This is a genomic window from Streptomyces sp. NPDC052114 (assembly GCF_040680155.1).
In the GTDB taxonomy this organism is placed as follows: Bacteria; Actinomycetota; Actinomycetes; order Streptomycetales; family Streptomycetaceae; genus Streptomyces.
Genome location: NZ_JBFAWC010000008.1, coordinates 56777 through 114447, shown reverse-complemented (window position 1 = coordinate 114447; position 57671 = coordinate 56777). Strand labels below are relative to the sequence as shown.

General features: G+C 72.9%; 45 protein-coding genes and 1 pseudogene (2 of these 46 running past the window's edge). 23 read left to right on the top strand and 23 right to left on the bottom strand.

From position 1 onward, the window contains the following. Positions 1-612, top strand: partial view of an extracellular solute-binding protein gene (locus AB0L89_RS19120; protein WP_365142214.1) — the 3' portion only. 675 nt of this gene lie to the left of the window's left edge; only the last 612 of its 1287 coding nucleotides appear in the window; the start codon falls outside the window, past its left edge; the stop codon is at positions 610-612. Between the two features lie 21 nt (positions 613-633). Here AB0L89_RS19120 and AB0L89_RS19115 read toward each other — a convergent pair whose 3' ends face one another. Both AB0L89_RS19115 and AB0L89_RS19110 read right to left on the bottom strand, forming a co-directional pair. Further along, complete coding sequence (locus AB0L89_RS19115) at positions 634-2514, bottom strand: glycosyltransferase family 87 protein (RefSeq protein WP_365142212.1); 1881 nt, start codon at positions 2512-2514, stop codon at positions 634-636. Positions 2515-2715: 201 nt separating this feature from the next. After that, positions 2716-5337: a D-alanyl-D-alanine carboxypeptidase gene (locus AB0L89_RS19110; RefSeq protein ID WP_365142210.1), complete on the bottom strand. Its 2622-nt coding sequence runs from the start codon at positions 5335-5337 to the stop codon at positions 2716-2718. 337 nt (positions 5338-5674) lie between these two features. On the opposite strand from AB0L89_RS19110, the gene AB0L89_RS19105 reads away from it, so the two are divergent. From AB0L89_RS19105 to AB0L89_RS19095, 3 genes are all read left to right on the top strand, one after another. Beyond that, positions 5675-6436 carry a GPP34 family phosphoprotein gene (locus AB0L89_RS19105; protein ID WP_365142208.1) on the top strand — a complete coding sequence of 254 codons (762 nt, stop codon included), beginning with the start codon at positions 5675-5677 and terminating at the stop codon, positions 6434-6436. Positions 6437-6841: 405 nt separating this feature from the next. Then, positions 6842-7699, top strand: a complete 858-nt coding sequence (locus AB0L89_RS19100) for a helix-turn-helix transcriptional regulator (RefSeq protein ID WP_365142206.1) — start codon at positions 6842-6844, stop codon at positions 7697-7699. Positions 7700-7944: 245 nt separating this feature from the next. Beyond that, on the top strand, positions 7945-8154 hold the full coding sequence (locus tag AB0L89_RS19095; RefSeq protein ID WP_365142204.1) for a DUF397 domain-containing protein: 210 nt from the start codon (positions 7945-7947) through the stop codon (positions 8152-8154). Positions 8155-8336: 182 nt separating this feature from the next. On the opposite strand, the gene AB0L89_RS19090 is transcribed toward AB0L89_RS19095, so the two are convergent. Beyond that, the gene (locus tag AB0L89_RS19090) at positions 8337-9176 is read right to left on the bottom strand and encodes a hypothetical protein (RefSeq protein ID WP_365142202.1); all 840 of its coding nucleotides are present in this window, start codon (positions 9174-9176) and stop codon (positions 8337-8339) included. A gap of 80 nt (positions 9177-9256) precedes the next feature. Here AB0L89_RS19090 and AB0L89_RS19085 point away from each other — a divergent pair, with 80 nt between their 5' ends. Continuing rightward, entirely contained in the window at positions 9257-10048 is a 792-nt protein-coding gene (locus AB0L89_RS19085; RefSeq protein ID WP_365142200.1) for an SDR family oxidoreductase, read from the top strand. A 275-nt stretch (positions 10049-10323) separates the two neighbouring features. Continuing rightward, positions 10324-11898, top strand: a complete 1575-nt coding sequence (locus AB0L89_RS19080) for a sodium:solute symporter family protein (protein WP_365142198.1) — start codon at positions 10324-10326, stop codon at positions 11896-11898. A gap of 60 nt (positions 11899-11958) precedes the next feature. Here the strand turns inward: AB0L89_RS19080 and AB0L89_RS19075 are convergent, their stop codons facing one another. After that, entirely contained in the window at positions 11959-13077 is a 1119-nt protein-coding gene (locus tag AB0L89_RS19075) for an ADP-ribosylglycohydrolase family protein (protein WP_365142197.1), read from the bottom strand. A gap of 257 nt (positions 13078-13334) precedes the next feature. Between AB0L89_RS19075 and AB0L89_RS19070 the strand changes: the two genes are divergently transcribed. Continuing rightward, positions 13335-14804, top strand: coding sequence for a serine/threonine-protein kinase (locus AB0L89_RS19070; protein WP_365142195.1), 1470 nt, complete (start codon positions 13335-13337; stop codon positions 14802-14804). Here AB0L89_RS19070 and AB0L89_RS19065 read toward each other — a convergent pair. Further along, a complete protein-coding gene (locus AB0L89_RS19065) occupies positions 14791-17175 on the bottom strand; it encodes a tetratricopeptide repeat protein (protein WP_365142193.1) in 2385 nt (794 codons plus the stop codon). The genes AB0L89_RS19070 and AB0L89_RS19065 overlap by 14 nt on opposite strands. A gap of 180 nt (positions 17176-17355) precedes the next feature. Between AB0L89_RS19065 and AB0L89_RS19060 the strand changes: the two genes are divergently transcribed. Further along, positions 17356-18777: an FG-GAP-like repeat-containing protein gene (locus tag AB0L89_RS19060; protein ID WP_365142191.1), complete on the top strand. Its 1422-nt coding sequence runs from the start codon at positions 17356-17358 to the stop codon at positions 18775-18777. A gap of 57 nt (positions 18778-18834) precedes the next feature. Here AB0L89_RS19060 and AB0L89_RS19055 read toward each other — a convergent pair whose 3' ends face one another. Continuing rightward, positions 18835-21447, bottom strand: a complete 2613-nt coding sequence (locus tag AB0L89_RS19055) for a bifunctional FO biosynthesis protein CofGH (RefSeq protein ID WP_365142189.1) — start codon at positions 21445-21447, stop codon at positions 18835-18837. A 142-nt stretch (positions 21448-21589) separates the two neighbouring features. Continuing rightward, complete coding sequence (locus AB0L89_RS19050) at positions 21590-22459, bottom strand: TIGR03619 family F420-dependent LLM class oxidoreductase (RefSeq protein ID WP_365142187.1); 870 nt, start codon at positions 22457-22459, stop codon at positions 21590-21592. 127 nt (positions 22460-22586) lie between these two features. On the opposite strand from AB0L89_RS19050, the gene AB0L89_RS19045 reads away from it, so the two are divergent. Further along, positions 22587-23012, top strand: coding sequence for an ankyrin repeat domain-containing protein (locus AB0L89_RS19045; RefSeq protein ID WP_365142185.1), 426 nt, complete (start codon positions 22587-22589; stop codon positions 23010-23012). 70 nt (positions 23013-23082) lie between these two features. Here the strand turns inward: AB0L89_RS19045 and AB0L89_RS19040 are convergent, their stop codons facing one another. Then, entirely contained in the window at positions 23083-23808 is a 726-nt protein-coding gene (locus AB0L89_RS19040) for a hypothetical protein (protein ID WP_365142183.1), read from the bottom strand. A 284-nt stretch (positions 23809-24092) separates the two neighbouring features. Here AB0L89_RS19040 and AB0L89_RS19035 point away from each other — a divergent pair, with 284 nt between their 5' ends. Beyond that, positions 24093-24443 carry a hypothetical protein gene (locus tag AB0L89_RS19035; RefSeq protein WP_365142181.1) on the top strand — a complete coding sequence of 117 codons (351 nt, stop codon included), beginning with the start codon at positions 24093-24095 and terminating at the stop codon, positions 24441-24443. Between the two features lie 144 nt (positions 24444-24587). Continuing rightward, positions 24588-26126, top strand: coding sequence for a CehA/McbA family metallohydrolase (locus tag AB0L89_RS19030; protein WP_365142179.1), 1539 nt, complete (start codon positions 24588-24590; stop codon positions 26124-26126). Between the two features lie 68 nt (positions 26127-26194). Here AB0L89_RS19030 and AB0L89_RS19025 read toward each other — a convergent pair whose 3' ends face one another. From AB0L89_RS19025 to AB0L89_RS19000, 6 genes are all read right to left on the bottom strand, one after another. After that, positions 26195-27679: an aldehyde dehydrogenase family protein gene (locus tag AB0L89_RS19025; RefSeq protein WP_365142177.1), complete on the bottom strand. Its 1485-nt coding sequence runs from the start codon at positions 27677-27679 to the stop codon at positions 26195-26197. After that, complete coding sequence (locus tag AB0L89_RS19020; RefSeq protein ID WP_365142175.1) at positions 27676-29415, bottom strand: D-aminoacylase; 1740 nt, start codon at positions 29413-29415, stop codon at positions 27676-27678. The genes AB0L89_RS19025 and AB0L89_RS19020 overlap by 4 nt, the downstream gene beginning before the upstream one ends. A gap of 287 nt (positions 29416-29702) precedes the next feature. Beyond that, entirely contained in the window at positions 29703-30830 is a 1128-nt protein-coding gene (locus AB0L89_RS19015; protein ID WP_365142173.1) for an LLM class flavin-dependent oxidoreductase, read from the bottom strand. Between the two features lie 145 nt (positions 30831-30975). After that, positions 30976-31761: a glucose 1-dehydrogenase gene (locus tag AB0L89_RS19010; protein ID WP_365142171.1), complete on the bottom strand. Its 786-nt coding sequence runs from the start codon at positions 31759-31761 to the stop codon at positions 30976-30978. A 16-nt stretch (positions 31762-31777) separates the two neighbouring features. Continuing rightward, a complete protein-coding gene (locus AB0L89_RS19005) occupies positions 31778-32686 on the bottom strand; it encodes a TIGR03619 family F420-dependent LLM class oxidoreductase (RefSeq protein ID WP_365142169.1) in 909 nt (302 codons plus the stop codon). 959 nt (positions 32687-33645) lie between these two features. Then, entirely contained in the window at positions 33646-34884 is a 1239-nt protein-coding gene (locus AB0L89_RS19000; RefSeq protein WP_365142167.1) for an amidohydrolase family protein, read from the bottom strand. A gap of 336 nt (positions 34885-35220) precedes the next feature. Here AB0L89_RS19000 and AB0L89_RS18995 point away from each other — a divergent pair, with 336 nt between their 5' ends. The 3 genes from AB0L89_RS18995 (at position 35221) to AB0L89_RS18985 (ending at position 38966) form a co-directional block, all read left to right on the top strand. Further along, a complete protein-coding gene (locus AB0L89_RS18995; protein ID WP_365142165.1) occupies positions 35221-38193 on the top strand; it encodes a BTAD domain-containing putative transcriptional regulator in 2973 nt (990 codons plus the stop codon). A gap of 196 nt (positions 38194-38389) precedes the next feature. After that, entirely contained in the window at positions 38390-38569 is a 180-nt protein-coding gene (locus tag AB0L89_RS18990) for a sigma-like protein (RefSeq protein ID WP_365142163.1), read from the top strand. Between the two features lie 190 nt (positions 38570-38759). Further along, positions 38760-38966, top strand: coding sequence for a hypothetical protein (locus tag AB0L89_RS18985; RefSeq protein WP_365142161.1), 207 nt, complete (start codon positions 38760-38762; stop codon positions 38964-38966). Positions 38967-39045: 79 nt separating this feature from the next. On the opposite strand, the gene AB0L89_RS18980 is transcribed toward AB0L89_RS18985, so the two are convergent. Beyond that, complete coding sequence (locus AB0L89_RS18980) at positions 39046-39939, bottom strand: hypothetical protein (RefSeq protein ID WP_365142159.1); 894 nt, start codon at positions 39937-39939, stop codon at positions 39046-39048. Positions 39940-39995: 56 nt separating this feature from the next. On the opposite strand from AB0L89_RS18980, the gene AB0L89_RS18975 reads away from it, so the two are divergent. After that, on the top strand, positions 39996-40631 hold the full coding sequence (locus AB0L89_RS18975) for a hypothetical protein (protein WP_365142157.1): 636 nt from the start codon (positions 39996-39998) through the stop codon (positions 40629-40631). A gap of 157 nt (positions 40632-40788) precedes the next feature. Continuing rightward, positions 40789-41163, top strand: a pseudogene (locus tag AB0L89_RS18970) (VOC family protein); the annotation flags it as partial. Positions 41164-41238: 75 nt separating this feature from the next. On the opposite strand, the gene AB0L89_RS18965 reads toward AB0L89_RS18970, so the two are convergent. After that, on the bottom strand, positions 41239-42843 hold the full coding sequence (locus tag AB0L89_RS18965; protein ID WP_365142682.1) for a FadD3 family acyl-CoA ligase: 1605 nt from the start codon (positions 42841-42843) through the stop codon (positions 41239-41241). 157 nt (positions 42844-43000) lie between these two features. Here AB0L89_RS18965 and AB0L89_RS18960 point away from each other — a divergent pair, with 157 nt between their 5' ends. From AB0L89_RS18960 to AB0L89_RS18945, 4 genes are all read left to right on the top strand, one after another. After that, complete coding sequence (locus tag AB0L89_RS18960; RefSeq protein WP_365142155.1) at positions 43001-44149, top strand: lipid-transfer protein; 1149 nt, start codon at positions 43001-43003, stop codon at positions 44147-44149. A gap of 87 nt (positions 44150-44236) precedes the next feature. Beyond that, positions 44237-44692 (top strand): OB-fold domain-containing protein, encoded by a 456-nt coding sequence (locus AB0L89_RS18955; RefSeq protein ID WP_365142153.1) that lies wholly within the window; start codon positions 44237-44239, stop codon positions 44690-44692. Beyond that, positions 44689-45486, top strand: a complete 798-nt coding sequence (locus AB0L89_RS18950) for an enoyl-CoA hydratase/isomerase family protein (RefSeq protein WP_365142151.1) — start codon at positions 44689-44691, stop codon at positions 45484-45486. The genes AB0L89_RS18955 and AB0L89_RS18950 overlap by 4 nt, the downstream gene beginning before the upstream one ends. Before the next feature lie 147 nt (positions 45487-45633). Next, on the top strand, positions 45634-46290 hold the full coding sequence (locus AB0L89_RS18945; protein ID WP_365142149.1) for a hypothetical protein: 657 nt from the start codon (positions 45634-45636) through the stop codon (positions 46288-46290). 629 nt (positions 46291-46919) lie between these two features. Here AB0L89_RS18945 and AB0L89_RS18940 read toward each other — a convergent pair. Together AB0L89_RS18940 and AB0L89_RS18935 are read right to left on the bottom strand one after the other, a co-directional pair. Further along, on the bottom strand, positions 46920-49310 hold the full coding sequence (locus AB0L89_RS18940; RefSeq protein ID WP_365142147.1) for a serine/threonine-protein kinase: 2391 nt from the start codon (positions 49308-49310) through the stop codon (positions 46920-46922). Positions 49311-49523: 213 nt separating this feature from the next. Next, positions 49524-50321 carry a VOC family protein gene (locus AB0L89_RS18935; RefSeq protein WP_365142145.1) on the bottom strand — a complete coding sequence of 266 codons (798 nt, stop codon included), beginning with the start codon at positions 50319-50321 and terminating at the stop codon, positions 49524-49526. Between the two features lie 158 nt (positions 50322-50479). Between AB0L89_RS18935 and AB0L89_RS18930 the strand changes: the two genes are divergently transcribed. Beyond that, a complete protein-coding gene (locus tag AB0L89_RS18930; protein WP_365142143.1) occupies positions 50480-51127 on the top strand; it encodes a TetR family transcriptional regulator in 648 nt (215 codons plus the stop codon). A gap of 143 nt (positions 51128-51270) precedes the next feature. Here AB0L89_RS18930 and AB0L89_RS18925 read toward each other — a convergent pair whose 3' ends face one another. Further along, entirely contained in the window at positions 51271-51744 is a 474-nt protein-coding gene (locus AB0L89_RS18925; RefSeq protein ID WP_365142141.1) for a nitroreductase family deazaflavin-dependent oxidoreductase, read from the bottom strand. Further along, positions 51744-53039, bottom strand: a complete 1296-nt coding sequence (locus AB0L89_RS18920) for an acyl-CoA dehydrogenase family protein (protein ID WP_365142139.1) — start codon at positions 53037-53039, stop codon at positions 51744-51746. The genes AB0L89_RS18925 and AB0L89_RS18920 overlap by 1 nt, the downstream gene beginning before the upstream one ends. A 155-nt stretch (positions 53040-53194) precedes the next feature. Here AB0L89_RS18920 and AB0L89_RS18915 point away from each other — a divergent pair, with 155 nt between their 5' ends. Both AB0L89_RS18915 and AB0L89_RS18910 read left to right on the top strand, forming a co-directional pair. After that, positions 53195-54379 carry an acetyl-CoA acetyltransferase gene (locus AB0L89_RS18915; protein WP_365142137.1) on the top strand — a complete coding sequence of 395 codons (1185 nt, stop codon included), beginning with the start codon at positions 53195-53197 and terminating at the stop codon, positions 54377-54379. A gap of 137 nt (positions 54380-54516) precedes the next feature. Continuing rightward, complete coding sequence (locus tag AB0L89_RS18910) at positions 54517-55188, top strand: pyridoxal 5'-phosphate synthase (protein WP_365142135.1); 672 nt, start codon at positions 54517-54519, stop codon at positions 55186-55188. Here AB0L89_RS18910 and AB0L89_RS18905 read toward each other — a convergent pair. The 3 genes from AB0L89_RS18905 to AB0L89_RS18895 form a co-directional block, all read right to left on the bottom strand. After that, positions 55166-56503: an MFS transporter gene (locus AB0L89_RS18905; protein ID WP_365142133.1), complete on the bottom strand. Its 1338-nt coding sequence runs from the start codon at positions 56501-56503 to the stop codon at positions 55166-55168. The genes AB0L89_RS18910 and AB0L89_RS18905 overlap by 23 nt on opposite strands. Before the next feature lie 98 nt (positions 56504-56601). Continuing rightward, positions 56602-57474 (bottom strand): GNAT family N-acetyltransferase, encoded by an 873-nt coding sequence (locus AB0L89_RS18900; protein WP_365142131.1) that lies wholly within the window; start codon positions 57472-57474, stop codon positions 56602-56604. A gap of 54 nt (positions 57475-57528) precedes the next feature. Then, positions 57529-57671, bottom strand: the 3' portion of a protein-coding gene (locus AB0L89_RS18895; protein ID WP_365142129.1) for a Zn-ribbon domain-containing OB-fold protein. It continues 397 nt past the right edge of the window; 143 of the gene's 540 nt are visible here — the last part of the coding sequence; the start codon falls outside the window, past its right edge; it ends in the stop codon at positions 57529-57531.

The following is a 57671-nucleotide window of genomic DNA, read 5'->3' as shown; positions in this document are numbered from 1 at the left end:
GACTCCGTCGACCGGTCCCTGACCACCGGCTACCTCGGCACCCCGCACGGCGCCGAACGCGGGCTCCTGCGCTCCCTGAAGGGCTGCACGCACGAGCACCAGAGCGCCTTCATCCGCTACGTGTACGCCGACGCCCGGGTCCGCGTCGATCCGTCGGCGGGCTTCCTCGGCGGCCGGGCCGCCTACGACGACGCCTACGAGGTGTCGGGCGACATGGCCGCCGTGTTCAGCGACGACCCGGCGGCCCGCACCCTCGTGCGCCGGCTGTCGGGCACCAGGGCCCGCGAGCTGTGGCGGGACGAGGCCGAGCCCGCGCTGCGGCCGTTCTTCCCCGACGCGGCCGACCCCCAGCCGCGGGACCCGACGGGCCGGCGCATCGCGCGGATCCTCACCGAGCAGGCCCGCACGCTCTGCTTCGACGCCTCGGACGTGATGCCGCCGGTCCTGCGCGACGCGTTCCACCGCGCCGTCCTGGAGTACTTCAGGAACCCGACGGACGACCGGCTCGACACGCTCCTGGCGCAGCTGGACACCGTGCGCCTCCAGGCCGCGAAGGACGCGGGCCCCGGCCGGCCGCCGCGCTCGGGGGTCTGCGCGCCGCCCGGCGGCTGAGCCGCCGGGCCCGGCGGTGCGTCAGCGGGCCAGCTCCTCCGGGCAGGCCGTGCCGCGCGGCAGCTGGTAGGGCGCGCCGAGGCGGTAGGTGCCGGCCTTCGGGGCGAGCAGCTCGGTCCACTTGTCGCCGGCCCGGTCCTCCCTGGCCTCCATCAGACAGCCGTGGACGTTCGCGAACTTCTTGGGCCGCTTCTCGTTCAGCTCCCGCTGCCGCTTGGACGCGTCGGTCTCCTTGGGCTGCTCGACGCCCTTGCCGTCGGCGTCCACGATGCTCAGCCACGGCGAGTACGGGATGCGGATGGTGACGCGTCCCGGCTTCGTCACGCGGATCGTCATCTCGCCCTGCTCGGCGCGCTCCACCACCGCGTTCGGCTCGGCGAGCGGCTTCGGGTCGGTGACCTCGTACAGCTGCCAGTTGGAGTCGACCCACACCTGCCGCAGATACGGCAGGCCGTCCTCGACGAGCTGCGCCTCGCGCTTGCCGCCGTCGCCGTCGGGCTCGCCCTTGGGCAGCACGACGTAGTGCACGGACCAGCGCTGGAGCCACTCGTGGTAGTTCGCGGAGTTCAGGGTGTCGTCGTAGAAGAGGGGGTTGCGCTCCATGTCGGCCTGGCGGTTCCAGCCGCGGGCCAGCTGCACGTACGGGGCGAGCGCGGACGCCTCGCGGTGGCTGCGGGCGGGCACGACCTCGACGCGGCCCTTCTCGGCGCCGACCTCCTGCAGTTCGTTGACCAGCGGCGCCAGCTCGCGCGTCCAGGAGGCCTGCGGCGTGGTGTGGATTATGTCGTCGACGGCCTTGAAGCCGACCCAGCCGGTGAAGCCGACGAACGCCACGACGATCACGTACCACTTGCGGGACTTCGGCACGGTGTACGGCAGCGCGGCGAGCAGCGCGACGCCCGCGAAGCACATGCCGAGGCGGCTGATGTTGGAGCCGATCTGCGAGCTGATCAGCCAGACGCCCAGCACGAACGCCGCGTACACGGCGGAGGTGATCCGCACGGTCTTCCACTGCTCGGGCACCACGAAGTACACGATCACCGCGAAGACCAGCGGCAGCGACGCCGAGCCGAACGACATCGGCTGGGTGCCGGAGAAGGGGAAGAGCCACGCCGACAGGCCCACGACGATCGAGGGCGCGACGCCGAGCGCGTACGCGCCCGGGTAGCGCTTGCTGAGGAACAGCGCCACGGCGACCATGCCGACGAAGAGGCCCGCCACCGGGCTGCCCATCGTCGCGAGCGCCGCGAACGGCGCGGCGACCAGGGCCTTCGCCCACCGCTTGTAGCGCCAGCGGTGCGGCCAGCAGAAGACCGCGGCGACCGCCATCAGCGCGAACATCTGGCCGAGGCCGTAGGTCACACGGCCCGAGATCGCGTTGCACAGGAGCGCGAAGACGCCCGCGGCGACGGGCGGCCACAGCTGCTTCACCGCGCGGCTGCGCAGGAGGATCAGCGTGAGCAGCGCCGCCGAGACGGTCCCCGCGATCATCATCGTCGTCCGCACGCCGAGCACGGACATGAGATACGGCGAGACGACGCTGTACGACACCGGGTGCATGCCGCCGTACCAGGCGAGGTTGTACGCCGAGTCGGGGTGGCGCCCGACGAACTCGGCCCAGGCGTCCTGCGCCGCGAGGTCGCCGCCACTGTTGGCGAACGTGAAGAACCAGATGACGTGCAGCACCCCGGCGACCACGGCCGTGATCGTCACCGGGTGGCGCAGGAAGCGCCTGTGCCACGGCTCGGCGGGCTCCGCCCCGGTGGTGCTCCGCTGGGCGGGCAGCTTTATTCGCGCACCGGTGGGACCGCCGTCGTCCGCGCCCGTGCCGGGCCGGGCGTCGTCCGTGCCCGTGTCGGGCTGGGCGTCGTCGTCGGCGCGCGTCGGCTCCGCTGTGGCCACTGAAGGCTCTCCCCGTGTCGTCCTGTCCCCCGGGGTCGCGCCGACGAGGGTTCGTCCCGGAACACCCCGTCCTCGGCCCCGGCATACTGCCCCCGAGCCTGTGACGCTAGCACGCAGCAGCGAGGGGAGGCCCGGTGCGGGGCCTCCCCTCGCGGGCGTGCGGCATATTCCTGCCGCCGTCGCGCGGCGGCCTTCGCGCGCCTAGCCGACGCGCTTGAGCTTGGCGCCGAGGCCCGGCTCGGACAGGTCGCTCTGCAGCGCGACGGGCACCTCGACGGCGCCGCCCTTGCCGTCGCCGACGCTCAGCACGCCGACCTCGGTCCCGGCCTTCGCCGAGTGCGGCAGCGACTTGCCCTTCTGCGCGTCCAGCTCCAGCTTCACGGTCAGACCGGACCAGCCGACGGCGGAGACGTCCTTGGTGGCCACGACCGGCGTCGAACCGCCCAGACCGTCCTCGACCCGGCCGACCACGTCGCCCTTCTTCACGATCTTCTTGGACTTGAGCGCGCCCTTGCCGGCCTCGATGAGCTCCTTGGTGACCCGGGTGACCTCGTCGATGTTGGCCACGCCGTTGTCGCCGTACTGGCCGAGGGTCGCGCCGATGATCGTCTGCGGCTTGCCGTCGACCAGCTGCTCCGCCGCGAAGAGGATGTTGCCGCCCGCCGCGGTGGTGGTGCCGGTCTTGATGCCGATCGCGACGGTCGGGACGAGACCGAAGAAGTTCTTCTGCTTGTCGCCGTTGAGGTCCACGTAGCTGGGCTGGCGGGAGATCTCGTTGAAGACGGGGTTCTCCATGGCCGCCCGGCCGAGCTTCACGAGGTCCTCGGCGGTCGAGACGGTCGTCTTGTCCAGGCCGCTGGGGTCCGTGTAGTGGGTGTTCTTCATCCCCAGCTCCTTGGCCGTCTTGTTCATCTTCGCGACGAACTCGTCCTCGGAGCTGCTCTTGGTGTCCCAGCGCGCCAGGAGCTTGGCGACGTTGTTCGCGGACGGGAGCATGACGGCCTGGAGGGCCTCGTACTGGGAGATCTTCTGGCCCTCGGTGACCTTGACGACCGACTCGTTGGCCGGCTTGCCCGTCTCGTAGTGCTTCTGCGCGGCGGCGTCGACGGGGATCTTCGGGCCGTCCTTGCCCTTCTCCAGCGGGTGGTCACGGAGGATGAGGTACACCGTCATGACCTTCGCGATGCTCGCGATCGGCACGGGCTTCTGGTCGCCCGACGTGCCGAAGCTGCCGATGCCGTTGACGTCCATCGCGGCCTGGCCCTCGCCCGGCCACGGAATGGTCGGCTTGCCGCCCTCGAAGGAGACGGACTCCTGCGCGGTGAGCTTCAGGGTGGGCGTCGGCAGCGGGCGCACGGCCTGTACGACCGCAAAGACGACGATCAGGAGCAGCACCAGCGGCGTCCAGATCTTGACCCGGCGCACGGCGGTGCGGGCCGGGGTCTCCGCGGGCGGCGGGGTGTTGGTCAGCTCGGCCAGCAGGTCCAGCGGCGGCTTCGGCGGCAGGGGCTGCTGGGTGGTCCGCTCCACGGGGGCGGGCGGGGGCACGTCGGCGGCGGGCTTGGCGGAGGCACCGGGCTTGGCCGCGGGGGCGGCGGCACCGGCCGCCGCCGCCGCGCCACCCGTCGCGGGCTTGGCCGACGGCTTCGCGGACGGCTCGTCCAGCGGCTTCAGCGCGACGAACTTGCTGGTCCGCTCGGCGTCGGCCTCGGGCTTGGCGGCGGGCGCCTTGGAGTCGGTGTCCGGGCCCGTCTTCGCGTCCGGCTCGGCGTCCGGCTTCGCGTCGGTGCTCTTGCCGGCGCCGGGCTTGCCGCCGCCGGGCTTGTGGTCGCCCAGCTTCAGCATGGTGGTGGGCTGGTCGACGCCCTTGGCGCCGCCCGCCTTCGGGGAGAGCGCCTTGAAGACGGCGGTGGCCTGGTCGACGCCGGTGGACTTGGGGGCGTCCGTGGACTTGGGCGAGTCCGTGGACTTGGGCGAGTCCGTGGACTTGGGCGAGTCCGTCGACTTGGGCTTGTCGGCGGGCTTCGAATCGTCGGTGGACTCGGTGTCCTTCGCGGCGGGGACGTCCTTGGCCGGAGCGTCCTGCCCGGCCCCGTCCTCGGCGCTCCTGGAGCCGGTCCCGTCCTCGGCGGAGGCGTCGGCCTTCGGCTCGGCCGCCGTCGCGTCGGCCGCCTTCGGCGTCACCGTCGTGAAGACGGCGGTGGCCTGGTCGACGGCGGTGGGCTTGGAATCATCGGTGGACTTGACGTCGTCCGCCGCCGGGGTCTCCTCGGCCGTGGCGTCATCCTTGGCCCCGGACGTGCCCTCGGCCTCGTCCGACGCGCCTGCTGCCCCCTGTGCAGGAGCGTCACTGCTGGCCGGGCTCACGTCCTTGCCCGCGTCCGACGCGCCGTCGGCCGCCGAGGGCTCCTCAGCGGATTCCTCGGACGTCTCGCCCGCCTCGGACTTCTCGTCGTCCGACGTCGCGACCCACGCCGCGACCGCGGCCCGCAGCCGCGCGTCGCCGTTCGGCTCGCCGCCGGCCGCGCCGCCGGAGGCCGCGTCGCCCGCCGGGGTGTCGGCGGCGTCGGCGGAGTCCGCGGCACCCGAACCATCCGAGGTGTCCGCGGCGCCGGAGGCTCCGGACGCTTCCGAGGACTCCTCCGGAGTTCGCTTCGAGGCGTCCTCCGAGGCACCCTTCGCAGCCTCCTCCGCGGTCTCCTCCGAGGCCGACCCCGAGGTCTCCCCCGCCGTCGCGCCGTTCCCGGCCGCGCCGTTGACGGCCTTCGTGCCGAAGACCGCCGTGGCGTGGTCCTCACGCGCCTGCGGCGTCTCGCGGGTCATCGCGAGACGCGGGTCCCGTTCCTCCGGCGCCGGCGCAGACGACTCCGCCGCAGTCGGGTTCCCCGACGACTTCCGCTGCTTCGACCTGTCGGGGGTCTCGCCCGCCACCGATGCCTCCTCGTACGCCATGCCGTATGCCGATGCTGATGCTTGCCGTGCGCCAAATCCGGCCGGACTCCACTGTCCGAACCGTGTACCAGTGTCCTGTGTGAGGGCTTAACCCTCGTGGTAGACGAGAACGACATACCTACTGGTTCCCGTACATCCCGCCCACGCACTCTCGACAGACCAATGTGAGAGGGGTCACCCTGTCATTCATCCACGCGGGGAGGCATGGATGGGCAGGAGCCGCAGAACAATTCCGGAGGAGCTTCTGCTGCTCGCTTTGGACCCGGCCACGGGTACCACAGCGCAGCCGCAGTCGCTCGACCTCGGTCTGGCCGGAGCACAGCTAGTGGAGCTGGCGCTGGCCGGACGGATAGCCCCAGACGGGGATCGTATCGCCGTGGTGATGCCACGGCCGACCGGAGATCCGACACTGGACTCCGCACTGGAACTGCTGCGCAGGCGCGGCAGCCCGGTTCGGGCCGTCCACTGGATCGGCGGGCCCAGGCTTGGGCTCCGCCAGACGTATCTCTCGCATTTGGAGCGGTGCGGCATGGTGCATGCCGTGGCGGGCCAGATGTGCGGGGTACTGCCGACGACTCGCTATCAGGCGACGGACACGGCCATCAGCCGGGAAATCAGGTCCCGGCTCGATTCGGCGATCCGTACCGGCGTACCGCCGGACCCACGGACCGCCGCGCTCGCCGCACTGGCCCACGCGGTCGGACTCGGCAAGCATCTGTACCCCGGGAACGAAGGGCGTTCATCGCGCTCGCGCCTCCGGGATCTCATCAGGCACGACCCCATGGGCGGCCTCGTGGCACACGCCGTGATGGACGTTCAGAACGGCGTGGCGGCTCAGCCGCGCCGCAGCGCCGCACCAACCGGTCCAGCGGGACCGGGCGGACGGCAGCCGGCCCGGTCGGCGGCGGACCCCGGAGGGGTTCCACTGCAGCCGCGCCGCGGTTCCATGGCACGCGCCGTGGCCCACTGAGCACGGCCCAGCACCACCATCACGTCCAGGCACCACGCCACGTGACACCTCAGGCAGGCACGACCGTCACGTGACGCGCTCAGGTATCGCACGATTCAGGTATCGCACCACCAGCACACACCGCTCAGCACCACCGCACCAGCGCCGCGCCGCAGTCCCCCAGACCCGGTTCGGGAGCCGCTGGGCCGCGCGGGGCGGGGCACCGGACCGTCCGGACGACGACACCCCGGTGTCACCGTCCCGCGTGGCCGCACACTCATCGGCGCCGCAGGGAGAACGCACCTCTGTCGCTCGACCTCACGTCCGCACATCCGCTGTTTCCCAGCGGTGCCGCACTCGTTGGTGGCACTCTGCTGAGCAGTAGATACGCAAAGTAGAGGCATGCAAGCCGGAGGTGCACGTCCCGTGGCGTCCAATGTGAATCCCACCGTCAGGCGACGCCGGTTGGGCCAGGAGCTCCGTCGGCTCCGCGAGCTCAAGGGCATGACGGCCGAGGAGGTCGCCGAGCGCCTGCTCGTCTCGCAGTCCAAGATCAGCCGCCTCGAGAACGGCCGCCGCTCGATCAGCCAGCGCGACGTCCGTGACCTGTGCGGCGTCTATGAGGTCGAGGACCACCGCATCGTCGATTCGCTGATGCAGATGGCCAAGGACTCCCGCCAGCAGGGCTGGTGGCACTCCTTCGGCGACATCCCTTACAGCGTGTACATCGGTCTGGAGACGGACGCGGCGTCCCTGCGCGTGTACGACCCGCAGGTCGTCCCCGGCCTGCTGCAGACCCGCGCCTACGCCGAGGCCCTGATCACCGGCGCCCTGCCGGAGACCACGCCCACCGACATCGAGAAGCGCGTCCAGGTGCGCATGCGCCGCCAGGACCGCATCGCGGCGCCGGACAATCCGCTGCGCCTGTGGACCGTGCTCGACGAGTCGGCGCTGCGCCGCGTCGTGGGGTCCCGGCACCTGATGCGCGACCAGCTGGAGCATCTCGTCGAGCAGTCCCAACTGCCGCACGTGACCGTCCAGGTCATCCCCTTCGAGATGGGCGCGCATCCCGGGCTCAACGGCCAGTACGCGATCCTGGAGTTCCCCGACGCCGCCGATTCCAGCGTGGTCTACATCGAGGGCGTCACCAGCGACCTGTATCTGGAGAAGGCCAACGACGTCCAGCAATACAGCGTGATGTACGAGCACTTGCGGGCCCAGGCGCTGAATGTCGAGCAGTCGCGCCAGCTCGTCGCGGACATCGCGAAGGAGTACGCGCGCTGAGCGAAGGGGTACGCGCGTCGAGCGAAGAGGTGTGCCGAGCGGCCCCGTACGGGAAAGTGCCGCACGGTACACCCTTGCGTCGGCGAGGCGGAAGGCCACCCTGGAATATGCCATCCGGTTGAGTGAACGATCCCTTCACACAGCGATGTTGGCGAGTAGCGTCATTCACGCCATCGGGCAGAACGTTGGCGCATACCGCCTCGCGCGGTGACAGCAACTCAACAACTGGGCAAAACGGAGCAGACATGGCAATTCAGCAGGGCGCTTCGCCTTCGTGGGTCAAGTCCTCGTATTCCACCGGCAACGGCGCGTGTGTCGAGGTCAAGTCACCCGCCACCACCGGCATTTCCGTGCGTGACTCGAAGGTCGTCGAGGGCCCGGTCCTCGCCTTCCCGGCCGCCTCGTGGAACGCGTTCGTCACCGAGGTGAGCCGGGGGGCTTCCGACCTCGCGTGAGACTGCAGCGCACCACGACGGAATTACCCGCAGAACAACCGCATAAGCACCACCGAATGAGCCCTCTCGACTGGCCCGCCGTCCCGGCCGAGGGGGCTCGGCCTTGCGCCGGCGCGGGGCGGGGCGCACGTCGCCGCGCACGCCTCGGCGCGCGGTGCCCCTCCCCGGCGCAGGAAGCCCCCTCAGCGCAGGGCGTCGACGTACGCGTCCGTCCCCGGCACCGTCGGGATGAACGGCGCCACCAGTTCCACGCGCCCGAGCCCCGACTCCGCCACGACCTCCTCACGCCCCGCGAAGTGCGCCTCCCAGCAGTTCCGCGGGTCCTCCTGGAGGAACCACAGCAGCGTCAGCCGGGTGCCCACGCCCTCGACCTGCTTCACGTACGTCATCCGGTCCCCGGGCAGCGGCGTGGGCCGGAAGAGCGTCACCATCGCGGCCGGCGAGCCCGCGAGCGCGCGCGGCAGGTGCCGGGAGCGCAGCCACTCCAGCAACTCCGCCCGCTGCTCGGGGCCTTCGGCGTCGACGACCTCCAGGACGAGGCCCTTGTAGGGGTGGTCGAGGGCGTGGAAGTCGCGCGGGCCCGCCGCGCCGTCCCGGTAGACGGTCGCCTCGTGGTCCTGGAAGGAGGTGAAGACGTGCGTGCGGTCCTGGTAGACGCGGCCGTCGCGGTTGAGCCGCTTGTTGATGCCCACGGTCCACTTCATGTGGTCGTCGTAGCGGCCGTCGGTCACCCAGTACGTGGAGAGGTAGCAGCCCGCGGTGACCGGCTCGGCGATCGCGGACTTGTCGGGGTAGCGCAGCAGCTGGAGCTCGCGCGTGGCCACCCAGCGGCGCCCCGCGTACATCCAGGGCATGGCCATCGCGCCCGCGTAGTAGTGGTCGTCCTCGTACCAGCGGTTGTACGCGTACTCGTGCCCGGGGTGCGGCTCGACCATGGTGATGAGGGCGTGGCCCGGGTGGACGCCGTAGGGACCGACGGCGGCCAGTTCGGCGTACGTCTCACTGCGCGTCTCCTCGCTCATGCCTCTCCCCTTCCTTCCTCCGGTGGACGCCCATACTCTGACGCCCCGTCAGCAAAACTGCCAGAGCCGGGAGGCGCTCCATGCCGTCGCTCCTCGAATCGAAGACCGTCGTCGTCTCGGGCGTCGGCGCCGGGCTCGGCCATCAGGTCGCGGCCGCCGTCGTGCGCGACGGCGGGCGTGCCGTGCTCGGGGCGCGCACGGAGGCCCATCTCGCCAAGTCGGCCGCCGAGATCGACCCGGAGGGCACCCGCACCGCGTACCTCCCCACCGACATCACCGACGAGCGGCAGTGCGCGGCGCTCGCCGAGCTGGCGCGCGAGCGGTTCGGCGGGATCGACGCGGTCGTCCATGTCGCCGCCTGGGACAGCTACTTCGGCGGCCTGGAGGACGCGGACTTCGACACCTGGCGCGGCGTCCTGGACGTCAATCTGCTCGGCACCCTGCGCATGACGCGCGCGTGCCTGCCCGCGCTCAGGGCGCGCGGCGGCGGCTCGGTGGTGCTCATCGGCACGCAGTCGGCCGTCGCGGCTCCCTCGGAGGTGCGGCAGGCCGCTTACGCGGCGTCCAAGGGCGCGCTGACGTCGGCGATGTACTCGCTGGCGCGGGAGCTGGGCCCGGACCGCATCCGGGTCAACACCGTGCTGCCGGGCTGGATGTGGGGGCCGCCGGTCGAGGCCTTCGTCCAGTTCACCGCGCACACCGAGGGCGTGCCGGAGGCGGAGGTGCGCGCACGCCTCGCCTCCCGGATGGCGCTGCCCGACCTGGCGACGGACGGGGACGTGGCGGACGCGGTCGCCTTCCTCGCGTCCGACCGGGCGCGGTCCATCACGGGACAGTCCCTGCTGGTGAACGCGGGTGAGTTGATGCGGTAGTCCACCCGCCCCGCGCCCCTTCGGGGGCGCTTTTTCATGCCCGTACGCACGTCCGCGCTCCACCCTTGCCCGCGCCCCGCTGGTCACGTACATGAACACAGATCAGCAAACCGAACGATTTTACTCGCTCTTGACCCTGCGGGCGGTTGTCCGGGGTGTGCGGCCGAACCCACGATGAGCGGGCACTTCCGGGCCGCCCCCGTCCCCCTTGGCCCGCTCTGGCGAAGTGCCAGCCAGCTATGCGCAGTTCACCAGGCGGACCCCTGGAGGGCCATATGAACAGTCTCGACTGGGCCGTGCTCATCGGCTACTTCGGCGTGATGGTCGCGATCGGCGTGTGGTCCCACAAGCGGGTCGACAACGTCAGCGACTTCTTCACGGCCGGCGGCAGGATGCCGTGGTGGCTGTCGGGCATCTCGCACCACATGTCCGGCTACAGCGCGGTGATGTTCACCGGCTACGCGGGCATCGCCTACACCTACGGCGTGACGTCCTTCGTCACCTGGTCCTTCCCCATCGCCCTCGGCATCGCGATCGGCGCGCGGCTCTTCGCCCCCCGCATCAACCGCCTGCGCTCGCGCCTGCACGTGGCCTCGCCGCTCGAGTACCTCAAGAACCGCTACAACCTGCGCACCCAGCAGGCGCTCGCCTGGTCCGGGATGCTCCTGAAGATCGTGGACGTGGGCGCCAAGTGGGCCGCCATCGCGACCCTGCTCTCCGTCTTCACCGGCGTCTCCCTCAACCAGGGCATCCTCATCACCGGCGTCATCACGGCGATCTACTGCACCATCGGCGGCCTGTGGGCCGACGCCCTCACCGAGCTGGGCCAGTTCATCATCCAACTGCTCGCCGGTATCGCGATGTTCGTGGCCGTCGTCGCCAAGCTCGGCCCGCACGGCGGCTTCTTCGGCGTCTGGGACGAGCCGGAGCTCGCCGGGCACGCCAAGCCGCTGGTCGGTCCGTACGGCACGGTCTTCCTGCTCGCGTTCCTCTTCATCAAGCTCTTCGAGTACAACGGCGGCATGCTCAACCAGGCGCAGCGCTACATGGCGACCGCCAACGCCAAGGAGGCCGCGCGCTCCGCGAAGCTCTCCGCGGCCCTGTGGCTCGTCTGGCCGCTGGTCCTCTTCTTCCCCATGTGGATGTCACCGCTCCTGGTCGACGCCAAGAAGCCCGACGGCTCCGACGCGTACGCCCTGATGACCGAACAGCTCCTGCCGCACGGCCTGTTGGGGCTCGTCATCGTCGGCTTCTTCTCGCACACCATGGCCATGTGCTCCTCCGACGCCAACGCCATCGCGGCCGTCTTCACCCGGGACGTGGCCCCCGCGCTGTCCGCGCGGGCGCGCGGCTGGAACGAGCGCACCGGCCTGCTGGCCGCGCGCCTGACGACGGTGGTCTTCCTCGGCCTGTCCATGGCGGTCGCCACGCAGGTCAACTCCCCCACGTTCAAGGACATCATCACCGTCGTCATCAAGTGGGTCGCCGGGCTGATGGGCCCGATCGCGATCCCGATGATGCTGGGTCTGCTGCGTACGTTCCGCAAGTCCGGGCCGACCGCGGCGCTGACCAGCTGGGCGGCCGGACTCTTCGCCTTCTACCTGGTCAACTACCCGATCGACAAGGCGCTGGGCGGCGTCGCCCTCCAGTACCAGGTGTCCATCCCGCTGGCCGTCTCCCTCGTCCTCTACATCGCGATCGGCTACCTGAAGCCGGAGGACACCCCGGAGCGGGACGCGCTCATCGAGCGGATCAACACGGACGACGACGGCTCCGAGGGAGCGGCGGCGGCCGTGCCCGCCCCCGCCGAGCCGCGCGACGGCACCGTGGGCTCGCCGCTGAAGGACTGACGTACCCCGAAGCACCCGAGGTACGGGCGCGCGCCGCGGGACGGGCGCGCGCCCCGGCGCTCACGCCCGCGGATAGCGGGTGAGCCAGCCCGGTGAGGAGACGGCGGGCCCGTGCAGGGCGGGCCCCTGCGTCATCTCCATGGCGAAGTCGTCCGCGAGTTCCAGGATCGTGGGCCGGCCCTCCAGCTCGGTGAGCCACCCCGGCGGGAGCGCGGTCTCCCCGTGCAGCGCGCCCAGGAGCGCCCCGCACAGCGCGCCCGCCGCGGCCGACGCCCCGCCGTGGTTGACGGCGAGCCGCAGCCCGTGCCGGATGTCCTCGCCGACCAGGGCGCAGTACACGGCGGCGGCGAGCGCGCCCTCGGCGGTGCCCTCCGCCAGGAGCTCCTCGACGCGCGCGGGCGTGGGCATGCCCTGGCGCACCGCTCCCAGCGCGTGCCGCAGGGCGTCCGTGACCGGCTGGTGGCCGGGGCGGGTGGCGAGCAGCGCGAGGCAGCGCTGGATCGCGCCGTCGAGGGACTCCCCGCGCGCCAGGCCGTGCACGATGACGGTGTGCGCCCCGGCCGCGAGGTAGGCGGTGGGGTGGCCGTGGGTCTGGACGGCGCACTCGACGGCGAGCTGGAGCACGAGCTGGGGCTCCCAGCCGACGAGGAGGCCGAAGGGCGCGGACCTGACGGCGGCCTCGGCGCCGCGCGCGTCGGGGTTCTTGGGGGCCTCCAGGGTGCCCATGACGTCGTCGCCCAGGCCGCCGAGGCAGGCGCGGGACGGGGCGCGCCGGGTGTACAGCCACTCCTCGCGGGCCAGCCAGCCGTCCTCCTTGCGCCGCTCGTCGGGGCCCCAGTCGCTCTGGGTGGCGGCCCAGCGGCGGTAGGCGCGGTGCAGGTCGGTGGGCGGGTGCCAGGCGCCGGTGTCGCGGCGCACCTGGGCGCGTATGAGCCCGTCGACGGTGAAGAGGGTGAGCTGGGTGGCGGCGGTGACGGCGCCGCGCCTGCCGTGCGCGGGCGCGGGCTCGGTCAGCCCCTCGGCGCCGTGCGCCTCGCGGATCGCGTCCAGGGAGAGGCCGTCGACGGGCGCCCCGAAGGCGTCGCCCACGGCGGCCCCGAGGAGCGTCCCGCGCACCCGGCTGCGGAAGTCCTGCTGCTCGGCGCGGCCCCAGACACCGGTGGCTGCTGCAGTGCCCACGGGACCTCCTTCCGTGCCTCGGCGTGCCTCGTCGCGCCCTCGTCGGGTTGCGACTGCGCAGCACTGTAATCGACCGGGAACGATCGGTTCAGGTGCCAAGTGGTATGCGAAGAGTGGCCCTTGAGGTCGCTTTTGAACGACGTTCACGGGAGCTTCGCAGCGGCTCCCCAACCCCGCGCAACACGGGCCGCCGCGGGCGTCCGCGCCCTAATCTGGAGCCCGCCGTGACCGGGGTGGGACGGCGGATCGGGGGGACCGTGGCACAGGGCGCTCAGCAGGGCCAGTCGATCGACGGCCGGTACCGGCTCGTGCGCAGTCTCGGCACCGGCGGCATGGGCCGGGTCTGGGAGGCGCACGACGAACGGCTCGACACCAGGGTGGCGGTCAAGGAGCTGTGGCTGCCCCCCGCGCTCTCCGCCGCCGACCGCGCCGAACGCCTCCAGCGGGCCGAGCGCGAGGCCCTGAACGCCGTACGGCTGCGCGACCACCCGAACATCGTCACCGTGCACGACGTCGTCATCGAGGACGCCGCCCCCTGGATCGTCATGGAGCTGGTCACCGGCGGCACGCTCCAGGAGCGGCTCAAGCAGGGCCCGCTGTCGCCGGAGGCCGCCACGCGCGTCGCCACGGGGCTCCTGAAGGCCTTGGAGGCCGCGCACGGACGCGGCGTCGTGCACCGCGACGTCAAGCCCGCCAACGTCATGGTGACGCAGGACCGCAGGATCCTGCTCACCGACTTCGGCATCGCCGTCCACCGCTCCGACCCGAACCTGACCGCGACCGGCGTGGTGATCGGCTCGGCACCCTACCTCTCGCCGGAGCGGGTGCGCGGCGAGCGCGGCGGCGCGGCGGGCGACCTGTTCTCGCTCGGCACCACGCTGTACGAGGCCGTGGAGGGCGTCGGCCCCTTCCACCGCGTGTCCACCGCGGCGGCGCTCCACGCGGTCGTGTACGAGGAACCGCCCGCCCCGCGCCGCGCGGAGCGGCTGACGGACCTGATCACGGCCCTGCTGGCGAAGGACCCGGCCGACCGGCCCTCGATACCGCAGGCTCAGGGGCTCCTGAAGAAGGCCGCGAAGTCGGCCAAGAAGCCGGTGGCGGAGTCCGGTTCGGGGGCGAGCGGCTCGGGGGCGGGCAGCTCGGGGGCGGGCAGCTCGGGACAGAAGAGCCCGGGGGCGAAGGGCTCGGGCGCCAAGGGCTCGGGGGCGAAGAGCTCCGGCGCGAAGAACCCGGGACCGGCGGGACCCGCCCCTGCGCCGACTCCGAAGCCCAAACCCAAGCCGAAGCCCAAGCCCGTTGCCGCACCCAAGCCGGTCCTCAAGCCCACCCCCACCCCGTCGGCCGGCACCTCGGCCGGCACGTCGACCAGCTCCGGCAGTGCGGGCACCGTCTTCGGCTGGCTGGTCGTGATCGCCCTGGTGCTCCTGGGCCTGTACTCCGAGAACGAGTCCTTCGCCGACTGGGTCAGCGCCGACCTGAACGGCGACATCGCCTCCGCCCAGGTCGACGACTGCGTGCACCTGGTCGAACAGGACGAGGACCACACGGCGCAGTGGGTCCGGGTCCCCTGCTGGTCCGCCGCCACCCGGTTCTCCGTACGCCAGCGGAAGATCGGTCAGGTCTGCGAGACGGACCCCCTGTGGAAGAACGGCATCGGCGACCGGCGTGACGTCTACTTCAAGGTCGACCAGGCCTGGACCGGCCACCTGTGCGTCATGCCGAAGTAGCCCGGAGCCGCTCCCGCTGGGCCCGCGCCCACGCGTACTCCGGGTCGATGCGCAGCGCCTCGTCCAGGGACGCGAGCGCCTCCGCCGTGCGGTCCAGGGCCTCCAGGGACAGGGCCCGGCTGCCCCAGGCCCAGGCGTAGCCGGGGTCCAGGGCGAGCGCCGCGTCGAACTCCGCGACGGCCTCCTCGTGGCGTTCCACGAAGCGCAGGGTGTCGCCCCGCTCGCCGCGCACGCCCGGCGCGCGGGGGTCCAGTTCCTGGGCGCGGTCCAGGTCCGCCAGAGCGCCGGGGACATCGCCCAGGTGCCGTCGGACGTGCGCCCTGCGGGCCAGGGCCCAGGAGTAGTCGGGCCACAGGGCGATCGCGCGGTCCAGGTCGTCCAGGGCCTCGCGGGGGCGGCCGAGCCCGTACTTGACCTGGCCCCGGCTGCCCAGCGTCAGGGGCTCGCGGGGGTTCAGCCCGTACGCGCGGTCCAGCCAGGGCAGGGCCTCCTCCAGGCGACCCATGCGGCGGTACGTCTCGCCCCGGTCCCGCGCCGCCCACTCCGCGCCGGGCGCCAGCTCCTCGGCGGCGGCCAGATGCCGGAGCGCCGTGTCGAACTCGCCCAGGGCCCGGTGGGTGATGGCCAGGCCGTGGTGGCCCCACGGGTCGCCGGGCGCGAGCTCGATGGCGCGCTCGTGGTCGCCCAGGGCCTCGCGCAGCCGGCCCAGGTGGAAGAGCTGGAGGCCGTGCGCGTTGTGCGCGGCCGCCCTGCCCTCGTCGTCCAGCTCGGGGCGGGACAGCAGGAGTTCGAGGACCCGCAGCGCGCCCGTCCGTTCGTCGGACAGCGCCCGCCGGCAGTCCGCCGACCACTCCGCCAGGTGCCCGGCCTCCGTGTCCTCGGCGGCGTCCGCCACCGCCCGCGCCCACTCGCGGGCCACCGCCGTGTCCACGCGGCACGCGTCGACCCCGGACAGCAGCGCGGCGGGCAGCGCGGCCCGCGGCCCGGCGCACAGCCCGTGGTACAGCTCCTCCACGCGCAGCGCCCGCCACGCCGGGCGCATCCAGGGGCGCCCCACGGCGTCCCGGGTCTCCTCCTCCAGCGCCGCGCGCCGCCCCGCGTACAGCTCGGCCAGCCGCGCGTGCGCCGAAGTCCACTGGGAAGGGGCCGAGTTGCGGCGCAGGCGCAGCATCGGGGCGCGGACGACGTCGTGGTAGCGGGCCGCGCCCCGGCGGTCGGCGCGGACGAAGGGCATGGTGCGCAGCCACGCGTAGAGACCCGCCGGGTCGCCGCCCCCGAGCGCCGCGCGCACGATGTCCTCGTCCAGGCGCCGGGGCAGCGCGCAGTCCAGGGCGGCGGCCCTGCGCACCGGGTCCTGCTCCCACTTCAGGAAGCGCTCCACGGCGGTGGCGCTGGGGTCGCCCACGTCCTCGGGGCCCGCCGGGCCCGTCTCGGCGAGGGTCGAGACCAGGACGGGCAGCCGGCCGGAGAGGCGCAGCACCTCGGCGACCACCGGTTCGTCGGTGACGCCCTTGGCGGCGAGCAGGCCGCGCGCCTCGGTCTCCGTGAAGGGCCGCAGCGGCAGCTCGGCGGCGAAGTCCGCGGCGCCCTCCCAGCGGGCCGGGTCGAGCGGTCGCTGACCCGCCGTCACCACCACGACGTTGGACGGCAGTTCGCCGTGGCGGTCGCTCGTCATGACGTCGTGCAGCCACCGGTCGAGGTAGGGCGCCGTCCGTTCGTACGTGTCGAAGAAGAGCACGAGCCAGGGGACGACGTCGGCGGCCGCGGCGAGCTCGTCGAGGAGCACGGGGGTGAGGGACCGCTCCGGCTCCAGGACCAGGCGGGCGTCCTCCTGGCTGCGGAAGCGGGCCCGCAGCCGGTCCGCGCCCGCCGCGAGGCGCTCCGCGTCGACCAGTCCGGCGAGGGCGCCGACGACCGGGACCGTGCCGAGCGCGACGACCCCGGCGCGGGCCGCGAGGGCGCTGCCCGCCGACGGAGCGTCCGGCTCCGGTTCACCGAGGGCGGCCACGACGGCCTCGTGGCTGCGCTGCCGGTAAGTGGCGAGCGCCCGGTCGAGGGCCTTCAACGGCCGCCCCTGCTGGGCGAATTGTGAGGAAATCTCCGCGAGGACGTCGGGGATCCCGGCCGCGCCCTCGTCGATGTGCGCGACGAGGGCACCGCGGTCCGCGGCCAGCTGCCCCATCTCCCGCGCCAGGGACGTCTTGCCGACGCCCGCGTGACCGCGCACGTGGAAGAGGAAGCGGTGCCGGTCGTCGTCCGCCGGCAGGTCGAAGTTGGCACGGAACGCCGTCAGTTCCTCGCGCCGCCCCACGAACCCCGCCCGGCGTCTGCGCCGGATGAGCTCCTGCATCGACACCCTCGCCCGTGCCATCCGCCCCTCCCGCGCCCCGGCCCTCGCCCCAGTCTCCCGCATCCGCGCTCGCCCTGTGATGAACGGAAGTTGGCATCAGTGGAACCAAGACGCCACTCGGAGAAGTCCCTGGGATATACAACCTTCACCTCCGGTCCCTCGTCTTCACCAACGCCACAGACATTCCCCACAGGAGGAACAGTGCGCCGCAAGCTCATCACCGCACTCGCGGTCACCTCGCTGGCCACGCCGCTCGTGCTGGCCGCCACCGCCGGGTCCGCGTCGGCCGCGCCCACGCCGCCCCGCACTCCGATCACCGACTTCAACAAGGACGGCTACGCCGACCTCGCGATATCCGCCCCGGGCGGCCTCGACGGCGGCACCCCCGGCCAGGTCTCGATCGTCTACGGCTCGGCGAACGGCCCCGACCAGGCCCACGCCACCACCATCGACCGCGGCACGCCCGGCGTACCCGGCGAGCCCGAGGACGGCGGCCGGTTCGGCAGCCAGTCGGCCGCCGCCGACCTCGACGGCGACGGCTACACCGACCTCGTCGTCAACGGCGGCCCGAAGGCCGTCGTCCTGTGGGGCTCCCCGCAGGGCCTCACCGGCCAGGGCAGCACCGAGCTGGAATCCAACGGCGCGCACGTCACCGCCGGCGACTTCAACGGCGACGGCAAGCGGGACCTGGTCACGGCCGAGTACCCCGAGCCCGAAGACCCGATGGACAACGACGACGCGGGCATGACCATCACGTACGGCCCGTTCACGCGGGACGGCAAGGCCGCGAGCACCCAGCAGATCGTCACGAGCCAGACCTTCGGCCCCGGCGACTTCGTCGTCGGCGACGTCACGGGCGACGGCGCCGACGACATCGTCACCAGCCACGGCTTCGAGGAGATGGCGTACAAGAGCCAGTTCTGGAAGGGCGGCAAGGACGGCGTGGCCACCACGTCGCAGAAGCTCGCGCCCTCCCTCGGCGGGGCGATCGCGGACGTCGACGGGGACGGCTACGGCGACCTCGTCGTGCGCGACATCGGCGGCAACTTCGAGGACATGCCGTACCAGAAGGGCACGGTCCTCGTCCGCTACGGCTCGGCCTCCGGCCCCTCGGCGACCCGTACCGCGAAGATCACCCAGGACACGGCGGGCGTGCCCGGCGTCGGTGAGGAGGGCGACGAGTTCGGCTCCTCCATCAGCGCGGGCGACGTGAACGGCGACGGCTTCGCGGACATCGCCGTCGGCGTCCCCGGCGAGGACATCGAGACGACCGCCGACGCCGGTTCCGTCGTCCTGCTCAAGGGCGCGTCCAAGGCGAACGGCGGCCTGACCGGCAAGGGCTCGCAGGCCTTCGACCAGTCCAAGCCCGGTGTGCCCGGCGCCTCCGAGAAGGGCGACAAGTTCGGCAGCCAGGTCCTGCTGTCCGACACCAACAAGGACGGCAAGGCCGACCTGACGGTGACCGCTCCCCTGGAGGACGGGACGTACAAGGACTCCGGCGCCGCCTGGCACCTGCGCGGCTCCGCGAGCGGCCTGACCGTCACGGGCATCACGTCCTTCGGCCCCGCCGCCGTCGGCGCCCGCGAGAAGGGCGCCCGCTTCGGCGACTTCCTCGCCCCCTGACGCGCGACCGGCCGGGGCACGGGGGCGTCGGCGCCCCCGGCCCCGGCCGGACCCGTCTCAGCTCTCGACGACGGGCAGCAGCTCCGGCAGATGACCGTCCGAGGCCAGCGCCGCCCGCTGCCGCTCCTCGGGGACCTCGCCGTACAGCGTCGTGCGCGGCCTCGCGGGCCTGCCCGCCGCGTCCGCGATGGCGACCAGGTCCTCGATCGAGCGGTACGAGCCGTAACTGGAGCCCGCCATACGGGAGATGGTCTCCTCCATCAGCGTGCCGCCCAGGTCGTTCGCGCCGGACCGCAGCATCTCCGCCGCGCCCTCCTGGCCCAGCTTCACCCAGCTGGTCTGGATGTTGGGGATGTACGGGTGCAGCAGCACGCGCGCCATCGCCGTCACGGCGCGGTTGTCGCGCGTGGTGGGGCCGGGGCGTGCGATGCCCGCGAGGTAGACCGGCGCGTTCGTGTGGATGAAGGGCAGCGTCACGAACTCCGTGAAGCCGCCGACGCCCTTGGCCAGGGCGGAGCGCTGGACGGCGGCCAGCGTGCGGAAGTGGCCGAGCCAGTGGCGGGGCTGGTCCACGTGGCCGTACATCATCGTCGAGCTGGAGCGGATGCCCAGTTCGTGCGCGGTCTCGATGACCTCGATCCAGGTGGCCGTCGGCAGCTTGCCCTTGGTGAGGATCCAGCGCACCTCGTCGTCGAGGATCTCGGCGGCCGTCCCGGGGATCGAGTCGAGGCCCGCCTCCTTGGCCGCGGTCAGCCACTCGCGGATCGAAAGACCCGTCCTGGTCGCGCCGTTGACGACCTCCATCGGCGAGAAGGCGTGCACGTGCATGCCGGGCACGCGCTCCTTCACGGCGCGCGCGATGTCGAAGTAGGCGGTGCCCGGCAGGTCCGGGTGGATGCCGCCCTGCATGCACACCTCGACGGCGCCGACGTCCCAGGCCTGCGCGGCCCGGTCGGCGACCTGGTCCAGGGACAGGGTGTAGGCGTCGGCGTCGGTCCTGCGCTGCGCGAACGCGCAGAACCGGCAGCCGGTGTAACAGACGTTGGTGAAGTTGATGTTGCGGGTGACGATGTACGTGACGTCGTCGCCGTTGACGCTCTTGCGGATGTCGTCCGCGACGGAGCACAGCGCGTCCAGCGCGGGGCCGTCGGCGTGCAGCAGCGCCAGCGCCTCGTCGTCGGTGAGCCTCGTCGGGTCGTCGGCGGCCTGCTTCAGGGCCGCGCGCACGTCGCCGTCGATGCGGGAGGGCGCCATGCCCGGCGCCGCCTGCTCGCGCAGCGCCTCCCAGTCGCCGTACACCTCGTCGAAGTCGTCGCGCCGGTCGGAGGTGCGCCCCGTGGTGTCGATGGTGCGGTGCAGATCGGTGCGGCCCGCGGCGGCCACGTATCCCTCGTCGGGCTCCTGCCAGGGGTGGCCCTGGACCACCGCGTCCGGGTTCGCGAGGCCGGTCTCCGGGTCGGCGAGCGCCCGCACGTGCGGCAGCAGGCGCGGGTCGAGCCACGGCTCGCCGCGCCGGACGAACTCCGGGTAGGCGCAGAGCCGTTCGGCGAGCGTGAAGCCCGCGGCGGCGGACCGCTCGGCCAGCTCGTCCAGCCGCGGCCACGGCTTCTCCGGGTTGACGTGGTCGATCGTGACCGGCGAGACGCCGCCCCAGTCGTCGATGCCCGCGCCGATCAGCCGCTCGTACTCACCGGCGATGAGGTTCGGCGGGGCCTGGATGTTGCCCGAGGGGCCCATGATGTGCCGGGCCACGGCGATCGTCGCGACCAGGTCGTCGATCTCGGCGTCCGGCATGCCGCGCATCGCCGTGTCCGGCTTGGCGCGGAAGTTCTGGATGATCAGTTCCTGGACGCCGTGGTACGAGCGCGCGACGCGGCGCAGCGCGAACAGCGAGTCGGCGCGCTCCTCGTACGTCTCGCCGATCCCGATCAGCAGCCCGCTCGTGAAGGGCACCGACGAACGGCCCGCGTCCTCCAGGACCCGCAGCCGTACCGCGGGCTCCTTGTCGGGCGAGCCGTAGTGCGGCATGCCCGGCTCGCTCCACAGCCGCTCGGACGTGGTCTCCAGCATCATGCCCATGGACGGCGCGACGGGCTTGAGCCGCTGGAAGTCCGTCCACGTCAGGACGCCGGGGTTGAGGTGCGGGAGGAGGCCCGTCTCCTCCAGGATGCGGATCGAGATGGCGCGGACATACGCGATCGTGTCGTCGTACCCCTCCGCCTCCAGCCACTCGCGCGCCTCGGGCCAGCGCTCCTCGGGCTTGTCGCCGAGGGTGATCAGGGCCTCCTTGCAGCCCAGTTCGGCGCCGCGCCGCGCGATGTCCAGGACCTCGTCCGGGGACATGAACATGCCGTGGCCGTCGCGGCGCAGCTTGCCCGGGACGGTCACGAAGGTGCAGTAGTGGCACTTGTCACGGCACAGCCGGGTGAGCGGTATGAACACGCTCTTCGAGTACGTGATGACACCGGGGCGGCCCGCCGCCGCCAGGCCCGCGTCGCGCACCCGCGCCGCGGACGCCGTGAGGTCGTCGAGGTCCTCGCCGCGGGCCTGGAGCAGGACCGCGGCCTCCGTCACGTCGAGCGCGACGCCGTCCCTGGCCCGCCTGAGCGCGCGCCGCATGGCGTTCGCGGTGGGTCGTCCGGCCTCGTCGGGCTGCGCGCTGTTGGTCATGTCTCCGAGCATACGAGCGAGAACACATGACTCCTACAGATGCTTCCGCCGCTCCGGCCGGGACCGGCGGCCCCGTCGTCGGCGGCCCCCGGCGGGACCGGCGATCGGCCGGTGGCGGGGCGGTGGCGGGCGCGCGGCGGGCTCAGTGGTGCTGGTCCACGTACGGCGCCAGCCCGTCGAGCACCGCGCACACCTCCTTCTCCCCGGCCGGCGGCAGCTGCACGATGACCTCGTCGACGCCCTGGCGCTCGTAGTGCTCCAGCTTGCCGGGGCCCGGCTCGACGGCCGTCAGCGCCACGTACAGGTCCTCGGGCGCCCGCCCCGCGTCCGCCCACACCGCACGCAGCGCGGGCAGCGCCTCGCACAGACCGCGCCCCCCTATGGGCATCCAGCCGTCGGCATACTCCGCGATGTGCCCGAAGAGCCCCGGGCCCGCGGCGCCGCCGATCAGCGTGCGCGGCCCGAACAACGGTCCCTTCACGCTCCGTTCGCGGGGCGGGCGCACCGGTTTGGGGTGGCACTCGCTGGCCCGCACCCCGCCGAACTCCCCCTCGTACGCCTTCGGGCGGTCCGCCCACAACGCCCGCATGACCGCCATCTTGTCCCGCACGACCGCCCGCCTGCGCGGCCAGGTCACGCCGTGGTCCTCGGCCTCCTCACGGTTCCAGCCGTAGCCGACGCCGAGCGTGACGCGGCCGCCGGAGAGGTGGTCGAGGGTCGCTATCTGCTTGGCGAGGACGACGGGGTCGTGCTGGGCGACCAGGGCGATGTTGGTGCCCAGGGCGATCGTCCCGGTGACGGCGGCGGCCTGGGAGAGCGCGATGAACGGGCTGAGCATGCGGGCGCACTCCGGCGGCAGTTCGCCGCCGGGGTAGGGGGTCTCGCGGGAGACCGGGATGTGGGTGTGCTCGGGGAGGTACAGCCCGGCGAAACCACGTCGCTCCAGTTCCTGGGCCAGGCGTACCGGGGTGATCGTCCTGTCGGTCATGTAGAGCGTCGCGGAAATCCGCACGGTCCCTCCGAAGGGGTCGGTTCGGGCCACTCGCGTACCGGCTGTCCGCCGGGTGCTACCCGGGGCACTCTTCCTATCCCCGGAAAGTCGGTTGGTCCATGCCCAGGCGCTCATTAGCCTGGCGCCCGTGAACCGACGCAAGCAGAAGAAGCTGACCCGGCGCCTGGTGGGCGCGGCCATGCTCGGCAGGACGGCGGCGGTCAGGACACTGCTGCGCTCCGGCCTCGATCCCGAGATCCCCGACGCCGACGGCACCACGGCCCTGTACGCCGCCTCGGTGCACGGCGCGGCCGACACGGTGCGGGTCCTGCTGAGGGCGGGCGCGCTGCCGGACACCGAGAGCCGCGGCCTCACCGACGGGACGCCGCTGTGCGGTGCCGCCGCCTGGGGCCACGCCGCCACGGTGCGCGAACTGCTCGCCCACGGGGCCGACCCGAACCTCCGCGAGGACGACGGCACGGGCTCCTCTCCGCTGCGCTGGGCCCGGCAGGGGGCCGACGGACCGCATCCGGAGACGGAGGCGGCGCTGGTGGCGGCGGGGGCGCGGGAGTAGGGGGTTCGGCTGCGGGGTGGGGGCGGGTCCGGCTGCGGAGCGGGGGCCGGTCGCGGGCCGCTCGCCCGGCTCAGCGGGTGCGGGCCGAGGCCTTGTCCTCGACGGCGTATCCGCCCTTGACCAGCTCGCTGTCGGCGGCGGGCGCCATGCACTTGCTGAGGAGCGGCTCTCCCTCCTCGGTGCCGCCGGAGATGCCGACGCGGGCGGGGGCGCCGGTCTTCTCGTCCCCCACGTAGAAGCTGACCCCCATGCGGACGTGCCGCTTCAGGTAGTCGTCCCAGCCGTCGACGTTGCCCCCGGTGCGCACGAGACGGCCGGTGACGGTCGCGGTGGGACCGCCCGTGGTGAGGCAGTCGACCTTGAAGTCACCCCAGTTGACCAGGTCGGGTCCGCCGTCGGGGGACGGCGAGCTGTGGTAGATGCGGAACGTTCCCGAGGACTTCTCGGGGATCGACCAGCCCTTGCTCCGGAAGGTGGCACGGGCGTCGACGGACACCCGGACGTCGTCCTGGGCGACGGGGTAGTCGAGGCGGCCCTCGCCCTTGAGGCGGGAGGTGACGGGCCGCGGCGCCTCCGGCGCCTTCTCCGCCGCGTGCGCGCCCCGGCCGCCGGCCCGTTCGCCGGACGCCGTCGACGCGGAGGCGGCCCCCACGGTGGTGGCGAGCACGGCGGCGGTGGCGAGGACGGTGAGGGCGCGGGCGGACTTCGCGCGGACGACGGGCTTCGTACGGAGGACGGGCTTCGTACGGAGGACGGGCTTCGTACGGACGACGGACTTCGCACCGAAGAAAGACACGGGTAACTCCCTTATGGCGTACGGCTGATGAGGCGTCCCGAGAAGCTCCCGGTCCCGCCCCACCGATCCTTCTCGCCGCCCTGGCCCCGCACGTCCGCCGCAGGGCCGGGCCCGCTCCGCCGCGCGGCGGAACGAGGCGTCCCCCTCGGGGCGCACGGACCCTCCAGGAGTGCGCCCGCCCGAGGCGCGCCCACCGCCGCGTCCACAGCCCGCGTGCGGACCGGTGACGTGACGCCCGCGCTGCCCTAGCATGCGCCAAGTCCGGTGAAATCAGGAGGTTTCGCATGCGACCACGTCCGGCCACCTCGCTGCTGCTGACCGCCGTGCTGCTCGGCGGCGCTGCGCCCGTCACGGCGTACGCGGCGCCGACCGCCTCGTACACCTCGGCACGGCCCTCCGCCGCCTCGGCGGCGCGCACCGGCGCGGGCGTGCTCCAGGCCGAGCCCGTCCACAGGACCGGCTCCGCCGCCGTCACGAAGAGCGGCGTCACGAAGAGCGGCATCGAGAAGACGAGCAAGTCCAAGAAGAAAAAGAAGAAGAGCAAGTCGCTCGGGCTGATCGGCTGGATCATCGTGCTGCTGGTCGTGCTGGTCGTCGTCCTCGCGCTCCTCGCGATGCGCCGCCACCGCAAATAGGCGCCTTTGGGCCACGTCCGGGGCCGATGCGCCGCCCCCGTACGTAGGTCCGTCAATCACCTTCCCTTGACGCACAGTTCACGGCTCAATACCAGGGTTGCCCGCACCACCCACGTCACCACCGACACCCTGGGGAGCCGCAGCATGTGTGAGGACGCCGTACACCCCGCGCACAAGGGAATGAACCGGCGCGGTCTGTTCGTGACGGGAGCCGCCGCCGCGCTTACGTTGAACAGCGTGAGCTTCGCCAGCGGCGCCGAGCGGCGCGCCCCTTCTCCGGGGGGCAAGGAGAGCAGGACGGTGCGCGGCACCCTGCCCACCGGGTCGCCGGACTACGTGTACCTGCCGGTCGACGTCCCCCGGGGCGTCAAGGAGATCCACGTCGCGTACACCTACGAGAAGCCGGCCGTCCCCGCGGGCACCGTCGGCAACGCCCTCGACATCGGCGTCTTCGACGAGCGCGGCACGGAGCTCGGTGGCCGGGGCTTCCGCGGCTGGTCCGGCGGCGCCCGCACCGAGTTCTTCATCCGGGCCGACGAGGCCACGCCCGGCTATATCCCGGGACCGGTGAGAGCCGGCGAGTGGCACATCGCGCTCGGCCCCTACACCGTCGCCCCCGAGGGTCTCCCCTACGAGGTGACGATCACCCTCACCTACGGGGAGCCGGGCACGACCCCGAAGCCCGTCCATCCGCCCGAGCGCGCCAAGGGCCGCGGCCGTGCCTGGTACCGCGGGGACTGCCACCTCCACTCGGTGCACTCCGACGGCCGCCGCACCCTCGCCGAGATCGCCGCGCTCGCCCGCGCGGCGGGCCTCGACTTCATCAACAGCTCGGAGCACAACACCCACTCCGCGCACGCCCACTGGGCGCCGGAGGCCGGCGACGACCTGCTGATCATGCTCGGCGAGGAGGTCACCACCCGCAACGGCCACGTGGTCGCCCTCGGCATCGACCCCGGCACGTTCGTCGACTGGCGCTACCGCGCGCGCGACAACCGCTTCGGGAAGTACGCCCGCAGGATCCGCGACGCGGGCGGCCTGGTCGTGCCCGCGCACCCGCACGCCACCTGCGTCGGCTGCAACTGGAAGTTCGGCTTCGGCGAGGCCGACGCGGTGGAGGTGTGGAACGGCCCCTACACCCCCGACGACGAGGTCTCCCTCGCCGACTGGGACAGCATGCTGGTCGCCTCCGTGCGCGGCGACCGGCAGTGGATCCCGGCGATGGGCAACAGCGACGCGCACCGCGACCCCGACCGCGTCGGCGGCCCGCAGACGGTCGTCCTCGCCGACGACCTGACCCGCGAGGCCATCCAGGACGGCATCCGCAGGGGCCACTCCTACGTCGCCGAGAACAAGGACGTGGCGCTCGCCTTCTCGGCGGCCGGCGGCAAGGGCGCCCACGCGGGCATCGGCGAACGCCTCGACGTCGACCGGGACGCACCGGTCACGGTCCGCCTTGAGGTCAAGGGCGCCCCCGGCTGCACGGTCCGCTTCGTCACCGACCAGGGCGTCCTGCACACGAGCGCCGCCCTGCCGGAGTCCGGCACGGGCACGGTCCAGTGGCGCACGACGGCGCAGTACGCGGCGTACGTACGGGCCGAGGTCCGGCACGCCCCGGTCGTGGCGGGCCTGCCGGGACCGCTGACGGCGTTCACGAACCCGATCTTCCTCGGGCGCCGCTGACCGGAGCCGCGCTCACCCCGGGGTGCGGAGCCGCGCTCGCCCCGGGGTGCGGGGCGGTGTGCGGCCCCTCACCCCGGCCAGACGATCGACTGGAGCTCGCTGTACGCGTGCAGGGCGTACGAGCCGACGTCGCGGCCCACCCCGCTCTGCTTGAAGCCGCCGAACGGCGCCTCCATGTTGCGGCCGATCGTGTTGACGCCGACGCCGCCCGCGCGCAGCCTGCGGGCCACGCGGAACGCGCGGGCGACGTCGCCCGACCAGACGTAGTCGATCAGGCCGTACTCGCTGTCGTCGGCCAGCGCGATCGCCGTCTCCTCGGCCTCCTCGGGGCCCGCCGCGTCGAAGGGGACGACCGCGACGACCGGACCGAAGATCTCCTCGCGGACCACCCGCATGTCGTTCGTGCAGTCGGCCAGGAGCGTCGGGGCGACGTAGAAGCCCTTGTCCAGGCCGGGTCCCGCGGGGCGTTCGCCGCCCGTGACGAGCCGTGCGCCCTCCTTGCGGCCCAGCTCGACGTACGACTCGATCCGGTCGCGGTGGTCCGCCGAGATGACCGGTCCCACGACCGTGCCCCTCGCGCGCGGGTCGCCCACCGTGAGATGGCCGATGTAGGCCGTCAGCTTCTCCAACAGGCTTTCATAGACGCCTCGTTGCACGATCACGCGCGTGGGAGCCGTGCAGATCTGGCCGCTGTAGAAGGAGAACGTCGTGCCGATCCCGGCCACCGCCGCGTCCACGTCCGCGTCGTCGAGGACGATCGCCGCCCCCTTGCCGCCCAGCTCCATCAGCTGCCGCTTCATGCCGCGCCCGCAGACCTCGCCGATGCGCCGCCCCACCGCCGTGGAGCCGGTGAAGCTCACCATGTCGACGTCCGGGGAGTCGACGGCCGCCTCGCCGACGGCGGTCTCCCGGCCGGAGACCACGTTGACCACGCCGGGCGGCACCCCCGCCTCCGCCAGCGCCGCCGCCATCCCGTACACCGACAGCGGGTCCTGCGGCGCGGGCTTCACCACGACGGTGTTGCCCATCGCGAGCGCGGGCGCCACCTTGCCCGCCGGGTTCGCCCAGGGGTTGTTGTACGAGGTGATGCAGGTGACGACGCCGACGGGCTGGCGCACGGCCAGCGCGCCCATGACGCCCGCCCTCCCCATCGGGCTCGCCTCGTTGATCTGCGGCGGCAGCGCCGACTCGACCGGTTCCAGGGCGCCCCGCGCGTACCGGTGGAAGCGCGACACCGCCACCGCCACCTGCATGCCGCGCGCCGTCCCGGTCGTCGCGCCGCTCTCCGCGCCCGCGAGTTCGGCGTGCCGGTCGAAGTCCCTGCGCAGGACGGCGGCGGCGCGCTCCAGGATCGCCGCCCGCTCCTGCGGGGACGTGCGCGACCAGCTCCCGAACGCCTCGCGCGCCGCCGACGCCGCCGCGTGGACCTGCGCCCGGCTCGCCTCGGGCGCGAGGCCCACGACGCCCTCGGTCGCCGGATTCACCACCTCGTAGTGCCCGGCGTCCGGCTCGACCCATTCGCCGCCGATGAACAGCCGCTGGTCCTTGCTCACTTGGTGCTCACCGTCCTGGTGTCCCGGCCCGAGCGCAGGACCTTGCCGGGCACGGCGCCCGACACGACGTCCTCGCGGATCGCCTCGACGCCGTTGACCCAGACCGCGTTGACGCCGATCGCCTTGGAGTCCAGGCGCGGGCTGTCGCCGGGCAGGTCGTGGACGAGGGTGGCCTTGCCCGCGTCGATCCTCTCCGGGTCGAAGAGGACGAGGTCGGCGTGGTAGCCCTCGGCGACGCGGCCCCGCTCGCGCAGCCCGAAGAGCCGCGCGGGATCGTCGGTGAGCATCTTCACCGCCTCCTCCAGACCCATCAGCTTGCGCCCGCGCAGGCAGTCCCCGAGGAAGCGCGTCGTGTACGGGGCGCCGCACATGCGGTCCAGGTGCGCGCCGGCGTCCGAGCCGCCCAGCATGACGTCCTCGTGCTGCCAGGTCTCCTTGCGCAGCGCCCAGGAGTCCGGGTCGTTGTCGGTGGGCATCGGCCAGAGCACCGTGCGCAGCTCGTCGTCGGCGCAGATCTCGACGAGGCACTCGAAGGGCTCCTGGCCGCGCTCGGCGGCGATGTCGGCCACGACGCGCCCGCTGAGGCCCTCGTTCGCCGCCGAGTACGTGTCCCCGATGACGTACCGCCCGAAGTGCGTCAGCCGCCGGAAGACGCCCGCCTCCTTGCTCCCCGCGCGCCGCAGCATCTCGGCGCGCACGTCCGCGTCCCGCAGCTTCGCGATGCGCTCGGGCACCGGCAGGCCCAGCACCTCGCCCCAGCCGGGGATCAGGTTCAGGGCGCAGAACGTGCCGAGCGACATGTTCATGGGGGTGAGGATCGGCATGGTCAGGGCGACGACCCGGCCGCCGGACTTGCGGGCGCGTTCGCTCGCCACGAGCTGGCGCGGCACGCGCTCGGGCACGGCGGCGTCGATGGTGAGCACGTTCCAGTTCAGGGGCCGCCCGGCCGCCGCGCTCATCTCGACGAACAGGTCGATCTCCTCGTCGCTGAACTGGTCGAGGCAGCCCGCGACGATGGCCTCCAGCTGGGTGCCCTCGTGCTCGGCGACGGCCCGCGACAGCGCGAGCAGCTCCTCGGGCCCGGCGTGCCGCGAGGCGACCGGCTCCCCGTCGCCGTCGGAGTGCGTGGCGGACTGGGTGGTGGACAGGCCCCAGGCACCGGCGTCCATCGCGTCGTGGAAGAGCCGCAGCATCTCCTCCAACTGCTCGGCCGACGGCTGCCCGCCGACCGCGTCGGCGCCCATCACGTACCGCCGCAGCGCGCAATGTCCCACCATGAACCCCGCGTTGACCGCGATGCGTCCCTCCAGCGCGTCCAGGTACTCGCCGAACGAACTCCACGACCAGGGCGCGCCCTCCTCCAGGGCGACCAGCGACATGCCCTCGACCTTCGACATCATCCGCCGCGTGTAGTCGGCGTCCTCGGGCCGCGCCGGGTTCAGCGGGGCGAGCGTGAAGCCGCAGTTGCCGCCGGCGACGGTGGTCACGCCGTGGTTGAGCGAGGGCGTCGCGTACGGGTCCCAGAACAGCTGCGCGTCGTAGTGCGTGTGCGGATCGACGAATCCGGGCGCGAGCACCCGCCCCCGGGCGTCCTCGCTGGTCCGCGCCTCCTCGGCGACGGTTCCCGGCTCGGCGACGACGGCGATGCGCCCGTCCCGTATGCCGACGTCGGCGACGCGCGCGGGGGCACCGGTCCCGTCGACGACGGTCGCGCCCTTGATGAGGTGGTCGAGCATGGCGGAGGTGTCCCCTTTCGGAGGCGGAGTATCGGCCCGCCCCGCAGATGAGGACGAGCCCTCAGATTCAGCCCGTCCGGCGTTTGAGGACGAGCCCGGAGTATCAGCCCGCCCCGCAGGCGAGGACGAGCCCGGGATATCAGCCCGTCCGGCGTTTGAGGACGAGCCCGAAGGGCGATGGACGGGGGTCCGGGGGCTCGCCCCCGTGACAGAGCCACGTGACCCCGCACCCGTCCGGCAGGACCCCGGCCTCCGTCCGGGAGGGGAGGCCGGGGTGACTCAGGGGGTCAGGAACCCGCGGCCTGCCGGAAGCGCGTGGTGCGATGCACCGGATCCGTGTCGATCTTCGGGATCACGTGCTCACCGATCAGCTTGATCGTGTTCATCGTGTCCTCGGGCGAGATGCCGATCGGCAGCCCGAAGCTCAGCTGGTCCGCGCCCGCCTGCTCCCACCGCTTGCACTGGGTGAGCACCTCGTCCGGGTCGCCGCAGATCATCAGCTCCTCGGCGATGAGGAGTTCGATGATCTCCTCGCTGTACTCGGGCAGCAGCTCGGGCCACTCGGGGATGCCCTCGGGCCGCGGGAACGTGTCGTGGTAGCGGAAGAGCAGCGACTGGAGGTAGTTGAGCCCGCCGCTCACCGCGATCTGTACGGCCTTCTCGTGCGTCTCCGCGCAGATCGCCGTGGACGTCACCATGACGTTGTCGTTGACGAAGCCGCCGATCGGCTCGGCCTCCTCGACGGCCGACTTGTAGGACTCGACGACCCACTCCATGTCGGAGACCTTCTGCACGCTGAAGCCGAGGACCCCGAGGCCCTTCTTGCCCGCCATCGCGTACGAGGAGGGGGACCCGGCGGCGTACCACATGGCCGGGTGCGACGTCCCGTACGGCTTGGGCAGGACCTTGCGCGGCGGCAGGGACCAGTGCTTGCCCTGGAAGCCGACGTACTCGTCCTGGAGCCACATCTTGGGGAACTCGGAGATGGTCTCTTCCCATATCTCCTTGGTGTGGTTCATGTCGGTGATGCCCGGCATGAAGCCGAGGATCTCGTGCGAACCGGCACCGCGCCCCGAGCCGAACTCGAAGCGGCCCTCGGAGAGATGGTCGAGCATGGCGACCTTCTCGGCGACCTTCACCGGGTGGTTGACCGGCGCCAGCGGGTTGAAGATGCCCGAGCCCAGGTGGATGCGGTCGGTGGCGTGCGCGAGGTACCCGAGGAAGACGTCGTTGGCGGAGAGGTGCGAGTACTCCTCCAGGAAGTGGTGCTCGGAGGCCCAGGCGTACTTGAACCCCGACTTGTCCGCCTGGATGACGTACTCGGTCTCCTCGATGAGCGCCTTGTGCTCCGCTTCGGGGTCGACCTTGGCCCGCGCCGCGGGCACGTATCCCTGTACAAAGAGACCGAATTCCAAGGAGGTTCACCGTCCTCGTGAGGTTCTGACGGTTTCTGACGACCCGTCAGATCGTGATGCGTCGACTGTTCCACCGGCCCGCCGGAGCGTCAATAGCTGACGCAGCGTCAGCTATGCTCCGGCGGCGCCCGCCGCTGCCGCCCGCTCAGATGACGCTGACGCCCGCCAGCCAGCCGCCGTCGATGACGAACGGCTGGCCGGTGATGTACGCCGAGTCGTCCCCGGTCAGGAAGAGCGCGAGGGCCGCCACCTCCTCGGGCCGCCCGATCCGGCCGAGCGGCACGAGCTTCTTGTACAGCTCCGCGACCGCCTCGCCCGCCTGGGCCGGATCGGCGGCCGGGTCGAGCTGCGCCGGGTTGGTCATGGGCGTGTCCACCGCCCCCGGGCACACGGCGTTCACCCGGACGTGCCGCCCCGCGAGCTCCATCGCGGCGACCCGCGTGAGCCCGAGGATGGCGTGCTTGGTCGCGGCGTACGCGCCGACGTACGCCATGCCCGTGAGGGCCGTATAGGACGCCGTGTTCACGATGGTGCCGCCGCCCGCGTCGGCGATCTCGGGGGCGACCGTGCGGATGCCGAGGAAGCAGCCGATCTGGTTGACCTGGATGACCTGCTGGAACTCCTCCAGCGGGGTGCTCACCAGCTCGTTGAAGCGCAGGATCCCGGCGTTGTTGACGAGCCCGTCGACCTTGCCGAAGGCGTCCTTGGCGGCGGCCACGGCGGCCTGCCAGTCGGCCTCCACGCCGACGTCCAGGTGGACGTAGAGGGCGGACTCCTCCCCCAGCTCCGCCGCGAGCGCCTTGCCCTGCTCGTCGAGCACGTCGGCGACGACGACCCGCGCGCCCTCCGCGGCGAAGAGCCGCGCCTCCTGCTCGCCCTGTCCGCGTGCCGCGCCGGTCACGATGACGACGCGGCCGTCCAGCTTGCCCATGGCTTACTCCCTGGGGTCAGTCGTTGAGGTGGGGGGCCACGTCCGTGGCGAACGCCCGCATCTGGTCCGTGAGTTCGCTGCGGCTCCGGCTGCGGAACCGCACCTGGATCTGGTCGACGCCCATCGCTCCGTACTCCCGCAGCGACTCGGCGAGCGCCTGCGGCTTGCCGGTGAGCGTGCGGCGGCCCACGGACCAGCCCGGCTCCCCGACGTACAGCGCCTCGGTGATCGCGCCGACCACGGCCCGCTCCGTGATCCCCGCCTCTTCCCGCAGCCTCCTGAGCCGCGCGATCTGCGCGGGCAGCTTGCCGCGCGGGTCGCCCTGCGGCAGCCAGCCGTCCGCCCGGGTCGCGGCGCGGCGCACGGCGGCCGGCGAGGAGCCGCCGACCCAGACGGGCACGTGGGCCTGGGCGGGCCGGGGCAGCTGGCCGAGTCCGCTGAACTCGAAGCGTTCGCCGTGGTGTTCGGGGTACTCCTCGGGCCCGAGGGCCGCCTTGAGCGCGTCGACGGTCTCGTCGAGGACCGGCCCGCGCCGCGCGAAGTCGACGCCGAGCGCCTCGAACTCCTCCGGTACGTGCCCGGCGCCGACCCCGAGGATCAGCCGGCCGCCGCTGAGGTGGTCGAGGGTCGCGTACTGCTTGGCGGAGAGCAGGGGGTGACGCAGGCCGACGATGGCGACGTGGCTCAGCAGGAGGACGTTCTCGGTGGCGGCGGCGAGGAAGGAGAGGGTCGCCACGGGGTCGTACCAGACCGTGCTCATGGCCTCGGCGAGGCGGCGGGGGATGGCGACGTGATCGCAACTGGCGAGGTACGCGAAGCCGGAGCGGTCGGCGGTGCGGGCGATGTCGACGAGGTCCTCGACGCGGGCGTCCGCCTCCCACGGCTCGGCGTACAGGGAGCTCTGCGACTGGATCGGGAGCTGCATTCCGTAGACGAGACGCCCCGGCGGAAATCCCCGCCGCCCCTCGGCACCGCTCATGGGAGAACCCACCCCTCGACTAGACCTGACGGACCATCACATGGTTACCGCCACACATCGTGATAGCTGACGCCCCGTCAGACAAGGGTTCTGGCGGGGCGCCTTGAGGGGTACTGCGCCTCGGGTTCGTCGGTGGGCGCGTGGGCGTGGGCGTCTGCGCCTTGGCGGTCTGCGCGGTCGCTTCGTCCGTGAGGCGGGGGCGCGGGCGTCTGGCGGGGCGCCTTGGGCTGGTCCGCCTTTGCCCGTCTGTGGGGCGGGGCCGCGGGGGTATGTGCGTACTCGCCATCCCTGCGCCCCGCCCCAAGTCCAAAGGCGCCAGTGTGTGCTCGGTGCTCCGTTCGCACATACCCCCACGTCCCCTCGGGAGCGCTTGCGGGCGCGGCCCGGTGGGGGCCGGTGCGCCCGCGCCGCGGCCGGTGGGCAACCAGATGCCGGTCCCGCCACTGCGGGCGGCGGCACTGGCCGGGTAGCCACCCCCCGCTGTGGGCAGCGGCGCGGTGGCGAACTGGCCATCCCCGCTGTGGGCAGGCGTTCCGCAAGGCGGAACGGGTGGGCACAGCCCCCGGTGCCGGGTGGCGGGAAGTGTGGCTTCAGCCCCGGTGCAGCCGGTCCGGCAGGGCGGTGCGGGGTAAACGGGTGGGTGGGTGGGGAAGGCCCGGCGCGGAGCGCCGGGAAGCGGACGGTGCCGGGCAGCGATGAAGGCGGCTCCAAGCCCGGCGCAGGCGGGCACACCCCCGGCGCCGGGCGGCGATGACCGTGGCTCCAGCCCCGGCGCAGCCGAACCGTGCCGGGCGGCGATGAAGGTGGCACCCGCCCCCGCGCAGGCGGGGACCAACCCCGGCGCCGGGCGGCGATGACCGTGGCCCCGGCCCCGGCACCGGAAGGGGAACCCCGCCGGGGCGAGGTCAGGGGCCGGGCCAGAGGCCATCCTCCGTCAGGCCCAGAAGATCGATCGCGTTGCGACGGACGATCCGGTCCACCACATCCGCGTCCAGATGCCCCATCTGCGCCTCCCCGACCTCCCGCGACTTCGGCCAGGTCGAGTCGGAATGCGGATAGTCGGTCTCGTACAGAACATTGCCGACCCCGATGGAATCGAGGTTCTTCAGCCCGAACGCGTCATCGAAGAAGCATCCGTAGACGTGCTCGGCGAAGAGCTCCGACGGCGGCCGCAGCACCTTGTCGGCAACCCCGCCCCACCCCCGGTTCTCCTCCCAGACCACATCCGCCCGCTCCAGGATGTAAGGGATCCAGCCGATCTGCCCCTCCGCGTACATGACCTTCAGATTCGGGAAGCGCTCGAACTTCCCGCTCATCAGCCAGTCCACCATCGAGAAGCAGCAGTTGGCGAAGGTGATCGTGGACCCGACGGCCGGCGGCGCGTCCGCCGAGGTGGACGGCATCCTGCTGGAGGACCCGATGTGCATGGCCACGACGGTCCCCGTCTCGTCGCACGCCGCGAGGAAGGGGTCCCACGCGTCCGTGTGGATGGACGGCAGCCCCAGATGCGGCGGGATCTCGGAGAAGGCGACCGCCCGGACCCCGCGCGCGGCATTGCGCCGCACCTCGGCGGCGGCCAGCTCGGGGTCCCACAGCGGGATGAGGGTGAGCGGTATGAGCCGCCCCCGCGCCTCGGGCCCGCACCACTCGTCGACCATCCAGTCGTTGTACGCGCGCACCCCGAGGAGCCCGAGCTCCCGGTCCTTGGCCTCGGTGAACGTCTGCCCGCAGAAGCGCGGGAAGGTCGGGAAGCACAGGGCGGACTGGACGTGGTTGACGTCCATGTCGGCCAGCCGCTCGGGCACGCTGAACGAGCCGGGCCGCATCTGCTCGTACGTGATGACCTCGAGCTTGATCTCGTCCCTGTCGTACCCGACGGCGGTGTCGAGGCGGGTGAGGGGGCGGTGCAGATCCTCGTAGATCCACCAGTCGCCTATGGGGCCTTCGTCCCCCTTCGCCCCCATCACGGGGGCGAACTTCCCGCCGAGGAAGCTCATTTCCTTCAGCGGCGCGCGCACGATCCTCGGGCCGCTGTCCTGGTACTTCGACGGGAGCCGGTCCCGCCAGACGTCGGGGGGTTCGACCGTGTGGTCGTCCACCGAGATGATCTTCGGGAAGGTCTCCGGGCTCTCCACTGTCTCCATACGGCCCACGGTAGCGCCGATCTGACGGTCCGTCAGCTAGTCGTGCGGCGCCTCATGGGGCGCCCGAGGCCGAAAAGGTGTCCAGAGCGTCGTGCGAGGACCCTGTGAGAGCCGTCTCCCACGGCTGACGCATCCGCCATGAACAAGGCAAACTGGCGGGGTGCGAGAACCAAGGCGCGACCGGGCGGCGACCGAGGCCCGGACGGGGCTCGGCACGAATATGCCCGGGACAGGGGTCAGCCCCCGCCACCCGGGTACGACCGACAACGGCAAGACCGCGGACCGGGCAGCTCCGCGGCCGGCAGGACTGGGATAGGCAGGGCGGCAGGGGGAGCGATGGTCGATGTACCGCGAGTACCGGAGCAGTGGCGTCCGGCCTCGGGGAACGCCCCCGAGGAGCGGACCGAGGGGCATCCCCCCGAGGTCCAGGCGTCACGCTTCAGCGTGCTCGGACCGGTGCGCGCGTGGCACGGCACGGAACAGCTCAGCACCGGCTCACCACAGCAGCGGGCGCTCCTGGCGGCCCTCCTGCTGCGGGACGGCCGCACGGCCACGGCCGCGGAGCTGATCGACGCCCTCTGGGGCGAGGAGCCACCGTCGCAGGCACTGGCAGCGGTACGTACGTACGCGTCCCGCCTGCGCAAGGTCCTGCCGCCCGGCGTCCTCGTCAGCGAGTCCGGGGGCTACTCCGTCCAGGTCGCGGACGGCGCCCTGGACCTGGCCGCCGCGGAGGACCTCTGGTCGGAGGCCGAGAAGGCGCGCGGCGTGGGCGACCTGTGCCAGGCGCGCACGCTGGTGAACAAGTCGCTCGGCCTGTGGGACGGCGAACCGCTCGCCGGCGTCCCCGGTCCCTACGCCGAGACCCAGCGCACCCGCCTGGAGGAGTGGCGCCTCCAGCTCCTCGAATCCCGCCTGGACATGGACCTGGAGCAGGGCTGCCACGCGGAGGCGGTCTCCGAGCTGACCGCCCTGACCGCGGCCCACCCGCTGCGCGAGCGCCTGCGCGAACTCCTGATGCTGGCCCTGTACCGCTCCGGCCGCCAGGCCGAGGCCCTCGCCGTCTACGCCGACACGCGCCGCCTGCTCGCCGACGAGCTGGGCGTCGACCCGCGCCCCGGCCTGAAGGAGCTCCAGCAGCGCATCCTCCAGGCCGACCCCGGCCTCGCCGAGCCCTCGGCGTCCTCGCCCGAACCGACGGCCACGGTCGTGCGGCCCGCGCAGCTCCCGGCGACCGTGCCCGACTTCACGGGCCGCGCCTCCTTCGTCCACGAGCTGAGCGAGATCCTGTCCACCGCCGAGGGCCGGGTCATGGCCGTCTCGGCGCTCGCGGGCATCGGCGGCGTCGGCAAGACGACCCTCGCCGTCCACGTCGCGCACGTGGCCCGCACCCACTTCCCGGACGGCCAGCTGTACGTCGACCTCCAGGGCGCGGGCGCGCGGGCCGCGGAGCCCGAGACGGTCCTCGGCGCCTTCCTCCGCGCCCTCGGCACGGCCGACTCCGCGATCCCCGACTCCCTGGAGGAGCGGGCCGCGCTGTACCGCTCGGTCCTCGACGGGCGCCGGGTGCTCGTCCTCCTGGACAACGCGCGCGACGCGGCGCAGGTCAGGCCCCTCCTGCCCGGCATGGAGGGCTGCGCGGCCCTGGTCACGAGCCGCGTGCGGATGGTCGACCTCGCGGGCGCCCACCTCGTCGACCTGGACGTGATGTCCCCCGAGGAGGCCCTCCTCCTCTTCACCCGGATCGTCGGCGAGGAGCGGGTCACCGCCGAGCGGGAAGCGGCGCTCGACGTGGTCGCGGCCTGCGGCTTCCTGCCGCTCGCCATCCGCATCGCGGCCTCCCGCCTGGCGGCCCGCCGTACCTGGACGGTCTCCACGCTGGCCGCGAAGCTCGCCGACGAGCGGCGCCGCCTCGACGAGCTCCAGGCGGGCGACCTCGCGGTCAAGGCGACCTTCGAACTCGGCTACGGCCAGCTGGAGCCGGCCCAGGCCCGCGCCTTCCGCCTCCTCGGCCTCGCGGACGGCCCCGACCTGTCCCTGGCGGCGGCCGCGGCGGTCCTCGACCTCCCGCTGGAGGACACGGAGGACGTCCTGGAATCCCTGGTCGACACGTCCCTGGTGGAGTCCGCGGCCCCCGGCCGCTACCGCTACCACGATCTCGTACGTCTCTACGCGCGTGCATGCGCCGAACGCGACGAACAGCCCCCGAGCGAGCGGGAGGCGGCCCTCTCGCGCCTCCTGGACTTCTACCTCGCGTCGGCGGCGCGGGTGTACGCGATCGAACGCCCCGGCGACCGGACGGTCGAGCACTTCGAAGTGACGCAGTACGCCGGCCAGGGGTTCAGCGATGACGCGAAGGCGCTGGACTGGCTGCACGCCGAATCGGACTGCATTCTGGCGTGCGTACAGCAGTCCTTGGGCGCGACTACTCTGCGTCGGGCCGTCGACCTCCTGTTGGCCTCCAAGGATCTTGCGGAGTCGGGGGTGAGCGCGCCCCGGTACGAGCAGGCGACGCGCGCCGCCGGCGAAGCCGCGGCGAAAGACCCCCATGCCGAGGGGCGGGCGCGAGTGAGTCTCGCCCAAGTCCTGAGCAAGGTGGGGCACTTCGACAAGGCGTTGACGGAACTGGAGCGTGCCACAGAGCTCGCTCGCCAGTCCGGAGACCCTTGGACCAGCGGAAACGCCGCGAATGAGCGCGGGATCGTCACCTACTGCATGAACCAGTACGCGGTCAGCGAGACCTTCTTCCTCAAGGCGATCGAGGCCTTCCGCGCGGACGGCAACCGTCACAGCGAGGCGAGCGCCTTCTGCAATCTGTCGCGCGCCCTGCTCGCGATGGGGCGCACCAGCAGGTCCATCGACCTGGCCCGGCAGGGCATGGCGATCTACGACGACCTCGGACTCACCTTCCGCCTCGCCAACGCGAAGTACGCCCTCGGCCTCGGACTCAACCAGGCAGGCCGCCGCGAAGAGGCCCTCGACCAACTCGTCGACGCCCTGCACATCTTCAGGGAGTACCGCCAGCGGCTGTGGGAGGGCACCACGCACTTCCGCGTGGCGCAGGTCCACTTCTCGGGCCACCGTCCGGCACAGGCGGCTCAGCACGCCGAACAGGCCCTCGCCACCGGTTGCGTCGGCGGAGACTGGATGCGCGCCAATGTCCTGACGCTGCTCGGAAAGTCACTCGACAGCCTTGGCCAAATGGATCGGGCACAGGCCTGCTGGCGCGAAGCACTGGCCATCTACGAAGTGACCGGGGCGTCCGAGGCCACCGAGATCCACGCGCTCCTGCGGCCGATCGCGGCTGCCTGACCCGGGCGCCCGGACGTTCATCGAACGTTTATGAGCTGATGCCACTCTCTAGTCATCGATCCGTCGCGTCGGGGGGCAGACGGGTCGCGTGGGCCCCGCAGATATCGTGAGCGGCCCTAGTCCGTCCGTTCGGCGGCCCTCGGGGGAGTTGCCGAACGGGCGGTCCAGCCCCACTGATGTCAGAGGAGTCGCCACCATGAGTGAAGCCGAGAAGAAGCAGGACATAGGCGTCCAGGGCGAAGGCCACGTTCCCGCCCCGCCCGCCAAGGACGGCATCAGCGCGAAGGGCGAGGGCCACGTCCCCGCCCCGCCCAAGGACGGCATCAAGAAGATGCGCGAAGGGCACGTTCCCGCCCCGCCCGCCAAGGACGCCTAGAGACTTCCTTCCCGACGGGGGACGATCGGCCGCGGCGGCGCGGAGGGGGAGCCGCCGCGGCCGACATCTGTTTCAGGTCAGGTTCAGGCCAATGATTGGCAGGAACAGACCGCACGTATCGAACATTTGCGCCTATCGCCACTAGCGTCACTCGATGTCCGGAAGTCGCCCTCTCCCTGCAGGAGCTGAAATGACTCGCACCAAGAAGGCCCTCGTCACCCTGGCCATCGCGGCCGCCGCGGCCGGCGGCGCGGCCGCTCCGGCCCTGGCCGACGACAGCCACATTCCGGTCGCACCGCAGAGTGACAGCCACATCCCGGTCGCACCGCAGGGCGACAGCCACATTCCGGTCGCGCCGCAGGGCGACAGCCACATCCCGGCGCCCCCGCGAGGCTGACCAGGACCAGACACCAGCACCGAGCCGATGGGGTCGAGCAGCCACTGCTCGACCCCATCGGCTCGGGCGCCGTCTCCGGCTACGGGCGGTCCTCGCGGAGTTGGCGGTGCAGCGACTCCTTGAGCGCCGCCACGAAGTCGTCTCTCGTCGGCTCGTCCAGGAGGTCCAGGGACAGGTACGGGTTCAGGTCCTCCAGTTCCACCAGGAGGAGGTCCCCGGCCCGGGTACGGCAGGCGTCCACGCGTTGGATGCCGTGGTCGATCGCGTTCCAGTCGACGAAGCGCTGGGCGAAGGCCAGGTCCTCGGGGGTGGGGGCGTAGCGCTCCAGGTCCCAGCGCCGGTCGGGGGACGGGGCGTGGAGGGCGTACTGGAAGGTGCGGTCCACGAAGTAGAACGAGACCTCGTACGTGAAGTCGACGTACGGCTGGATCAGGACGCTGCCGGGCCGGGTGGCCGCGGTGGCCGCCGTCGCGGCGAGGGCGTCCCTGGGCACGAACTCCAGTCCTATCGAGTCCGCGCCCGCCTTCGGCTTGATCACGTACGTGTCCGTGACCGGGAGGCGGTCCGCGTCCCGGGGGTCGTCCACCGTGGGGATCACGGGGTAGCCGGCGGCCGTCAGGTCCAGCAGGTACTGCTTGCCCACCATGTCCGCCCTGCCGGAGAGCTGGTTGTGGACGCGGGCCCCGCACGCGGCCGCGCGCTCCCTGAAGTCGTCCCACTGGGCCTGGTAGTTGAGGACCGGGCCGCTGTTGCGGACGACCACCGTGTCGAAGGCGCCGGTCTCCATCAGGGACGCCGCGTCCAGCGGGTGACACAGGGCCACGTCGAAGTCCTCGCGGAGGCGGGCGGTCAGGAAGATGTCCTCGTCGCAGTAGCGGCGGCCCTTCGCCTGGTACGCGAGGTCCGTCACGAAGAGGAGACGGGGCTGTCGTGCGGTGTGCGAGGCTGCGGCGTGCGGTCGTGCGGTGTGCATCGAACAATCCTCGCAGAGCCGCCCACCAGTCCCTCGCCCGTGGCACAGTCATGGGCATGCCCACCGCTGCCGATCGACCCCGCCGAAGACGCCCCGGCCCCCGTGCGCTCCTGCTGGGCGCCGCCCTCTCCCTGGCCCTGACCGGCTGCGGCGACGAACGGCCGGGCACCGTCGCCGAACCCGCCGCCCCGCCGAACCCGTCCGCCTCTTCGCACCCGTCCGCCTCTTCGAGCACCGGCCCCGGCGCCTCCCCCTACGTGGAGCCCGGCGTCGTCGACGGCGCGCCCCACAACGGCGACAACAACGCCTACCGCCGCCCCGGCGAGATGTCCGCCGCCGACCAGGAGTCCGCGCAGGCCGAGGCCGCCCGCATGGAGCCCGTCCTGAAACGGCTCTGGAAGACGAAGAAGTGGGACCCGGACAGCGTGCGCGCCGCGCTGACCGGCGAGCTCGGGTACGAGGTCCGCAGGACCAGCGGCAAGGGCAAGCTGCTCGGCGGCGAGCTCGACGTGCGGGACATGTACGCGCGCTACGAGAACGACGAGTACGTCACGCCCGAGGGGGCGATGATCGGGCTCTACGTAGGGGACAGCGCCTGCGTGACCGCCTTCGTCCAGAAGACCGACTACGGCGTCAGGGCGAACGGGCCCTTCATGGAGACCGGGTGCATCGAGCCTCCCGTGGGGCATTGAGAACGGTTCCTGTCGTTGGGCGTTGAGCCCGGTTCCTGCCGTGGGGCGTTGAGCCCGGTTCCTGCCGTGGGGCGGGATTGAGCCCGGCTCTCCCGCCGGACGCCCGGCACCGTATTTCCGTGGACAGCCCCGGCCCCCACCGCGAATAGTGCCGCCCATGACTTCTCTTGTGCGCCACCTCACGTTCGATTCCCACGACGCCTACCGCCAGGGCACCTTCTGGGCCGAGGTCCTCGGCGCGAAGCTCGCCGACGACGACCTCCCCGGGGACCCCGAGGCCCTGGTCGAGGCCGACGGCATCACGCTGCTGTTCGTGACCGTGCCGGAGGACAAGACCGTCAAGAACCGGCTCCACGTCGACCTCCAGCCGCAGGACCGCACCCGCGACGAGGAGGTCGAGCGGATCCTCGCGCTCGGCGCCACCCGGGTCGCCGACCACCGGCGGCCCAACGGTCGCGGCTGGGTCACCCTCGCCGACCCCGAGGGCAACGAGTTCGACGTGGAGTGCGCCCAGGCCGAGCGCGACGCCATCATCGCCGCCGAGGCCAAGGCAGAGGCGGAGGCAGAGGCAGAGGCAGAGGCCGACAGCCGGTGAGGGCCCGGGGCTTCAGCCCTTCCGCGCCCTCAGCTCCCCTTTGACCACCTTCCCGCTCGCGTTCCTCGGGAGCTCGGCGACGAACTCGACCGCCCTCGGCACCTTGTAGTTGGCCATCTCCCGGCGCGACCACGCGATCAGGTCGTCCGCGGTCACCACCGCCCCCGGCCGCCGCACCACGTACGCCTTCCCGACCTCGCCGAGCCTCGGATCGGGTACGCCGATCACCGCGACGTCCGCCACATCGGGGTGCACACCGAGGAGTTGCTCTATCTCGGCGGGATAGGCGTTGAAGCCGCCGACGATGAACATGTCCTTGATGCGGTCCGTGATGCGCAGATTGCCGTCCTCGTCGAGGACGCCGACGTCGCCCGTGCGCAGCCAGCCGTCGGGCGTCACGCTCTTCTCCGTCTCGGCGGGGTCCTCGAAGTAGCCCTGCATGACGTGGTGACCGCGCACGAGGACCTCGCCGGGGTGTCCGGGCGACTGCGGCGCGCCCGACGCGGTCACCACCCGCACCTCCGTGCCGGGGATCGCGCGGCCCGAGGTCTGCGCGATGACCTCGGCCGGGTCGCCGCGGCGGCACATGGTGACGAAGCCGCTGGCCTCCGAGAGCCCGTACGCGGTCAGGACGGTGGCGATGCGCAGTTCCGTGCGCAGCCGTTCCACCAGCCGCAGCGGCACCACGGCCGCGCCGGTCACCACGAGGCGCAGCGCCGACAGGTCGTGCTGGTCGCGGGAGGGGTGGTCGAGGAGGGACTGGTGGAGGGTGGGCGGGCCGGGCAGGACGGAGATGCGTTCCGCGGCGACGTTCGCGAGGACGGTGTCCACGTTGAAGACCGGCTGCGGGACCATCGTCGCGCCGCGCATCAGGCAGGCGATGATCCCGGCCTTGTAGCCGAAGGTATGGAAGAACGGGTTCACGATCAGATAGCGGTCGCCCTCGCAGAGCCCGGCCAGCTCGCTCCACACGTCGTAGCAGCGCAGGGTCTGGGCGTGGGTGATGACCGCGCCCTTGGGGCGCCCTGTGGTGCCCGAGGTGAAGATGATGTCGGAGGGCGAGGAGCCGTCGACGGCGTCCGCCCGCGCACGGACCGTGCCGGCGTCCACCCTGTCGCCGCCGGCCAGGAAGTCCTTCCAGGTGCGGAAGTCGTCCGGGGCGTCGTCGGAGAGGACGACCACCTGCTCCAGGTGCGGCAGACCCGGCAGCGGGCCCGCGCCGGGCCCGTCGCCCGCGGCGCGGCGCAGCGAGGCGACGTACGACGTACCGAGGAACGTCCCGGTGACGAAGAGGAGTTTCGCGCGGCTGCGGGCGAGTACGTACGCGGCCTCCGTGCCCTTGAAGCGGGTGTTGAGGGGGACGAGGACGGCGCCCGCCGAGACCGCGCCGAGCGCGGAGACGATCCAGTCGAGGGTGTTGGGCGCCCAGACGGCGACGCGGTCGCCGGCCTCGACGCCGCTCGCCACGCAGCCGGCCGCGGCGCGCGCCACGCGCTCGCCCAGTTCCCGGTAGGAGACGCGGCTGCGGCCCTCGACGACCGCCTCCCGGTCGCCGAACCGCTCGACGGCCGACCGGACGAGGCCGGGGATGCTGCCCCACACCAAGTCGCCGCGCATCGCCTGCCGTTGGTCCGCCGAATCCACCGGATCCCCCAGGTCGCCGCGCATAGCAAGCCCTCCCGACGCAGTAGCTGACTATCCGTCAGATTAGCTGTAGCCTGACGCGCTGTCAGCAGTCGGGACACGCTCGCGACACGGCGGAGGTCCGTTGCCCATGGCTTCAATCAAGGACGCTACAGCGATCGTCGGGATCGGCCAGACCCCGTTCGCCAAACAACTCCCGGAGAGCGAGAAGGCGTTGGCCTGCCGGGCCATCGTCGCCGCCCTCGACGACGCGGGCATCGCCCCGTCCGAGGTCGACGCCTTCGCCTCGTACACGATGGAGGAGACCGACGAGGTCGAGGTCGCCAAGGCCATCGGCGCGGGCGACGTCACCTTCTTCAGCAAGGTGGGATACGGGGGCGGCGGCTCCTGCGCGACCGTCGCGCACCTCGCCTCCGCCGTCGCCACCGGGCAGGCGAGCGTCGGCGTCGCCTGGCGCTCGCGCAAGCGCGGCAGCCGACCGCGCCCCTGGAAGAACACCGCCGTCCAGCTGCCCACGCCGGGCCAGTGGACGCGCCCCTTCGGCCTGCTGCGGCCCGCCGACGAGATCGCGATGCTGGCGCGCCGCCATATGCACGAGTACGGCACGACCCGCGACCACCTCTTCAACGTCGCGCTCGCCTGCCGCAACCGCGCCAACCAGAACCCCGCCGCGATCATGTACGAGCGCCCGCTGACCCGCGACATGTATATGACCTCCCGCTGGATCAGCGAGCCGCTCTGCCTCTTCGACAACTGCCTGGAGACGGACGGGGCGTTGGCGTGCGTGGTCGTGTCGGCCGAGCGGGCGCGCGACTGCCGGCGGCGGCCCGTGTACATCCACTCCGCCGCGCAGGGCCTGCCCGCACAGCACCACGGGATGGTCAACTACTGGAACGACGACCCGCTCTCCGGGCCCGCCTGGACGGCGGCCCGACACCTGTGGAAACAGGCCGACTTCGGCCCGCAGGACGTCGACGTCGCCCAGATCTACGACGCCTTCACCCCGCTCATCCCGCTCTCCCTGGAGGGCTACGGCTTCTGCGGGCGCGGCGAGGGCGGCGCGTTCACGGAGGGCGGCGCCCTGGAGAGCGGCGGCCGGCTCCCGATCAACACGGGCGGCGGCGGCCTCTCGGAGGCCTACGTCCACGGCTTCAACCTCATCAACGAGGGCGTGAAGCAGCTGCGGGGCACCTCCACGGCACAGGTGCCGGACGCCGCCACGTGCCTGGTGACGGCGGGCGAGGGCGTCCCGACGTCGGCGATCCTCCTGAGGTCGTGAACCGGCGCAGGCGACGGCGCCCCGTCAGGGGCGCGGGGAACCGCGCGAAAGGCCACTTCTCATCCGCACCCGGCAAGGGACGATCACATGGCAGACGCGACGACCGGACCACTCCTGACCCCGACCCCCGACGACGACGGCGCACCCTTCTGGGAGTACGCCGCACGGGGCGAACTCCGCATCCAGGCCTGCGCGAACACCGCCTGCGGCGAACTCCGCTTCCCGCCCCGCCCCTGCTGCCCGCACTGCCAGTCCTTCGAGAGCGGGTGGCGCAGGATGAGCGGCCGCGGCCGCATCTGGTCGTACGTCTTCCCGCATCCGCCCCTGCTGCCCGCCTACGCCGAGCAGGCCCCGTACAACGCGATCATCGTCGAACTCGCCGACGCCCCGCGCATCCGTCTCGTCGGCAACCTCGTCACGGCCCCCGACGCCCCGCTGAACTCCGTGGACCCGGAGCGGCTGCGCATCGGCGCGAAGGTGCAGGTCGTCTTCGCGGAGGTCGGCGGCGTGGTGGTCCCGCGCTGGATCCTGGAGCGGCCGTGACACCGCGGGCACCGGGGAGCGCGCTGCGCACGGAGGTCGACGAGAAGACGGGCGTGGCCGTCCTGACGCTGGACCGCCCCGAGCGGCACAACGCGATCGACCTGGCGACGGCGGCCGAACTGGCAGCCGTCTGGCGGGGGTTCCGCTTCGACGACTCCGTGCGGGCGGTGGTGGTGACGGGCGCGGGCGAGCAGGCCTTCTGCACCGGCATCGACCGCGGCGCGGAGGTGCCGCAGCCGAGCTCCCCGTACACGATCGACGATCCGCTGATCGCGATCGGCCCGAAGGCGAACGACCTGTGGAAGCCGGTGATCGCCGCGGTCAACGGCATGGCGTGCGGCGGGGCCTTCTATCTGCTCGGCGAGGCGGAGTTCGTCGTCGCGGACGAGCACGCCACGTTCTTCGATCCGCACACGACGTACGGCATGGTCAGCGCGTACGAGACGATCCACCTGGCGCAGCGCATGCCGTTCGGCGAGGTCGCGCGGATGGCGCTGATGGGGACGGCCGAGCGGGTCTCGGCGCGGCGCGCGTACGAGACGGGGCTGGTGTCCGAGGTCACCGCCCCCGGTGAGGCCCTGGCGGCGGCGGTGCGGGCCGCCGGGACCATCGCCTCGTATCCGACGGAGGCGGTGCAGGGCACGGTGCGGGCGGTGTGGTCGGCGAAGGAGGCGGCCCGCGCGCAGGCGCTGGCGCACGCGCCGCATCTGATCGCGCTGGGGAACCTGCCGCCGGAGCGGCAGGCGGAGCTGTTCGCGGCGCGGCGGGGGGCCGCGGGCTTCCGTACACGGTGAGGAGGGGCGGGGCCGGGCGGTGTCGCCTGGCAGGGGTCACGCACTCGGCGTAGCGTCGATCTTGAGAGACGCGTACGGATGATCACGGCGGGTGGCGCGCGCCGTCGTCCCGCGCACCGCCGTGGCACGCACACGAGGAGGCCCGACATGGTCCGCAACGTCCTCGGGTCCCTCCTCGCTCTCATCGGAGCGACGGCCGCCGTCTGGAGCCCCTTCCAAGCCTGGTACGACGGCCGTCACGGACGCCACTACCGCCTCGACGAACTGTTCTCCGGCGCCGGGATCACCGACGCGCGGGCGGAACTCCTCGGCTCGCTGTTCCTCCCCTTCGCCTTCGCGGCGCTCCTCACGCTGGTGGGTGTGGTGCTGCGGTCGCGGCTGCTGGTGGCGTGCGCGGGCGTGCTCGTACTGGGCTTCACGGTCCTGTGGATGGTGCGCCAGGGCCAGGCGGAGGGCAGCCTGACCGTCGCGGGCGACGGCTCGGGCCTCGGCCAAGGGGTGCTGAACGGATTCGGGGGCGGGGTGTTTCTGCTGGTGGGGGCGGTGGTGATGGCGGGACGCGGGTCCCGTCGTACGCGGCGGGGGTCGGCGCCGCGGTCCACGGTGCCGACGCTGGACGACCCCGACTGGTCGCCGACTCCCCCGGCGCCGGGTCCGGGTCCGACCTCGGGTCCGACCCCGGGTCCGGGTCCGGATTCGACCCCGGGTCCGGGTCCGGATTCGACCCCGGGTCCGGGTCCGGGGCCGGCGCCGGATCCGCCCCTGGGCCCGGGTCCGGCCTGGCAGAAGCCTCCGTCTCCCTGACCCGCGCCGCCTGTACGCCCTTCGTCTGCGGGCCGTCATCGCACTACCCCGCCGCTCCGCGGCGGATCACTCCCACCCACCCACCCGTTTACCCCGCACCGCACAGCGGGAGTAGGAGCGACAACCACATCGCGTTCCCCCACACCGCACAGCCGGAGCAGGAGCGACAACCCACCGCGCGTCCCCCCACCCCGCATCGGCCGGGGCAAGAGCAACCACCCACCCCCGTCTCCCCACACCGCAAAGCGGGGGCAGGAGCAACGACCCACCGCCCGTCTCCCCCCCCCACCACCGCACAACCCAGGCAGGAGCAACCACCTGCCGTGCCCTCTCCCGCACCCCCCCCGCCTAAGCGCGAGCAATCGACCTCGACAACCCGACCGCCCGAAAGGGCGGGCGGGTGGGGGAAGTCCGCCGCGCAGCGGCGGGCCAGGCCGGGTGCCTCCGTCGCCGGGCGCCGCGGAGCCGACGGGAGCGGCGGGGCAGCGCGGCGCGAGCCCGCTCCTCCGGCCGGGAGAGGCCGAAGCCGGGCCCCCGCGGGCCGGGACAGGCCGAAGCCGGGCCCTCGCTGGCCGGGGCAGGACGCCCACCCCGGCCAGGGTCACCCCAAGCGGGAGTCACCCCAGGGGCTAGGTCCTGGGGGACGTGCCCGTGCCCCGTTCCGCGTCCAGCGCGTACACGCAGCGGTCCTTGCTGCACGCGTACACCACGCCGTCCCGGACCACCGGCGCGCCGGTGATCTCGCCGCCCGTGGCGAGCTTCCAGCGGAGGCGGCCGTCGTCCGCCTTGAGGGTGTAGAGGAGGTGGTCCGTGGAGCCGAAGTGGATGCGCCGGTCGGCGACGACGGGCGCGCCGACGACCTCGCCGCCGGCCTGGAAGCGCCACTTCGGCGTGCCGGTCACCGCGTCGAGGGTGTAGAGCCCCTTGCCGCTGCCCACGTGGACGTGGCCGTCGGCGACGAGGACCGGTTCGATCGAGGAGCGGGACTCCGTGGCGATGCGCCAGCGGTCGCGGCCGTCCGTGGCGTCGAGGGCGTACACCGTGCCGAGGTAGTCGGCGAGGTACACGCCGCCGCCCGTGACGGCGGGACCCGGCGCGAAGGCCGGCGGGCAGAGGAACGCGGCGGGCGCCTCGAAGTGCCAGCGGACGTGCCCGCTCACCACGTCGACGGCGAGGACGCGCGTCCCCGCGGCCACGTACACGTACCCGTCCTGCCCCTGCGTGAGCCGCACCGGGACGCCGCCGCAGGAGGCCGCGTCGCCGACGGGGTAGGACCAGCGCTCCTCGCCGGTGCGGGCCTCCAGGGCGCGCAGCCGCGCGTCCTTCCAGACGTACACCGTGCCGTCGAACACGGCGGGCCCGGCCTCGGGCGTCTCGAAGTCGGTCTGCGCCCCGGTGATCTCCCAGAGCTTCTCGCCGTTGGCGGCCTCCCAGGCCTGGACGCCGCCGCCGCGCGTGCCGGTGACGACGGTGCCGCGGTCGGCCTGGAGGGAGTACACCCAGGCGTCGGTCGACAGCCGCCACAGGTCGGAGCCGTCGGTGCCGTCGAGGGCGTAGAGCGTGGGGCCGTCGGAGGCGTGGATGCGGCCGTCCGCGACGGACATGGACCAGGCGACGTCCCGCGTCTTGAAGCTGCGCCGGCCCGTGGACACGTCCAGCGCGTGGACCTCGAAGGACGTGACGTAGACGAGGTTCCCGGCGACGGCGGGCGTGCCCCACACGTCGTTGGACATCCGGAACCGCCAGGGCCGCCAGGACGTGTTCCCCGGGTCGGGCGCCTGGGCGGGCGCGGGCACGGCGGGCGCGACGCCGTTGGCCGCTCCCCTGGGCGCGGCCGAGGACCGCGACCAGGACGCGGCGAGCCCGGAGTCGCCGGGCACGGGGCCGCGCGCGTCGGCGACCCGCGGCCCGGGGCCGATCGGCACCTTCGCCCCGGCGAGCTGCACGGGCCCCGCGTCGGGCGTGACCGCGAACGGCGGCTGCGACGGCGCGGGCGGCGGCTGGCTCGGGGGCGGCGGCGCGGTGACGGGTGCGGCGGGCGCGACGGACGGCGCGGCGGCGCCCCGGGCGCCGCTGCGTCCGCTGGAGGCCGCGGCCGGGACCCGGGGGGCCGGGCGGCCGCCCCTGCGGGCCTCGATGAGCGCGACGGCCCGCTCCGGCAGCCACGCGGACGCCGTCCCGCTGTCGTCGCCGTCGACGCTGTCGGAGGCGAAGAGGTGCGGGGCGAGCTGGGCCTGGAGGTCGGCGGGGGTGGGCCGCAGGGCGGCCTCCATCTGCATGCAGGACTCGATGAGCGGACGGAGGTCGTCCGGGAGTCCTTCGAGGTCGGGGCCTTCCCTGAGCAGCATGAAGACGGTCTCGACGGGGTTCGCGCCGTGGAAGGGCGCGTGCCCGGTGGCGGCGAAGACGAGGGTCGAGCCGAGCGAGAAGACGTCCGAGGCGCCGGTGACGCTGCGTGAGTCCTTCGCCTGCTCGGGTGACATGTACGCGGGGGTGCCCACCGCGACGTTCGTCATGGTCAGCCGCGTGTTGGAGACGCCGGAGGCGATGCCGAAGTCGATGACGCGCGGGCCGTCCTCGACGACGAGGACGTTGGACGGCTTGAGGTCACGGTGGACCAGGCCCGCGCCGTGGATGGACTCCAGGGCCTCGGCCACGCCCGCCGCCAGCCAGCGCACCGCCTGGGTGGGCAGCGGCCCGTGTTCATTCACTATTTCCTCGAGCGAGGGCGCGGGGACGTACGCCGTGGCCAGCCAGGGCACGGCGGCCCGCGGATCGGCGTCCACCACGGCGGCCGTGTAGAAGCCGGACACGGCGCGCGCGGCCTCGACCTCGCGCGTGAAGCGGACCCGGAACAGCTGGTCCTCGGCGAGCTCGGTCCGCACCGTCTTGATCGCCACGCGCCGCCCCGACGCGGAGCGCGCGAGATAGACCAGGCCCATGCCGCCGGCGCCCAGCCGGCCGAGGACCTCGAACGGGCCGATTCGCCTCGGATCGTGCTGCGTCAGCTGATCCACCACTTGCCCTGCCACCTCCCCGTACGCGGCCGCCGAAGAAGACAGCCCCGTGCAGCGTCTCACCACCGAGCCGCTACGGCGGCACGCACCCTGATTCTTCCTGTCCGAGGCGGTGGTTGCGAACCCGGGGCGGGATCGGGGTGTCTACGGACAAATCACATCCGCGACGGGCCCCACCGAGCGGAACCTTCGGTTCAGTCCAGCGGAATCCGCGGTTCAGTCCTGCAGCACCGCGAACGTCGCCCCTTGATTGTCGGTGAGCACCGCGATCCGTCCGTACGGAATGTCGAAGGGCGGCGCGTGCACGCGCCCGCCGAGCCGGGTGGCCGCCGCGGCCGTCGCGTCGGCGTCGGCGACGCTGAAGTAGACGAGGAAGTGCGCGGGCATCTCGGCCGGGAAGGAGCCCGTGACCAGGCCGCGCCCGCCGATCGCGGTGTCCGGTCCCGGCTCGGTGCCCGCGGGCGACCAGGTGCGGAATTCCTCGCCGCCGAGGTCCAGGTCGCTGCCGCCGTAGCCGAAGACACCCTCGTAGAAGGGGTCGACCAGGTCCTTGTCCCGTGAGTACACCTCGGTCCAGCAGAACGAGCCGGGCCGCCGCCGCAGGCCGAAGCCCTGGTGCGCGGAGCCCTGCCAGAGGCCGAAGACGGCCCCCTCGGGGTCGGCGGCGAGGCCCGCCGTGCCGAAGCTGCCGACGGGGATGGCCTGCATGACCATCGAGCCGCCCGCCTCCTTGATGCGTCCGGCGAGCGCGGCCGCGTCGGGCGTGGCCAGATACACCGTCCACACGGTGGGCATGCGGCCGTCGGTCTTGGGCGCGAGCGCGGCCACGGGGAGGCCGTCGCGGTACGCCATGACGTGGTGGCCGTACTCCTGGCCGACGGCCTCGCCGAAGGTCCACCCGAAGAGCTCGCCGTAGAACCGCTTGCCGCCCTCGACGTCGGGGAGCATCGCGTCGACCCAGCAGGGCACGCCCTCCGCGTATCCGCCCCTGGGGTCCCGCACCGCGTTGTCCATGTCCGTCAAGCTAGCCCGCTGAGGCGCGGCCCGCACGGTACAAAATCGAACATTTGGCCAATTCCGATCGGGTGCGCCCCCGCGCCGCGCTCACGCGCCCCAACCCCATTTGCACTCGGCCGAATCGCGCTCCGATCACCCCTCGGTAAGCTGACGGCATGACAGGACAGGTACGAACCGTCGACGGCCGCGTGGCCGGTCGACGCGGTCAGGCGACGCGTCAGAAGCTGCTCGACTGCCTCAGCGAGATGCTCAGCTCCTCGCCCTACCGGGACGTCAAAGTCATCGACGTCGCCCGGAAGGCGGGGACTTCACCCGCGACCTTCTACCAGTACTTCCCGGACGTGGAAGGCGCCGTCCTCGAGATCGCGGAGCAAATGGCCGCGGAGGGCGCCGAGTTGACCCAGCTGCTCGACGGCCGCTCCTGGGTCGGCAAGGCCGGCTGGCAGACCTCCCAGGACCTGGTCGACGGCTTCCTCGACTTCTGGCGCAAGAACGACGCGATCCTCCGGGTCGTCGACCTGGGCGCCGCCGAGGGCGACAAGCGGTTCTACAAGATCCGGATGAAGATCCTCAACTCGGTCAACAACTCCCTTACGGACACCGTCAAGGAGCTCCAGGCCAAGGGCAAGGTCGACAAGGACATCAGCCCGGCCGCCATGGCCGGTTCCCTGGTCGCGATGCTCGCCGCGGTCGCCTCGCACCAGCGCGGCTTCCAGACGTGGGGCGTCAAGCAGGCCGAACTGAAGCCGAACCTGGCCATGTTGGTACATCTGGGCGTGACGGGGAAGAAGCCGACGAAGTAGCCCTGGCGGGCATATCGCCCACATCCTGTCACCCCGGCGGCGGATCACGTTCGTGATCCGCCGCTGTGGTCTCCAGGGCCTCCCGGCGCCGCCGTTTCGGGACGGGCGCCTTCCCTCAGACGCCGTCCCTCAGACGCCGCCCCTCAGACGCGTTCCAGCCTGAACAGCCGGATCTCGCGCTCTATCCGGGACTGGTACGTCGCGTACGGCGGCCAGAACTTCAGGGCCGCCTCCCACGTCCTCGCCCGTTCGCTCCCGGTGAGCAGCCGGGCCCGCACGGGGATGTCGGCGCCCCGCCAGCTGATCGTGGCCTCCGGGTGGGCCAGGAGGTTCGCGGTCCACGCGGGGTGGCCGGGGCGGCCGAAGTTGGAGCCGATCAGCACCCAACCGCCCGTCTCCTCCTCGGGCATGCACGCGAGTGGCGTACGCCGGGGCAGGCCGCTCTTCGCGCCGCGCGCGGTCAGGACGACGCCCGGCAGCATCCTCGCGCTGAGCAGCACCTTGCCGCGCGTCAGCCGGTGCACCGCGCGGTCCATCGCGGGAATGACGTGCGGCGCGATCCTCGCGAAGGTCCGGGTGGACGACACCTTCTGCATCATGCGCAGTCCCGGCGGCATCAGACGGCCTCCTCCAGGCCGGCGGCCGCCGCGCCCCCGGCGGCCCCGCCGTCCGGGATGGCCTCACGGCCCGCGTCCGCGAACAGCCCGGCCCGTTCCGCCGCCCGTGCGCGCAGCCGGTGCACGGGTCCGAAGAGCAGCTCGTCGCCGGCCGCGCGCTTGAAGTACAGATGCGCCTCGTGCTCCCAGGTGAAGCCGATCCCGCCGTGCAGCTGGACCGCCTCGGACGCGGCGGTGCGCAGCGCGTCGAGGCCCTGCGCGAGCGCGGGCCCGCCGGCCCGTTCGGCGCCCTGCCCGCCGAATCCGGCGGCCTCGGCACCGGCCGCCCACGCCGCGTAGTACGCGGCCGACCGCGCGGCCTGCACCTGGACGTACACGTCGGCGAGACGGTGCTTGACCGCCTGGAAGGAGCCGATCGCCCGGCCGAACTGCTCGCGCTGCTGGACGTGGTCGACGGTCCGCTCCAGGACCCGGTCGGCGGCGCCGACCAGTTCGGCGGCGACGACGGTGGCGGCGATGTCCCCGACGGCGGCCAGCGCGTCGGGCACGTCGGCCCCCTCCGCGCCGCCGCCCTCGGCCGTCCGGTCGGTGCCGAGCAACTCGGCCGCCACGTCGCGCAGTTCGACGCGGGCCTGGGTGCGGGTCTCGTCGAGCGCGGTCTGCCGTGTCCGCACCATCCCGGCCGCCCCCTCACGCACGAGGAAGAGGAGCGTGCGGGACCGGGCGAAGCCGCCCACGTGCGCGGCCACCACGAGCAGCCCCGCGCTGTGTCCGTCGACGACCTGCTCGGCCTGCCCGTACAGCCGCCACACCCCGTCCTGGTGCCGCGCCTGCACGCCGCCCGCGCGACCGCCGCCCGCCCAGTCGCCGTGATTGTCGCCGACGAGGCCGAGCGCCGTGGCGAGGCCGGTGCCGGGGACGGCGAGGGCGGCGGTCAGCTCGCCCGCGGCGATGCGGGGCAGGAGCTCGGCGCGCTGCTCTTCGGTGCCGAGCGCGAGGATCAGCGGGGCGGCGAGCACGGCCGTGGCGAGGAGGGGGGTCGGCGCCAGGGCGCGGCCCAGCTCCTCGCTGCCCAGGGCCAGTTCGGCGGTCGTGCAGCCGACGCCTCCGTACGCGTCCGGGAGCGCGAGGCCGGGCAGGCCGAGCTGTTCGGCGAGGCCGGACCACAGGGCGGAGTCGTGACCGGCCGGGGTGCGCACGGCGGCCCTGACCTCGTCGGGGCCGCAGCGTTTGGTGATCAGTTCGCGAAGGGTGCGGCGGATCTCGCCCTGCTCCGCGCTGAAGGCGGCGTCCATCGGCAGGCTCCTCCCCCGGGCCCGAGGGGCCGGACCCAGATCTGACGGGCCGTCATGTTAGGCCGGTGGCGGCGATATGCACAGAGCACCGGCGACGCCGATCCGGTGATCCCGGCCCTCTCTGCGCCGCCCGTATCTGATGTACCGTCAGATTCATGCCTACTGCCACCCGTTCCACCTCCGCGCGCAAGGTCGCCGTCGTCGGTGTCGCCCTCTCGGACTGCGGCCGGGTCGACGAGGCCACCCCCTACGCCCTGCACGCCCAGGCCGCCCGCCGCGCCCTCGCCGACGCCGGGCTCGGCCGCGACGTCATCGACGGCATCGCCTCCGCAGGCCTCGGCACCCTGGCGCCGGTCGAGGTCGCCGAGTACCTCGGCCTCGCGCCCCGCTGGGTGGACTCGACGTCGGTCGGCGGCGCCACCTGGGAGGTCATGGCCGCGCACGCGGCGGACGCGATAGCGGCCGGGCGGGCGAACGCGGTGCTCCTCGTCTACGGCTCGACGGCCCGCGCGGACATCAAGGCGCGGCGGCGCACCTCCAACCTGTCGTTCGGCGCCCGGGGCCCGCTCCAGTTCGAGGTCCCGTACGGGCACTCCCTGATCGCGAAGTACGCGATGGCCGCGCGCCGCCATATGCACGAGTACGGCACCACGCTGGAGCAGCTCGCCTCCGTGGCCGTGCAGGCGCGGGCGAACGCGGCGGCCAACCCGGACGCCGTGTTCCGCGACCCGATCACCGTGGACGAGGTCCTGGACGGCCCCATGATCGCGGACCCCTTCACCAAACTGCACTGCTGCATCCGCTCCGACGGCGGCTGCGCGGTGCTGCTCGCCGCTGAGGAGTACGTACCGGACTGCGCCGCCGAACCGGTGTGGGTGCTGGGCGCGGGCGAGCACGTCTCGCACACGACGATGTCGGAGTGGGACGACTTCACGGTCTCCCCGGCGGCGGTCAGCGGGCGCCTCGCCTTCGAGCGGGCGGGGGTGCGGCCCGCGGACATCGACATCGCCGAGATCTACGACGCCTTCACGTACATGACGCTGGTGACGCTGGAGGACCTCGGCTTCTGCGCGAAGGGCGAGGGCGGCTCCTTCGTGGAGAAGGGCCGCCTGCTGCGGGACGGCGAACTGCCGACCAACACCGACGGCGGCGGCCTGTCCGCCCAGCATCCGGGCATGCGGGGCCTGTTCCTGCTGGTGGAGGCGGTACGCCAGCTCCGCGGGCAGGCGGGTGACGGTCAGGTCCTGCGCCCCGACGGCAGCCTGCCGGAGCTGGCGGTGGCGTCGGGGACGGGCGGGTGGTTCTGCTCCTCGGGGACGGTGGTGCTGGGGCGGGGGTGAGGGGCGCGTCGGCGAGGGAGCAGCGGGGAGGGGGGTCCGCACCGGGCGAGGGGCGCCGCGGACCGGCCGGTCGGCGGAGGACGCCATCGCCGTATCCGGAGGACGCCACCGCCGTATCCGGAGGCCACAATCGCCGTATGACGACGACACCTTCCGAGTTCCAGGAGCTGCTCAGGGCCCAGCGGGTCTGGGACATCGACCTGCCCGCCTTCGACCCGGCCACGGCCCCCGCCGAGCCGTTGCCCCTCTTCCACGAGTGGTTCGCGGCGGCGGTGGCGGCCGGTCAGCCCGAGCCGCACACCATGGGCCTGGCGACGGTGGCCGAGGACGGCGGCCCCGACGTGCGGACCGTGATGCTGCACGACGCGGACGGGCGCGGCTGGCACTTCGCCTCGCACACGAGCAGCCGCAAGGGCCGCCAGCTCGCCGCACGCCCCGAGGCCGCGCTGCACTTCTACTGGGCCGCGCAGGGCCGGCAGATCCGGGTCCGCGGCCGGGTCGCCGCGGCGCCGCACGCCGAGGCCCTCGCCGATCTGCACGCCCGGTCGACCGGTGCGCTGTCCGCCGCGCTGGTGGGACGCCAGAGCGAAGTCCTCGCCCGGTACGGGGAGTTGGCGCGCGCCTCCGAGGCCGCGTGGGAGCGGGCACAGGCGGAGCCGGACGCGGACGCGCCGACGTGGACGCTGTACCTCCTGGACCCCCGGGAGCTGGAGTTCTTCCAGGGGGACGCGCTCCGGCGCCATGTGCGGCTGCGGTACCGGAGGGAGGAGACCGGCCAGGGGTGGGTCAGGGAGCTGCTGTGGCCGTGACGGAGTCGCGGGGACCGGGGCACCGCCGGGCGTCCCGGTCCCCGGCGGCCACGGGGCGTTCCCCCGCCCGGCCCTCGGCGACCCGGCCCTCCGCCGCCCCGCCGGCCCGTGGCGCGCTCAGGCGGCGGATGTCCGGGACGAGCAGGGCGCAGGCCGTCGTCACCGTGATCACGGCCGCGCAGATCAGCAGGGCGCCCCGGGCGCCGACCCCGGCGGCCAGGGGCGCCGCCGCGAGCAGGCCGAGCGGGCCGATCATGAAGGAGCCGAGGGCGTCGTAGGAGGCCACGCGGGAGAGGGACTCGCGGGGGATCTCGCGCTGCATGGTGGTCTCGAAGAGCACACCGAAGGTCGTCATGCCGACGCCCAGGACGAACGAACCGGCGACCACGACGGCGAGCGGCGCGCCCAGGCCGAGGAACAGGACGGGCAGCGCCATCGCGAAGACCATCGGGGTGGCCACCAGGAGCGGGCGGCGCGGCCGGATCCGCAGCGCGACCAGGACGCCGAGGAGCGTGCCGGCCGACTGCCCGAGCAGCACCGTCGACCAGGCGGGCGCCCCGCCCATGTCGGCCTTGGCGACGACGGGTCCGAGCACCCCGAAGGCGGCCTGCATCGCGGCGACCACCAGCGCGAACTGCGCCACGGTCACCCACAGCCAGCGCCGCCCCGCGAACTCCCGCCAGCCCTCGCGCAGATCGGCGACGACCGAGGCGGAGGCGGCCCTGCGGGTCCGGTGGCCCAGGCGCAGCGTCACGAGGAGCAGGGCGGACACGACGAACCCGGCCGCGTTGGTGGCCAGCGCCCAGCCCGCGCCGACCAGCGCGACCATGCCGCCGGCCAGCGAGAGGCCGAGGAGGCGGGCGCCGTTCATGCCGAAGCGGAGCAGGGCGTTGGCGGTGTGCAGGTGCTCGGCGGCCACGACGTCCGGCACGACGCCGGTGAGCGCCGGGTAGTACAGGGCGAGCGAGGCGCCGACGACGACGGCGCAGACGGCGACGAGCGGCACGGTCGCGGTGCCGGAGAGGAACATCACCGCGAGGCCGGTGAAGGCGAGCGCCGAGACCAGCTCGGCGCCCGTCATGAGCAGATGCCTCGGCAGCCGGTCGGCGATCACCCCGCCGACCAGCATCAGGGCGATCTGCGGGACGGTCTGGGCGGTCAGGACGACGGTGAGCGTCGTGGCCGTGGCGCCCGGCATGTCGAGGACGGCGAACGTCAGGGCCACGGGCCCGAACGCCGATCCGAGGACGGATATGGTCCGGGCCACGAACAGCACGGCGAACTGTCTGTCGCGCAGGAGACGCGCATCACGCATCGTGAGACCTCCTTGAGGGATGCCAGGAGTCTCGGACCTCAAGTTCGGTCGAGGTCAAGTGCCGTGCTGTGCGTGGGGTTTCGGCCCGGTGGGCGGGCTCAGCGGACGAATTCGTACTGGGCGTAGTCGCGGACGGCGCGGTAGCCGATGCGCTGGTAGAGGCCGTTGCTGGTGGGGTTGGCCAGGTCCGTGAAGAGCAGGACCTCGGCCGCGCCCGCGTCGAGGGCGGCGCGGCTGACCGCGGCGGTGGCGGCGCCGCCGTAGCCGCGGCCGCGCAGAGCGGCGGGGGTGTAGACGGGGGCGACGCGGATCTGGCCCGCGACGAGACGGGTGGCGCCGGCCATCGCGACGGGCGTGCCGTCCGGGGTCTCCCAGAGGGTCACGCCTCCGTAGGCGATCCGCGCGTCGGCCCACTCGCCGGGGGCCATGGCGGGGCGCTCGCCGACGGCCTCGCCGAACTCCTCGTGCCAGCGGGCCAGCAGGTCCCGGTCCGCGTCGCCGGCGACGCGGGCGCGGCCCTTTGGACCGGGCGCGGGCGGGGTGAGGGTGCCGAGCCGGTACAGGCGCTGCTCGACCCCGGCCGTGGCGGTGGCGCCGGTGTGCTTCTCCCAGGCCTCGGCGAAGGCCCGCGCGGTGTGGAGCTCGGTGGCGACGCCGGGCAGGTCCGGGCTGACGTCGGCGAGCCGCCGGGCGAGGTCGTCGGCGGCCACAGGGTCGAGGGGGCTGAGGGCGACGCGGTGGGGCGGGGTCCGCACGAAGGCGCCGCGGACGGTGCCGTCGTCTCCGGTGTACGCGCCGAAGAGGGGATCCCCGTCCCCGTACGCCCGCGGTCCGCGCATGCGCAGGGTGTCGGTCACGCTGAGCAGGACGGTGTGCACGGCGGGCTCGGCGCGCAGGAACGCCCCGGCGCGGTCGAGGAACCCGTCGAGGTCGTCGGTGAAGTGCCAGGTGGCGCGGGGTTCTGAGGGCATGGCCCAGGATCCCTCAACCCCCTTGGGGGCGCCTCCGATTTACGCCAGGACCGATCAGGCGCCCTCACCGTCGCCGCCGCCGTCGCCTCCGCCGCCCTCACCCTCGCTGTCTCCGCCGCCGCCTCCGCCGCCGTCGCCGTCCTCGACCGGCCGGAAGACCGGGACCGCGACGGCAGCCCCGCCCTCTCCTCCTGAGC

Coding starts and splice junctions, on each gene's coding strand:
- AB0L89_RS18925 (WP_365142141.1), bottom strand. CDS start 51,744: ATGCCGCCGGGACTGCGCATGATGCAGAAGGTGTCGTCCACCCGGACC.
- AB0L89_RS18975 (WP_365142157.1), top strand. CDS start 39,996: ATGCCCACCGCTGCCGATCGACCCCGCCGAAGACGCCCCGGCCCCCGT.
- AB0L89_RS19030 (WP_365142179.1), top strand. CDS start 24,588: ATGTGTGAGGACGCCGTACACCCCGCGCACAAGGGAATGAACCGGCGC.
- AB0L89_RS18980 (WP_365142159.1), bottom strand. CDS start 39,939: ATGCACACCGCACGACCGCACGCCGCAGCCTCGCACACCGCACGACAG.
- AB0L89_RS19065 (WP_365142193.1), bottom strand. CDS start 17,175: ATGGCACGGGCGAGGGTGTCGATGCAGGAGCTCATCCGGCGCAGACGC.
- AB0L89_RS18905 (WP_365142133.1), bottom strand. CDS start 56,503: ATGCGTGATGCGCGTCTCCTGCGCGACAGACAGTTCGCCGTGCTGTTC.
- AB0L89_RS19000 (WP_365142167.1), bottom strand. CDS start 34,884: ATGGAGACAGTGGAGAGCCCGGAGACCTTCCCGAAGATCATCTCGGTG.
- AB0L89_RS19010 (WP_365142171.1), bottom strand. CDS start 31,761: ATGGGCAAGCTGGACGGCCGCGTCGTCATCGTGACCGGCGCGGCACGC.
- AB0L89_RS18990 (WP_365142163.1), top strand. CDS start 38,390: ATGAGTGAAGCCGAGAAGAAGCAGGACATAGGCGTCCAGGGCGAAGGC.
- AB0L89_RS19090 (WP_365142202.1), bottom strand. CDS start 9,176: ATGAGCGAGGAGACGCGCAGTGAGACGTACGCCGAACTGGCCGCCGTC.
- AB0L89_RS19005 (WP_365142169.1), bottom strand. CDS start 32,686: ATGCAGCTCCCGATCCAGTCGCAGAGCTCCCTGTACGCCGAGCCGTGG.
- AB0L89_RS19055 (WP_365142189.1), bottom strand. CDS start 21,447: ATGACCAACAGCGCGCAGCCCGACGAGGCCGGACGACCCACCGCGAAC.
- AB0L89_RS19020 (WP_365142175.1), bottom strand. CDS start 29,415: ATGCTCGACCACCTCATCAAGGGCGCGACCGTCGTCGACGGGACCGGT.
- AB0L89_RS18955 (WP_365142153.1), top strand. CDS start 44,237: ATGGCAGACGCGACGACCGGACCACTCCTGACCCCGACCCCCGACGAC.
- AB0L89_RS18945 (WP_365142149.1), top strand. CDS start 45,634: ATGGTCCGCAACGTCCTCGGGTCCCTCCTCGCTCTCATCGGAGCGACG.
- AB0L89_RS18910 (WP_365142135.1), top strand. CDS start 54,517: ATGACGACGACACCTTCCGAGTTCCAGGAGCTGCTCAGGGCCCAGCGG.
- AB0L89_RS18930 (WP_365142143.1), top strand. CDS start 50,480: ATGACAGGACAGGTACGAACCGTCGACGGCCGCGTGGCCGGTCGACGC.
- AB0L89_RS18900 (WP_365142131.1), bottom strand. CDS start 57,474: ATGCCCTCAGAACCCCGCGCCACCTGGCACTTCACCGACGACCTCGAC.
- AB0L89_RS19110 (WP_365142210.1), bottom strand. CDS start 5,337: ATGACCCGCGAGACGCCGCAGGCGCGTGAGGACCACGCCACGGCGGTC.
- AB0L89_RS18915 (WP_365142137.1), top strand. CDS start 53,195: ATGCCTACTGCCACCCGTTCCACCTCCGCGCGCAAGGTCGCCGTCGTC.
- AB0L89_RS18995 (WP_365142165.1), top strand. CDS start 35,221: ATGGTCGATGTACCGCGAGTACCGGAGCAGTGGCGTCCGGCCTCGGGG.
- AB0L89_RS19035 (WP_365142181.1), top strand. CDS start 24,093: ATGCGACCACGTCCGGCCACCTCGCTGCTGCTGACCGCCGTGCTGCTC.
- AB0L89_RS18965 (WP_365142682.1), bottom strand. CDS start 42,843: ATGCGCGGCGACTTGGTGTGGGGCAGCATCCCCGGCCTCGTCCGGTCG.
- AB0L89_RS19105 (WP_365142208.1), top strand. CDS start 5,675: ATGGGCAGGAGCCGCAGAACAATTCCGGAGGAGCTTCTGCTGCTCGCT.
- AB0L89_RS19095 (WP_365142204.1), top strand. CDS start 7,945: ATGGCAATTCAGCAGGGCGCTTCGCCTTCGTGGGTCAAGTCCTCGTAT.
- AB0L89_RS19085 (WP_365142200.1), top strand. CDS start 9,257: ATGCCGTCGCTCCTCGAATCGAAGACCGTCGTCGTCTCGGGCGTCGGC.
- AB0L89_RS18960 (WP_365142155.1), top strand. CDS start 43,001: ATGGCTTCAATCAAGGACGCTACAGCGATCGTCGGGATCGGCCAGACC.
- AB0L89_RS19080 (WP_365142198.1), top strand. CDS start 10,324: ATGAACAGTCTCGACTGGGCCGTGCTCATCGGCTACTTCGGCGTGATG.
- AB0L89_RS18985 (WP_365142161.1), top strand. CDS start 38,760: ATGACTCGCACCAAGAAGGCCCTCGTCACCCTGGCCATCGCGGCCGCC.
- AB0L89_RS18920 (WP_365142139.1), bottom strand. CDS start 53,039: ATGGACGCCGCCTTCAGCGCGGAGCAGGGCGAGATCCGCCGCACCCTT.
- AB0L89_RS18935 (WP_365142145.1), bottom strand. CDS start 50,321: ATGGACAACGCGGTGCGGGACCCCAGGGGCGGATACGCGGAGGGCGTG.